This window comes from Aquimarina spinulae (assembly GCF_943373825.1).
In the GTDB taxonomy this organism is placed as follows: domain Bacteria; phylum Bacteroidota; class Bacteroidia; order Flavobacteriales; family Flavobacteriaceae; genus Aquimarina; species Aquimarina spinulae.
Map to the genome: position 1 here is coordinate 1 of NZ_CALSBP010000002.1, position 57,671 is coordinate 57,671.

Sequence of the window (57,671 nt, forward strand, 5' to 3'; positions counted from 1 at the left end):
AACCTCTTTTAATTCATCGGTAAGTTGAGTTAATTCATCTGATTTTTGTTTTAAAAATTTATTTGTAGAAATCGTCTTTTTATTTTCTTCTAAAATCTCTAATACTTCTACCAAGGTAACAGGTTGTTCTTTGACTACACTGGATATTAAAATCCGGGAAGAAGCACTACCAATACTTCCAGTCAATAGTTTTTCTGAAAAATTAATTAGTCTTGCATCTGCGGCTTCAGCATTTTTTGGAAGGTCATATTTAAGATAAAACAAATCCAAAGCACGTTCTGTGCGTTTTTCTCCTAAAAATCGATTCAATACTTTTCTAATATCTGAAACATAGGCTTCTCCTTTCCATACAAATGCATTTTCCTGCAAGGAATTATAATTGCTATCCACAAACATTTCTCCGTAATTACGCTCTCTATAATTCCCTTTAAAAGAAAGGGAAACCGAAAGGTATACAATAACATTAGAAAACATACTCCAAAAAAATGCATGCGTTACCGGATTGAGAATATCTATACCAAACAATGCATAAGGTCTTAAAAGTTCGATTTCAAAAGGACCGTACACGATAAAATTCATATTACCGAATATTGTATCCAGTACAAAAGGTAAAACAAGAGTGTACCCTGTGATCAATGCTCCTGTAATGATTCCCATTTTTGCAGCTATAGAAGACCCTCTATTCCAAAATAATCCTATAAAAAATGAAGGCCCCAGTTGCGCAATAACAACAAAAGATAACTGTCCGATCGAGAATAATGACAATTCTATATTAAAATTGATATAGAAAAAATATGCTCCTAATATCAAACACAAAATAGCTATCCTTCTAATATTCTTAATATAATTGGCATTACGCTCAGGACGACTTTTACTAAATTTATCTAGAAATCCATAGGGAATAATTAAGTTATTACTAAGCATCGTTGATAACGCCAATGTAGAAACAACTACCATAGAAATCACTGCCGAAAAACCACCTAAAAACACTAGAGTTGCTAAAAACACATCTTTATTTTGTAAAGGAAGTAGCAATGAGTAATAATCTGGGTTCGCTATATCTCCTAATCGTAATTTTCCGCCCCAGGCGATAAAAACAACAAATACATTAAACAACAGTAAGTATAGTGGAAACATCCAAATTGCATTTTTAAGATCTTTTTTGGTCGTATTCTCTATCACAGAGACGTGAAATTGTCTTGGTAAAAGAAAAATTGCTAAAAAAGACAGGGCGATCATAAAATACCAATTGATACCAGACTCCAGGCTATCGAAGGTAGTTAATGATTCGAAGTCTTCTGTAACCGATATTTGATTGTAAATATCTGTGGTTCCATCAAAAAGAAAATAGGTAACATACCCTCCTACTCCTAAAAAGAAAATAAGTTTGATTACGGATTCTACCGCTACCGAAAATACTATTCCTTGCCTGCGTCGTGTTGCATCGGTAGTTCTTGTGCCAAAAAATGCCGCAAAAACTGCTAACAAAACCGCTATATAAAATGTTGAATCCTCAAAAATTGTTCCTGAAGAATTAACGGGGTCATTAGAAATGATCTCAAAAGTCTCTGAAACTGCTTTAAGTTGTAATGAAATATAAGGTAATACACCCAAGACACATATTATAGTCACTAACGCTCCTAAAAATCTATCATTACCATACCTAAGGGATATAAAATCTGCAATACTTGAAACTTTATGTTGTTTTGAAATTTTGATTATTTTTTTCAATACTACAATCCAAACTGGAAAAGCTATTACAGGTCCCAAATAAGTAGTGAGAAAACTAACCCCAGAGGTCGCTGCAATCCCAACACTACCATAATAAGTCCATGCAGAGCAATATACCGCGAGTGATAATGTATAGACATAAGGATTATTAACCCAGGATCTTTTTGCTTTTTTTTCGGCCCAGAAAGCAATTCCAAACAAAAGCAGCAGGTATCCTACAATTATGAATATTAGTACATAGCTATTCATAAAACTTTTTCAAAATTACAAAAGAGATCAAAATTGAAATTGCCCAAATCAGAAATACAAAAAAGTACAGTATAGGGAACCCAAAAATACTTCCGAAATGATTAAACATAAATATCAACGGAACATTAAACAGAAAAAGCAATGCAATAGAGAGTACTACCAGTTTTTGTTGATGACGTTTTTTCATGAGAGTACTTCTATTGGTTACTTATAGTTTTTGAGTTTATACACTTCAATTCTTATCATTTTTTTAGTCAGATTATTTTTCTTTTAAACCTCACAGATCTTAACAGGCCTGTGAGGTTTAATGCCTGGTACATCTAATGTGTTGCTTCTCCAGCTCCACTAGGGATTCTTATATTTTCTACAATCTCTTGTACTTCTTTTGGTGGTGCCGAAGTAAATTTGGAAATCACTAATGATATCACAAAATTAATCACCATGGCAACGGCTCCAAATCCTTCTGGAGAAATCCCAAACCACCATTCGCTAGATGGAGGAAGTGTTTCGTCGAACCATCCTAATTTATATTTTATCATATATAGCAGCATACATAAGATACCTACTACCATTCCTGCAATAGCACCTTCTTTATTCATTCTTTTATAAAATATCCCTAACACAATAGCAGGAAAAAAAGAAGCTGCTGCAAGACCAAATGCCAGAGCAACAACAGCTGCAACAAAACCTGGTGGGTTGATTCCAAAATACCCTGCAACGCATACGGCAGCTACCGCAGAAAGACGTGCTGCGATTAATTCTCCTTTTTCTGAGATATCTGGTTTGATCATTTTTTTGATCAAATCATGAGATACAGAAGATGAAATCACCAATAACAATCCTGCTGCGGTAGACAATGCTGCTGCCAATCCTCCTGCAGCTACCAAAGCAATTACCCAATTAGGGAGATTTGCTATTTCGGGATTTGCCAATACCATAATATCACGATCTACAAAAAGTTCATTCTTGGTTGCAGCATTTACATTTGTAATTTTTCGTTCTCCATGTTCTCCTCTATTTTTTCCATCAAAAACCGGTTTGTTTTTATTCCCTTCAACTGCATGGCCATTGGCATATTGCACTTGCCCATCTCCGTTTTTATCTGTCCATCCTAACAAACCTGTGTCTTCCCAGTTTTTAAACCATAAAGGAAGTTCTTCGTATTGTTTATTTTGTACAGATTCAATAAGATTTGTTTTAGCAAAAACTGCTACGGCCGGGGCAGTTGTATACAATATAGCAATTAACAATAGTGCATATCCCGCTGATTTACGAGCATCTCTAACGCGCTTTACAGTAAAGAAACGAACAATTACATGCGGTAATCCTGCAGTACCAACCATTAATGCCAAAGTTATAGCGAATACATCTAATATTGATTTAGAACCATTTGTATATTCTGAAAATCCTAATTCTGTACTCAAACCGTCTAACTTATCCAGAAGATATGTTCCTGAACCATCTGCAATGGTATCACCAAACCCTAACTGAGGTATTGGATTTCCTGTCATCTGAATTGAAATAAATATAGCTGGTACCATAAATGCAAAGATGAGTACACAATATTGTGCAACCTGCGTATATGTAATTCCTTTCATCCCACCTAATACCGCATAAAAGAGAACGATGATCATCCCAATGATCACTCCTGTATTGATATCTACTTCCAAGAATCTGGAAAATACAATTCCAACTCCTCTCATTTGACCTGCTACATAGGTAAAAGATACGAGAAGTGCACAGAATACTGCTACCGATCTTGCGGTTTTTGAGTAATATCGATCCCCGATAAAATCAGGAACTGTAAATTTTCCGAATTTCCTTAGATAAGGAGCCAGTAATAATGCTAACAATACATATCCTCCTGTCCACCCCATTAGGTATACAGCACCATCATAGCCAGAAAAGGCTATAATACCAGCCATAGAAATAAATGAAGCAGCACTCATCCAGTCGGCAGCGGTAGCCATCCCATTGGCTAAAGGAGATACGCCACCCCCAGCTACATAAAATTCTTTCGTAGAACTCGCTCTTGACCAAATCGCAATTCCTATATATAAAGCGAAGGTTAACCCTACCAGAATATAAGTCCACATTTGAACACTCATAATATATTTTTTTAGTTGTTTATAATCTTAGAGATTGTGTAAATTGAAGTAGGATCATGCCCTAACTAAATTCATGTAATTTTCTATCTTCTTATTCTTTGTCATAACCATATTTCTTATCCAATTTATTCATTAACCGAACGTAGACAAAGATTAGAATCACAAATACATAGATAGAACCTTGTTGTGCAAACCAAAATCCCAAAGGAAAGCCTCCCATATGAAATTGGTTTAACGCATCTTTAAAAAGTATCCCTGCACCGTACGACACGACAAACCATATTGCGAGTAAAATGAATAAGTATTTTACATTTTCTTTCCAGTAGGCACTGGCTTTTTGTTGTTTTTCTGACATAGTTATTAAGTTTTAGAGATAGATCATTGCTTGTAAGGTAACAAAACTTTGCGCATCATTATCACCATATTTTGTGTTTAGATATTCTAAGGTTAACTTAGAGTTATGACCACTAAAATACGCATTAGCTCCAACACCAAATGTTGTTGCATTATCATCAATAGCATCTATAGATCTCAAATTAAAAGATGTATACGGTTGAAGTTTAATTTTTTTATTAGCATTAGGAATTACATATCCTACATGTCCATATACCATAGATCCCGTCTCATAGGTTTGTCCTAAGGTATAATTCTGTCCGTAATTATTATTTTGATATGTTGCATAAGCCGTAATCGCCGAACCATTACTTCCTAAAGGAGCATCGTAGAATGCATCTACTGCAAATATTGCTACATCTTCTCCTTCTAGAGTTCCGTTTGTATTTGCGATTACACTTCCGTCTGGATGATAAAAGAATCCTGCACCAACATTAAATACCTTTTTACCTCCCAGATATGATCCAACTTTATAAGGTAAGAAATTGGATTCCTGGTCTAAAAAATTATAATCAAAATATCCTGCAAAATTCTTTCCGGCATCCTTAGACCCTAGTAATCGTCTGCCTGCATATACAGCTGGCCCATTAACAACAGGATCGGTGCCTTCCTGAAGGTTGTTTGTTATCGATTCATTAACAGATACACGATATTGTAATTTGCCAAATTTTCCTTTGGCATAAATCCCAATGTGACGTGCAAATTGATCTGATAACCCAATGTGTGCCCAGGACTGTCGATTATTATCCAGAGTCATAATATTAAGTGTGCTTTGATTATTAAGACGAGAAATCCCGTTCCAATAATGTAGTCCACCACCGATTGCATGATTTGCTCCAAGGCTATATTGCCCCCACACTCCATGAAAGAAAAGTTGAGAACTATCTCCTTTACCCACCGGGTTTAAATTATCAGCATTTAAACTATTTAATCCAAAATGAGTAAGAATCAAAAAATCCTTATTGATTTGAGAATACATTAGAATACGTGCTCTACGAATACTAAAATCTGTATTACTATCATCATCAGGAACGTCATCTGTATATCTTGCCCAAAACTGTGCCCAGGAAATAATCCTAAAGTATTTTGAACCAGATTCATTAAGCTTTACTTTAAGTCCTCCTGTATAGTCCGGAGATCCCTGAGAAAAGACGGAGTGCGAAATCAAAAAGCTACTTAAAAAAAGTAGTAATATGAGTTTTTTCATAATTTAAGAATTTGATTTGTAGAAAATGATTAATACTACTTGCGTAGTGTTGTGCACTTGCTAAAATTCTAAAAATTATGTCAGGCAATAAAAATTAGTATAGTTATTTGCTAATTGATATAGTTATTCTTTAAAGCGTTCCCATTTTATAAGCATAAATTTATCTCCCAACTCTGTCACAACAACCCCTGCTCCTTGAATATTTTCTGGAGATTGAAAATAATTTGCTAATTCTAAGGAGTTTAAAATTTTATATGTGGGATGATATTGAGAGTTATATGGTCGCTTGATATTGTATTTTTTTACCCAGTTGATAACACTAACATGGGATATCCCCAAAATACGTTCGATTTCACGGTATGTTAATCCTTCGAGATAAAGCTGTAATGCTTTGTTAACATAATAATCATCTATTTTTTTGCCCAGTTTATTAACTGTAAAATAATAACTGCAATCTTTACATCGATATCGCTGTCTTTGGTTGATTACCCCACTTTTTATATACTCAGGTGAACCGCAATTTGGACAGGCTTTAATCTTCATATATATTATTTTTGCATAAATATATCATTTTAGCAATAAAAATATAACAAGTATTTAATATTAATTATAGATAAAATTAACTTTTATAAGATGTTTATTGAAAATATATCTTTAATTTCCCTTTAACAATGCATAATTAAAAAAACAAATATGGCAGATGAGTTTATCGATATACTTCATAAAACAGGAGAGTTTACTGGAGAAGTAAAACTAAAGTCTGAAGCACATCGATTAGGGTTATATCATGCTAGTGTTCATATTTGGTTCTTTACAGATCAAGGGAAAATCGTACTACAAAAACGAGCCTGTAATAAAGATACGTATCCTGATTTGTGGGATGTTTCTGTGGCTGGGCATATCGGTGCTGGAGAAACACCAGAGGATTCTGCTATTCGAGAAGTTAAAGAAGAAATTGGTTTATCTATTTCTAAAAATGATCTAATGTTTATCGGAATATATTTAGCAGAAAAAACACCCAGACCTGATCTTTATGACAACGAATTTCATCATATTTACCTTTCTCGCCTTGATGTTTCTACTAAAACGCTAACACTTCAGGAAGAAGAAGTTTCTGATCTTACTCTTATCGATCTTGATGAATTAAAAAACATCCTTAAAGACCCAATCAGAGCCTCTGCATATGTTCCTCACGATGCTGTATATTATGATTTTATTCTTAAGAAAATCACAAATCAATTCTAGTAATATGCCTATTACAACTAACTATTGTAACTTGATACTTTACTACCTATATTATAATAATTTTGTATTGAAATTAAAAAATCAATAGATAAAAACTATGAGTAATTCAAACACAAAAACAATAGAAGCTTTAAATATATTATTAGCTGATTATCATATGCATTATCAAAAACTCAGAAATTTTCATTGGAATATCACTGGGTCCCATTTTTTTGAACTTCACGTGAAGTTTGAAGAGTTTTATGAAGATGCTAAACTGAAAATCGATGAAATTGCTGAAAGAATTCTAACACTTAGGGGTAAACCTGTGAGCAATTTTAGCTCTTACCTAAATCTCTCTAATATTAAAGAAGCAGATACAACGCTTGTGGATCACGAAATGGTCGCTACCATTCTTGAAGATCATAGCGCACTTTTGAATCAATTAAAAATAGTAACTACTGCTGCCGAAGATGCCAAAGATGACGGAACCCTGGATATTACAGGTACGTATATCGGAGAAATTGAGAAAACAAGTTGGATGCTTAATGCCTGGAATCATAGAAGCTAAAATTGTAAAACTCTCCTATCTTATCCTTTTGATGACTGCAACCGTTAGTTGTCAAAAGGATAAGAATACAAATTTGATAAAGGTTAACACTTTACCAAATATTCTTCATGAAATATCTGGTATCACTATGTTATCGGATCATAATTTGTATGCCATAAATGATTCTGGTAATAGCAATGTATTGTTTTGTTTAAATCAAAAAGGAAAAATAGTACGTGAAATCAAAATCCCCGAAGTTAAAAACATCGATTGGGAAGATCTTGCATATGATCTAGAAAACAATATTTATATTGGTGATTTTGGCAATAACGGTAATGACCGAAAAAATTTAGTCATCTATAAAGTTTCAGGAATTCTATCAAACACTATTGTTACCTCTAGAATTGAATTTATTTTTGAAGATCAAAAGAAATTTCCACCTAAGAAAAAAAGATTAAATTTTGATGTTGAAGCTTTTGTACACTTAAACGGTAATCTCTACTTATTTACTAAAAACAGGGGAAAAAAATCAAAAAGAGTTACTAAACTATATCGGGTTTCTGCTACGCCAGGAAAACATATGGCCAAACTAATTGGAACCTATGAAACCTGCAAAAATTATTCTAATTGTCTTATCACCGGGGCCGCAATCAATCGATCTGAAGATAAAATAGCCCTTCTCACACATAATAAAGTATTCTTACTCAGTAATTTTAAGGGTGATAATCTGTTTGACGGAAGTATTCAAAAAATAGCATTAAAGCATAATTCTCAAAAAGAAGGAATTTGTTTTAAAAACGATTCTATTCTCTTTATAACTAACGAAAAAACAAATCATCATAAAGCTACTTTATTTAAGTATATACTTAAATAAAGGCAACATTTTGGCGTCGAGTAGATACAGGGGATTTAAGCGATAAAACTTTTCGTTTATACCCTTCTTTACACATTCCTACTTTTCGAGAATCCTAGAATCAAATATTCACGGTGGCACACCTTGCTTCTATTCTATGTAAATCAAGTTCGTCAAAACCGAACTTCAAAATCTCGGTTAATCCTTCTATAGATTCTCTTTCAATTACCTTAGGTTACCTCAATATTGATTGAGATTCCTAATACATCATATTGATGAGCTTAACCCTTTTTGATTCTGGCGAAGGATATGAAAATTGAGTAAAAAAGGCATTTTTATAGCGAATTAAAAAAAATTTAAATTTCACATATTACAGAGGAAGAAAAACGTATAGAGGTCAGTATTTAAATACTGACCTCTATTAAATTTATTATGTTCTGGTATTTCAGAAGTTAAAATAAGATTCTCTCAGATAATCAGAATCTTACAATCAAAACTTATTGTATTACAACAGTTTTTGATAATTTTTTTGATCCCAAAATTAACTGCACTTGATAAAACCCTGAAGGAAGCCCTGATAAATCAACTTTTGTTTTACTTGAAGTCATTTTTTCTTTTTTTACTATTACACCATTGGAGTTAATAAGAGTTATTTGAGCCCCTATTAGTTTAGATGAAATAACAAATTGTTCTGGAGTTGGATTTGGATAAATAAGCATATCGTCAATGGATTCAGTGATTAATCCAGATTTTGATCCTTTGATATTCACAGCATAATCCTCAACCTCTCCATAACTTCTTGTTCCACAAGGAGTTCTACTGCTACTATTATAAGAAACTCTAATACGCATACCTGTAGTTCCTATAGATGCACCTGATGGTACTGGAATTGAAATCGAAGCTTCTGAGGCGCTACTTTTTGATAATAAATATTGTTCACCTGCATCTTCAAAATCACCATCAATATTCCAATCAATCCATGCCGTTACTTCATTCTCATTACCATATGGTTGACCAATAACTACCGATAATGCATAACTATTATTCTTAGCAACATCTGTAGATATATTTGTATAATCATGATAAGAATCTCTGGCTGAACTATTATCTATTGTTCCAAATTTAACCTTTGCAATATGTTCAGGCCCATTTGTAGCTTCTGCTGCACAATAATTCGGTGGTGTTCCTCCATCATTATTAGGATCAGTCGTAACTGTTAATACATTACTTGCTCCTGATACATTACCTGCTGCATCTTTAGCTTTGATGGTAAAATCATAACTTGTATTTGGCGTTAATCCTGATATTGTTGCTGTGGTACCATTTACCGTAGTAGAAAGGTTACTCCCATTGTAAACATCATACGCTGTTACACCTACATTGTCTGTTGAGGCTGTCCAACTTAAACTTACACTAGTTTTAGTTTTTCCAGTAGAGACCAGATTGGATGGTGCTGTTGGTGCTTCAGAATCAGAACCAGAACCATTCTGAGCCAATAAGACTGCTTGATGCGCATCAACCAAACCATATCCCATCTGATTATTCCAAGTTCCATTTGGTCGTCCTCCTGTAGTAGCATATGTATATGTTCCTACTTTCTGAGCGGATTGCTCGATAATTGTATTTACCTCACTATATGTTAAGTTTGGATTAACGCTTAATATTAGTGCAGCTACTCCAGCTACTACTGGACATGCTGATGAAGTTCCATTAAAAGTTTGCGTATAATCTGTTGTAGAATACCCATTTCCCCCCTGCCTGTCTGTAGTAGGCATTTTAACACCTGGGGCCATAATATCTAATTGACTACCATAACAACTACCCCACTGAGTCTCTCCGTCACAAGAGTTTGGATTTTTACGCTCTGCGCAAGGACTCATTGCTCCTACTATTAATAAATCTGGATTACTATTTCCCGGGTATCGAATATTTGTATCATTCTCATTACCCGCAGCAAAAACAATGACACAACCTTTTCCTCCTCTACCATTAGTTAATGTATTTGTTATAGCATTATCTATAATACTCGATGGCGCATATCCTCCCCAAGAATTACTAATCACATCTGCTCCATTTTGCCATGCCCAATTAAAACCACTTGCTAATTGAGATGGAGTATCTGAAGATACAAGATTGATACTGATCGATATTAATTTTGAAGTAGGTGCAACACCCGAAATTCCTAAATTATTGTCTTTCACAGCTCCTATAATACCAGCACAAGCAGTTCCATGATTTCCTCTTACTGTAGCTGGGGTTGTTCCGTTATTAGCGTCAAACCCTGTTCCATAAACATTAGCCTGTAAATCTGGATGATTCATTTCTAACCCATGATCATACACAGCTGTTTTGATACTTGGATCTCCGGTAGTTATGCTCCAAGCTTCCTCCATTTTGATATCAATTCCTGCCGTTCCTCCATTCTGCCCTGTATTATTTAAAGACCATTGGTTATTGAAGTAAGTATCATTCGAAGTTTCTATATTGTGATACATAAAAGCTGGTTCTGTACTCTCAAACAAACCTGTTTCATAAAAAATGTTAGCAAACTGTATTGAATTTAATTTATTTTTGGATGTTACAGAAAGCGTAAACCAAAGCGGCATGTACTTATCATGACCTAATACTTCTAGATCCATCTCTTTTGCTTTTTTATAGAGAATATCAATGTCGTTTTTATCTTTAAGTTTTACGTAGAAATTATTTGACAACCCTAATTCTCCTCCACTCTTTGTTATATATGTTGGAGAAGCCATTAAAGTATTAGGTAATTTCTTATAAGATTCGATCTCTTTATAATAATCAGCTATAGTTATATTTTTGCTTGTAGACACTTCCACATAATAGCTTTTTACAGCTTTCTTAGAAATTGCTTTAGCATCTAATGAAACTACAGTAGCTCTCGAATTATCTTCAACTATTTCTTTTATTTTTATTGAATTACTACGTAAAGATTTAAAAGAGTTAATAGAATTTTCTCCCTCAAATGAAATAGAAATAGTTCTAGTATCTATATCTAAAAAGAATTTTTCTCCTTTGTAGTAATAGAAAGTATCTGATTGTTTTTGTCCAAAGACACTTACTGTAAAAAACAGTAGCATCAATGGTGCTATTTTATATATTATATTTTGCATGATGTTTATTTGTTAAATTGTTATTGAAGTAGTTTAAACTTTTTTAATTCTATACCAAAACGGTGTTTTTGACACTTCATAGCACTGCTATAAAGTGAGAAAAAGAAAGGGGTTAAGTAAAAAAAGATATTTTTTACAGCGAATTAAAAAAAGTCAAATCACTTCATTCAAAAATAGATGCCTATTTTTAAATAAATATGTTTTATTTTTTTGGTAAGACGAGAATTAAACGTAATGATACGCTTATCTAAATTATCTATAAAGTTAATTCCACTATTTTCAAAAGTAGTTTTATACTCTATTCAGCCAAATGGATATCGTGTTTATCCATTTCTTATTCACAACTATAAAAGAAGAGAGAAAAGACTGTTAGTGTGCTTAAAATTTTCAGTTGAGTTTTCATTATTGTTTGATTTTTTGTGTTAAACGTATTTGTTTAAATTAAAATGTTGAGCTCTTATTAAAATTTGTTATTCAAAAGTAGAGATTAATTCAAATAAACAAATACGGCAAACACGTAACAAACAGACAGTTATGACTCGATCATCATCATCAAATCAGATAAATCGCCTCTTGGTTTTCAATAACGCAACAGTGTTGCATTACTGAAAATCAAAGGATTACACTAAAAAGAAGGATGTCGAAATTGGATAAAATTTCAGAAGAAAAAACCTATACAGATTTAATCAAATTAAATCCTATTTAACATTAAATTAACTTTTAATTTAATGTTAAATAACTTTTAATTAACAGATTAACAAATCTAATTCGGAATAAATCAGTACTATTTTTACGATATTCTAATTCACAAATCGATATTATATTCAGGTTTATGATCATTTATTTATACATTGAAACAAAAAAAACCGTTGTTCAACACTTTTTATACTAATGCTATTTGTGGTAGATCCTTATTTGTTTTCACGAGAACTTTTACCTCCTTATAGAGAAGGTAATCGGAGTCATTTACAAATAGAAATAAGTAATAGTATTTATAGTAACTTTTACTTCACGAGAATGATTTTTACCCTTTAACATAAGTTTAGAATCTTGAGTTTGTGTTTCTGTGCCTACATTAGCATTTTATAAATAAAAACGTATTCTAATTAGGGCGTCCATTCCTGTATTAATATTCATTAGGATGAGTATATAAACTGTTTTTTTTCATTTGTGTAATTTTAAGTTGGTTTTAAAATATTGTTATGTTACATTTTGACATAAAAAAAACCCATAGCAGAATTCTTTCGAATCCTGATTATGAGGTAATTTTCAATAAATATAGAATACAATAAGGCTAAAGAACTTTAGCTTATGGTTATTGTTATGTTAATTTTTTATGATTTTATTTAGACTATCTGAATATACTACTAAATACTAAAAACAGAGGAAAAAAATCAAAAGGAGTAACTAAACTATATCGAGTTTCTGCTACACCAGGAAAGCATATGGCCAAACTAATTGGAGAATACGAAACTTGCAAAAATTATTCTAATTGCCTTATCACTGGGGCTACAATCAATAAATCCGAAGATAAAATTGCCCTTCTCACACATAACAAGGTGTTTTTACTCAGTAATTTTAAAGATGACAACCTATTTGATGGGGTTATTCAAAAAATAGCATTAAAGCATAATTCTCAAAAAGAAGGAATTTGTTTTAAAAATGATTCTATTTTTTTTATAACTGATGAAAAAAAGAGACATAAAAAAGCTAGTTTATATGAATATCAGTTTAAAAAATAGATTCTTTCATACTGTGTTATTAAATAGCAAAAACAATTCTTTCTCATAAACCTTTATCTGTCTATAATACCCTCATATATTACACATTGATTTAAAACAGTGTTTTATATCTATAAAGATATCATAGACAGATTAGATTTATTCATTCTTTAATTAATTCTTCACTATATTCTTATAAATTATATCACCATTGGTCAAAGTAATCTTTAACACATATAGTCCTGTCGGCAGATGATTCATGTTAAGTTGATCTTTGTAAGAAGAGTTACCTCTCAATTTCGATTTCTCTGCGAATCTACCCATATAATCATTCAGTACCCATGAAGTTATTTGTTTTGTACTATTAATAGTTACCATCCCCTTAGTTGGATTAGGGTGCACTTTAACCATCTCTAATACTTCTAAAACATCATTTTCTATACTAACATTCTCATAAGTAATAACTTCTTGTTGGCTAGTCGATTCTTCTTCAACAACTCTTTTTCCGGAGCATCCTTGGATATATGCTCTAAAAGATGATCCTGATTTAGCACTAAATCCTGTTTTTAGGTGAATCGAAGTTCCTGCATCATATGCTGCAATTCCTCCACTAAAAATAACATTGGTAGCTGTTATTGTGTTTTTTGCTTCCTGAATATCTGTTTGACCAGAAAGCACATTTTGGGTAATCGTAAGGTTATCCTGGCAACTTTGAGCCAATAATACAGCTTGATGCGCATCTACCAAACCATAACCCATTTGATTATTCCAAGTTCCATTTGGACGCCCTCCTGTAGTAGCATATGTATATGTTCCTACTTTCTGAGCAGATTGCTCGATAATCGTATTCACGTCACTAAATGTTAAGTTTGGATTAACACTTAATATTAGTGCTGCTACTCCAGCTACTACTGGACATGCTGATGAAGTTCCGTTAAAAGTTTGCGTATAATCTGATGTAGAATACCCATTTGCCCCCTGTCTATCTGTAGTTGGCATTTTAACACCTGGGGCCATAATATCTAATTGACTACCATAACAACTACCCCACTGAGTCTCTCCGTCACAAGAACTTGGGTTTTTACGCTCTGCACAAGGACTCATTGCTCCTACTATTAATAAATCTGGATTACTATTTCCTGGATATCGAATATTTGTATTATTCTCATTACCCGCAGCAAAAACAATGACACAACCTTTTCCTCCTCTACCATTAGTTAATGTATTTGTTATAGCATTATCTATAATGCTAGATGGCACATATCCTCCCCAAGAATTACTAATCACATCTGCTCCATTTTGCCATGCCCAATTAAAACCACTTGCTAATTGAGATGGTGTGTCTGATGTCCTAAGATTGATACTGATCGACATTAATTTTGAAGTGGGAGCAACACCCGAAATTCCTAAATTATTATCTTTCACAGCTCCTATAATACCAGCACAAGCTGTTCCATGATTCCCTCTTACTATAGCTGGTGTTGTTCCATTATTAGCATCAAACCCTGTTCCGTAAACATTAGCTTGTAAATCTGGATGATTCATTTCTAACCCATGATCATATACAGCCGTTTTAATACTTGGATCTCCCGTAGTAATTCCCCATGCTTGCTGCATATTGATATCAATTCCTGCCGTTCCTCCATTCTGCCCTGTATTATTCAAAGACCATTGGTTATTGAAATAAGTATCATTTGAAGTTTCTATATTATGATACATGAAAGCAGGCTCTGTACTCTCAAACCAACCTGTTTCATAAAAAATATTAGCAAGCTGTATTGAATTTAATTTATTTTTGGATTTTACAGAAAGCGTAAACCAAAGCGGCATATATTTATCATGACCTAATACTTCTACATTCATCTCTTTTGCTTTTTTATAAAGAATATCTATGTCATTTTTATCTTTAAGTTTTACATAAAAATTATTTGACAAACCTAAGTCTCCTCCACTTTTAGTGATATATGTTGGTGAAGCCATTAAGATATTAGGTGTACTTTTATAGGACTCAATCTGTTTATAATAATCAGTTATAGGCTTCTTTTTGGTCGTAGACACTTCCATATAATAGCTTTTTATAACTTTTCTACTAGCCGCTTTGTCGTCTATTGCAATTACCGTAGCTCTTGCATTATCTTCAATTATCTCTGTTGTTTTAACCAAATTACTATTTAGAGACCTAAAAGAGTAAATAGAGTTTTCTCCTTCAAATGAGATAGAAATAGTTTTAGTATTTATCGTTAAAAACACTTTTTCTCCTTTATAATAGTAGAAATTGTCTAATTGTCTTTGCCCAAAGGCACTAACAGTAAGAAACAACAAAATCAATGGTATTATTTTATATATTATATTTCTCATGATGTTTATTTGTTATTTAAAAACAGTTGTATATTATTAGAGTATATTTTACTTCTTGGTAGATTTAGATTCTAACAAACTAATACGTTTGTTTTGTTCAATCACATACAAAGTCAATTCCTCTATCTTTTGAAGTAGTTTAATATTCATTTCTGCTAAATGAATACCGTTCTTTTCCATCTCTTCAGCCGATGCTATTTCTGGTAAATGTTTGTTTTTCTTTACAAAAGCTTCTACCTCTACTAAAGAAGGCAACTGATACTCATTTGCAAATACAAAATCAGCCCCTCCTGCTGTAGCCGTTACTTTTATTTCGCGAGAGTGAATATTTCCTTTTACTGTAAGTTTAGAGTCTGGAGTTGTAGTTCCTATGCCTACATTACCATTTGTTAAAATGGTCATCTTTGAAGCATAATTTGTAATAAGATGCAAATTATGGTTGCTTTCTGTACCAACAAAACCTCCTCCTCCATACCAGGATTCGTTATGAGAGAATATTCCGGTTCTGTATTTTTTATTTACACTAGTTGCCAGAATTTTAGAATGTTGCGAACCGGCAACATCTAGTACTCTGTGCCATCCTTGTGCATTAGAAGGGCTTTGCGTTCCTATCCCTACATTACCATTTGTTAAAATAGTCATCTTTGAGGCATAATTTGTAATAAAATGTAAATTATGGTTACTTTCTGTACCCACAAAACCTCCTCCTCCGTACCAGGATTCGTTATGAGAGAATATTCCGGTTTTATATTTTTTATTTACGCTGGTTGCCAGAATTTTAGAATGTTGTGAACCGGCAACATCTAGTACTCTGTGCCATCCTTGTGCATTAGAAGGGCTTTGCGTTCCTATCCCTACATTTCCACCATCTGAATAAATAGTATTTTGATTATCATAATTATGCTGAGCCTTAACCCCACTATAAAGCACTAGCAATACGAGAGTAAAAATTGTTTTTTTCATTTTGTGTAATTTTAAGTTGGTTTAGTTTGTGATTTTCATTTATCTCAAACTGTTTTATTTTTTAGTTTTGATTAACTTTTCTATTTCTGATAATCTGTTTGATAAGAATTTTAATTGTTCAATTTCACTAGCTTGCTGCTTAATTTCTTTTTCTTGTTGAATCGTATACAGTGTTAATTCCTCAATTTTTTGTAGTAATTTAGCATTCATTGCTCCCAGAAGAATTCCATTTTTCTCTACTTCTTTAGCACTTGGAATATCCTTTAAATGACCTTTTTCTTTGATATGGTTTTCTACTTCACTAAGTGTTGGAAGGGTATAATCTGTTTCAAAAACGAAATCTGACCAGCTAGTTGCTTCTACTTTGATTTCTCTTGCTCCTACCGAACCATCTACTGCAAGCTTATGAGATCCTGTTGTTATTGTTCCTATACCTACTTTACCTATATGATCTATAGTCATAGCTGTTTTAGAACCAGAAACATATGCGTTGGTTGTTGAAAAATACATTTTTGTCCCATAACTACCATCACTTCTTACATAGATACCTGCCTGAGCATTTTCTCCATTAGATGCATCATCAGATGCACCAAATGTTATAGCGCTTCCAAAATGGTTATTTGAATTTTCAGGATCTAAATGAATAGAACCAACCGATAGCCCGGGAATTGATTCACTCCAATTATTTGAGCCCCCTGCGATCTGAAGTCGAGATTTAGGAACATTTGTCCCTATACCTACTTTACCTATATGATCTATAGTCATAGCTGTTTTAGAACCAGAAACATATGCGTTGGTTGTTGAAAAATACATTTTTGTCCCATAACTACCATCACTTCTTACATAGATACCTGCCTGAGCATTTTCTCCATTAGATGCATCATCAGATGCACCAAATGTTATAGCGCTTCCAAAATGGTTATTTGAATTTTCAGGATCTAAATGAATAGAACCAACCGATAGCCCGGGAATTGATTCACTCCAATTATTTGAGCCTCCTGCGATTTGAAGTTGAGATTTAGGAACATTTGTCCCTATACCTACTTTATCATTAAGAAAATAAAAATTACTTGCATTGCTATTATCTTCTAATTTTATTTTTTTTTGGGCATAAATTCCCGAACTAATACCCATTAGAATGAGTATGAAAACTGCTTTTTTCATTTTGTGTAATTTTAAGTTGGTTTATTTTTTAGCTTCTATTAGTTTTTCTATTTCTGATAATCTATTAGATAAAGATTTTAATTCTTCAATTTCATTAGCTTGCTGCTTAATTTCTTTTTCTTGTTGAATCGTATAAAGTGTTAGTTCCTCTATTTTTTGTAGTAATTTAGCATCCATTGCTCCTAGAAGAATTCCATTTTTTTCTACTTCTTTAGCACTTGGAATATCTTTTAAATGTCCTTTTTCTTTGATGTGATTTTCTACTTCGATAAGTGTAGGAAGAGTATAATCTGTTTCAAAAACAAAATCTGACCAACCATTTGCTTCTACCATTATTTCGCGTGCACCTATAGATCCTTCTACTGCTAGTTTATGTGCCCCCGTATTATTGGTTCCAATACCGACTTTTCCATTCGGAATTAAAAACTTATTCGCTCCATTTTCAAGACCTAGAATGAAATTAGTAAGGTTGGTGTTAAAACCCATATAAGCTTTACGAACTCCTGCTTTATTTTTCCATTGCGTATAGAGCCATTTGTCATCTAAGGTCTGAAATGTTGCTATAGCATCTGAAGTACTACTCGCGTAGAATGCTCCTCCATTAAGATGTAAATTTCCATTATTAACAGAAAATTTATTCGCTCCATTTTCAAGACCTAAAATAAAATTAGTAAGACTCGGATCAAATCCCATATATGCCTTACGAACTCCTGACTTATTTTTCCACTGGGTATAAAGCCATTTGTCATCTAAAGTTTGAAATGTTGCTATCGCATCTGAAGTGCTTTTAACTGTTAATGTACCTTCAATTGTTTCGTTTTGAGCTTTTGAATTAAAACTTAATATGATCAATCCGATTAGTAAAACTGTTTTTTTCATTTTATGTAATTTTAAGTTGGTTTTAAGATTATTGTTACGTTACATTTTGGCATAAAAAAACCCCATAACAGAATTCTTTCGAATCCTGATTATGAGGTAATTTTCAATAAATATAGAATATAATAAGACTAAAGAACCTTAGCTTACGGTTATTGTTATGTTAATTTTTTATGATCATATTTAGGTTATCTGAATGCATTACTAAATTTAGAATATCACATAGCTGTAGCACTATTTGATGTTCATGAAAGGAAATTATTAACTAGGTTATTTCAAGCTTAAAAAAACTTCTAAAGACTGTAAAAACCCTATAAGCTCATCCCAAAACCAAATGTAAATCGTAGTCCATCATCACTAGAGAATACTCCTAACTGTCCCCCGATAGCATCCATGGCATTAAGCCAAATGCCTCCACCTACAGAATCATGCCACTGATCAGAATCTTCACCATCTAACCACACTCTCCCAATATCATAGCCCCCAAAGACTCCTAATTGTAGCGGTAATAAACCTGTTTTAAATTTATTAAAACTATATCTTAAATCTCCAGTAAATGCTAATGCACTTTCACCGGTAAAACGTTCTTCTCTATATCCCCTCAACCCTTTTGTACCTCCCAGATTAGCACCTTGGTAAAACTCAAAACCATCACCAAGATTGATTTCTGCAATCACATCTGTCTTAAGTACTAATCTTCGATCTCGAGTAATCGAATTATAAAAACCTAATCTTGGATAAATATATCCATATGTTCTATTCGAATCTTCTACATTTGTTCTAACACCTGTTTGCAGTTTAAACAACATTCCTCTGGTAGGATTAATATCATTATCATAGCTTTCGAACTTATACATTACATCTAGGTTCGTAAAATATTTTCTTTCAAAAAAAACAGGGTCTGCAGTTACAAAATCCAAGCCAGAAGTAACAAACCTATCTTGTGTATCTTGAACCTCTATCCCTTCAAATGCTGCTTTAATCGAAAATTCGTTACCATAATTATCTCTTTTAGAAACTCCTAATCCAAATGACCAAATTCCCATCTTAACTCTATTATAATCCATATCTAGTTCCTCATCTGGATTAATAGTATTGTTTCCGAATCCAAAAAAGTTTTGTGCAAAATTCTCACTTGTATATACTGCATCAATAAGAAAATTCCAGTTACCTAATGCTTTTACAAATTCTCCTGAGTATGATAAATCATAACCTTCTGTCTGAAAATAATATGCAGCTCTTACTCTATGTTTACTGTGGTATGGGTTATTTTTAAATCCATTTATTGTATATACATCTGTTACATTAATGTTGAGTCCATCATCCGGATTAAAACCAATAAAAGGAGTTACAGTATTGGTTTTACCTACATATTTATTATAATCATAAAGATTATAGTCATAAATGTTACTTAATATAAATTTTGCGCCACCTTTTTTCTCTATAGTATTAGGTTTTGATTTATGATCATAGATTTTTACTTTTCTTCCATTCTCTATTGCATATGTATCATTATTTTGACCACCTACAATTCGAATTTTTATCAAGTTTTTTCCTTTTCCCTTTACAACAAATCGATCGTCATCATCCAACCCATAAATCCAAATTTCTTTAGTTTCTTTAGCAGTAAAACTTCTACTACTATATGGTTTTTGTTTTTCATCTCCTTTTATTCTCGAAATCTTTATCGTTGTTTTTCCTTCTTCTCTAAGTATTTCAAAAAGATCATCTTTATCTGTTCCTTTAATAATGACATGTTTTGAAAGATATGTATAGTAACGATTAGCGATATCTTCAATATTATCTCTTCTAAGTTTAAGATTTCTTTTTATTTTTTCTACTACCTCATCTTGAAGGTTATCCGGGAGATTAGTAAATGCTTTTTCAATATCGGTGTCAGAAAGGTTTTCTTTAATATATTTTGCTTGTTCTATCCATATTTCTTTTCCCGAATTCTGAGTTAATGTTCTATCTAATGGCAATCCTGATTGATTAATCCATCTCACTTTTTTAAGTTTTCCATCATATACCTGAAACTTACGAACTAATGGAACCACGAATTTTACAACATCCATAAGTATTCCATCATAATTAGAAAAAACCTGATCTCTATCTCTAGGGATAGGCCTGTACTCTTTACCGTTTTTGGTATCAAATCGAGCCCATCTCCATTGATCAGAATGGCGATCCCAATCTCCTAAGATCATATCAAAGAGCCTGGTTCTTATATAGTGCTCTTCGTCCATTTGATATTTTTCGTCTTTCCTTAGTCTACTTAACAAATCATCTGTACTTTCGATATCGTCAGGGTTTCCAAAAGTAACCTCGTCTTTATATTCTTTTCCTGGTCGTTCTTCTAAAAAATATATTTCATCACCAAAACTTTCATTGTATTTACCCAATGCAGGATGTTTTGGAATATAATACAACTTAGGATTTGCATGATATACTCCTATAGCATCAGCCAATGTACCAACAGTTAAAAACGCATAAGGGTAGCTAGATGTATAGAAATCTGAAAGGAGATCTTCTGTAAACGTATCATCAAACCCACCTTCGAGATATGTATATTTAAATACTCCTTTCTGTAAAAATTGTGTAACACTTTTACGCATTGCTCTAAGGCTATAGCGCTTTCCATCTTTATCGATAAGACGTAGCGATCTTGTCACCTGTCCTCCTCCTTGTCTATCAATAGTAAAACCTCCCATTAAGGTATCTAAAGTAGCCACAGGAACTTTTATATCGGTTCCGTACACATACCGATAGTGATCACCCCACATCGATTGATACAATTTTGATTTTTTTACTTCATCTTTAGTATAAATTGAAGCCGAAACTTCTGGTTCAAAAGAATTCTTAACATTACTAAAATCATATTCTTTTTCTTTTTGATGAACTATAGTTTGATATACCAATTTTGGGTTTCCGTTATCATTTCCGAAAAAGCGAACATTAGAAGAACCATCTTTATATACATCTAATATTGCAAAGCCCTGTCCCGGGTATGCAAACAATCCGTCTTTCCCTAAAGAAACCGATGAAACCTTGGATCCAGAACCTGATACAATTTGTTTTAACCCATCACTATCGATATACTGCAAGGAGTGTTCATGGCCCGAAACAAAAACTGCCTTATCCAAATCCCTTGTCATTGTAGATAGTCTTCTCATTAATTTATTATAACGAACATTAGATAAATCTTGCGTAGAAATTCCTCCCTGAGATCGTATCTGAGCGGCTAATGAACCCAAAACCGGAAGAGGTATTTTCTTTTTTGAAGGAAAAATATGTTTATCAAAGCTATATTTCCCTCCATGTATACCATTCGTAAACATGGGGTGATGCATTGCTATAAGGATAGTTTTCTTACTATGTTTTTTTAATTCACCCTCTACCTCAAGAAAGAATTTTTCACGAGTCTTAATTTCACAATTGTCATTTATCGTTGGATTCTTATCCCAATTCGCCAAATACCACTGCGTATCTAAAATCAACAAATGCACTTTATCACTAATTTCTACGCTTTCGACAGGACACCCTTTTGCAGGCAAAAAAGCTTTTTTATTGTCCATTTTTTTGGTTATATACCGCTCTTGCCGACGTAAACCTTCTACCCCATTAGCATACCAATCATGATTTCCCGGAATAAAAATAACATCTCCATCAAAACCCTTAGTTGCTTCAATTTGAGCATCTATCCTATGTTCTCCCAGAGCTCTTTCGGGAGATTCTTTTTTGGGCATTCCTTTTTGATAAATATTATCCCCTAAAAAAATAAGATAATCGTCTTTTGTTTTTGCAGTATCCAATACTTTTTTAAGAATCGAAAGTCCTTCTGTACTCTCTTTCATTTTGGCATTTCCAGCATCTCCCACCAGATAAAACGTCTTTTCTATAGTAGCACTAGGTAATGTTTGAGTAAAATTTTCGACTTTATATTGAGGAGCGTATGTTGCACATGAACTGAGTAATAAAGCAACACAAATAATTAGAATCTTATTATATTTATTCATTGTTTGAAGTACAATCTCTTTTTTTTAATTATTTTGGTTATCGAAAAATTAAAAGTATGTCTTCTCTACTAGAAAAAACAGATCATTTCGTTTTGGAACTTTTTGAAAAAGAGCTCCCTAACTCTTGTATCTACCATAATTACGATCATACCAAAAGAGTATTTAAAAGTACAAAAGAAATTATTGATAACACTAATTTATCTGATGAAGATAAAGAAGTTTTATTGCTTACTGCATTGTTACATGACACCGGGTACTCTAAAAGTTCTAAAGATCATGAAGAACATAGCGTAGAGATAGCCAAAGATTTTTTAAGTCAACAAAATGTTTCTCAAGAGATTATAAATCAAGTTTCGGAACAGATTATGGCGACCAAAATGGAGCATGTCCCTACTAATCTTATGGAAGAAATTATACGGGATGCCGATGCTTCTCATTTTGCAAAAGACTATTATGGAGAAACAAGCGAACTGTTAAGGTGTGAATTTAAACTTAATGCCATTAAAGATTTAACTCCTTCTGATTGGCTAAAGGCTAATATTGATCTATTTAAAAACAAACATCAGTATTATACAGAGTATGCTATCTCTCATTGGAAACCAAAAAAAGAAGAAAATCTTACCAAAATGTTGGAAGAACAAGCGAAACTAAAAAAGGAAAAGAAACAAGAAAAGGAAAAATTAAAAAAAATACTAAGAGAAGAAAACCCCGAAAAAGGAATACAAACTTTATTTAGAGTTACCTTAAGGAATCATATGAAACTAAGTGATATTGCTGATACAAAAGCCAATATATTACTTTCTGTAAATGCTATTATTATATCTCTCGCGTTATCAAATCTTATACCTAAGCTAGATAACCCCTCTAATCAATATCTGATATATCCAACTTTGATATTTATCCTATTTTGTATCGCTTCTATAGTATTATCTGTATTAGCAACACGTCCTAATATAACAAGTGGGGAGTTTACTCGTAAAGAAATAGAAGAAAAGAAAGTTAACTTATTATTTTTCGGAAATTTTCATAAAATGCCATTAGATGAATATAAATCGGCAATGACAGATCTAATGAATGATAAAGAATACATCTATGATACGATGATAAAAGATCTTTACTTTTTAGGTAAAGTTTTGCATAAAAAATACAAAATCTTAAGGGTTACATATACCGTTTTTATGATAGGGATTATAACCTCTGTTATTTCATTTATTTTTGCCTTTAACTCACTACAATAGATAATTTGGTAGGTGGCATACTATACCTTTATAACATATGCTAATGCTATAAAAAGATAATCATCAGGAATAACGCTTCCTGATTTAATTAATTTCTTTCATCAAATCTTCATATGTATAGTATTCTTTATCTTGTTCACTCTTATGATAAAGAATATTAACTCGTAGTGCTTTTAACCCAGTAACCCCCTGAAGATTATCTAATTCTACAATCTCAATTTCTTCTTCGAGGTAATTCTTAGATTGCAGGAAATTAAGATATTTGATATATTCTCTTTCATCAGAGCGTTGAGAATAGATAATCACCAATTTACCTTTTTCTGTAACTCGCTGATCTGTACCTTTGATTTTAGATTTATCTACACGTTTTTTTACAACTTCGTACCTTGCATTATAGGTTCCATCAACATCAAATCTTTTTTCATCCATTCTAAACCTAACTGATAAAGAAGAATTAAATACCAAAACCATAGAAGCTACATCCAGTGCAATAGGCAAATCTTTTTTCATTTGATAATATGCATTTTCCATTTCGCACATAATCTGCAACTGCCATAATCTGAGGTTGTACAAATACACTTTATTAAAGCTTTCTTGTTTTGTTATCGATTCTCCGATATACATATTATGCTCTACCCCATCAGATTTGAAACGTTCAAAATAATGTGGATACATTCCTTGTGCTTCATCTTGCTTTTGATCTAATAAAGATGCCATCTTTTTATTGATAAGCATAACAGATTCATCATAAGCTTTACGATGTTTATATACTGTTTTTATAACTTTATCCAGCATATTATCATATTGATCAATAAGTGTATCGAGCTCAACGTTTTTTTGTTTAAGGTGCTTAAACAGTGGTGTAATTTCTTTTTTAATAAAGTTTAAAATTTTCTGTTCACTATCTACTTGCAATTGTTCTGTTATAGAATTAATATATCGATTTGTTCTATATTTTAATTGTTCATAAATAGGTAACGGATCTGATTCTATCACTTTATTAATTACTTTAGCAATTCCTTTAAGCTGTAACACCAAATCTTTTTGTATGGCTTGGTTACGGGCCTCAGAAGAACCTTTTATATCAATTTGCCCATATAATGGGTATACATTTTCAAAAACAACTTCTCTAAATGATACAGGGTTTTCATCCACCATAGCACGCATAAATCGTTTTGCTTCTTGTTTAAACTTCCAATGTACGCTAGGGTGAATCGAGGTGCATTCTTGCTGGATAATCAACTCTAACTCATTCTCTGTTTTGGATTTAGAACGTAGAACAGAATCCACCAAATATGGCATAACATCCTGTAATTTATTAGCATTAATACTATTCAATTCATGAACATTAGGCGATACGATTTCTAAAATACCTAGTAATTTATTACCGCTTTTTATAGGAGCAAGTATTGCACTATTAATGCCTTGAGCTACCAGATTTTTATACATGATCTGATCTTTAGCTAACTTTTGATATTTTTTTACATCAGAAATAGCAAAATATGTAAACTCTTCAAAAAGATAATGATATGTCCCATCACATAGTGCAGATTCACAACAATCAGAATATTTATCGTACAAAATATAACTATCTATATCCTTAAAAGGTACTCTTTCTAATACTTCTTCTTCTGGATTATAGCTAGAAAATCCGACTTTAATTTCGTGTAAATTGAATATTGCTCTAAAAATTTGTTGAAAACTACCAACAAAATCACCCTGTGTTTTATCATATTTAATAAGGCTGGTTTTGAAGTCAGACAACGAAACATCTGTTGTAACATCAAACATATTTGCAATAACCACACCTTTAAAAAGCCAACTATGTGGTGGGAATTTTTCCTTCCAGATATCTACATTGTCAAAATTATCTAGTAATTCTGCCACATCCTCATCTGTAATATCTTTGGCTCTATCTGTTTTTATAATATCTATAAAATCTCCATTATACATGATTCTGTAATGCCTCATTATCCCGATAGCATCAGGAATATCATAAAAGAAAGGTCTTCTAAAATCAATATTATATCCATAATAAATACTCAAAACCATACTACATCCCATGATGTAATAATGATTCTGATCAAAGTTTTTAATCTGAGGTTCAAAATCTTTACCTGCAGTGGCTATTATATTTTGATAACGTTGAGATGATTTTAATACTGTATTATGAAAAGGTATTGTAGCAATCTTTATTTCATTTTGCTGTAGAATTTGTGCAAAAGAATCTTCTAATATCAAATCAATCTGAGGTAACAATTCATTTATTCTCGTTTCCTCCTTTATCCCTTCTTCTAATTCAGGATATTCTTTTGCAATTTCTAAAACTCGTGAAGCTCTCTCCTTAACAAGTTCATTACCATTTTTGAACAATTCTCTGTAATGTTCAAAAAACTTTGAAAAACTAATCGATATGTCTAATGGAAAATCTTGCTCTAAACCCCTCATGTCTGCTCTTTTCTGGTCGTTTACAAAAATAATACAAACCAAATTGTATCACTAGATATTAACAATTAATTAAACCATAATTTTAAATCTAGCAAATTTACGTGGTTGTTATATCTGACGAATACAGTTATAAAACTTGGACAACAAATCAAGGCAAAATTGATTTTTGTCATATCCCTCTTCATAAATTTATATGTATTAACTATTTAAGTTAGACTAAAAGTTATGGGAATTTGTTACATAAAAGGTACAAATTTTCTTTTAATTCTATATCTATAGCAAATATCCTTTAACAATTCTTTTTATCTACAACGTTAATTTTTGGAGTATATACTTTGGATTCTTTATTTTTACGATCAAATAATCCAAATTACTATGAAAAGAATTGCTTTGTTTGTTACAGTTCTCCTACTTGTCGCTTGTCAAAAAGATCAAAAAGGATATACTATTACTGCCAATACTGCTGGTTTTGAAGATGGAACAGTAGTGTATATTAATTCTATTAGTCAATCTAACAGACCTATTATTATTGACTCTGTAAGTATACAACAGGATAAATTTCAAATCACTTTACCTCCTCCAGAAAATAGTGATTTTAATTATTTAACTTTTAAAGACATAAGAGGTAATGTATTGTTTATGGCAGAGAACAACCCTATCGAAATGACCATCTACAAAGATAGTTTACGTTCTTCTATGGTCAAAGGAGGTTCTGAAAATGAGCTGTTCTTTTCCTATATTAATACTATTAAAAAATATGGTGAAGAGAAATTAAATCTAAATAATCAATATCAGATTGCTTCAAAATTGGGTGAAACCGATAAAGTGGTTAAGATAGCTCTCGAAAGACAAGAATTGGTTGAAAAAGAAAAGCAATTCAGAAAAGATATTACAGATAACACAAATTCGTTAGTGTCTATTATAGCTATCACAGAGCTCTTAAACCTTAAGATGTTAACCGCACAAGAAGCCAAATTGAAATTTGATCAGATTGATGATACCCTAAAACCAACAAGATTAGGTAAAAACTTAAACATGCTTATCAATAATGCAGTAGCTGTTTCTAAGCAAAAGAGAATAGATATAGGTGTTATTGCCGAAGATTTTTCTGCTCCAACTCCAGAAGGCAAGATACTATCTCTTAAAGAATCTATGGGTAAAATTACCATTATCGATTTTTGGGCTTCCTGGTGCAAACCTTGTAGGATAGAAAATCCAAATGTTGTAAAAGTATATAACAAATACCATGATAAAGGACTTAATATTATAGGAGTATCTTTAGATAAAAAACAAGAAGCCTGGGCCAAAGCAATTGCAGATGATAACTTAGAATGGAATCATGTTTCTAATTTACAATTTTGGCAAGAACCAATTGCAAGAGCTTATGGTGTAAGATCCATACCTGCCACTTTTATCATCGATGAAAAAGGAAATGTAATTGCCAAGAACCTTAGAGGGCCCGCCTTAGAAAAGAAAATCTCAGAATTACTAGAACAAAAGTCTCTTTAATTTAACAACATATAGAATATAAATAAAAAACGACCTCTTTTGGGTCGTTTTTTGTTATAATTTTCCTAGCCTTTGCAAAATAAAAAGAATTATAATTGGAACTGCTAATAGACCTATCATAAATAAATTTTCCTGAAATAACCAAGGAGCCAATATTAAAGTTATTACATACCCTCCAACAGCTCCTCCAAAATGCGCGTCATGGCCTATATTTCCTATTTTGTTTTTCATTCCAAAAATAGAATATACTAAATACCCTATACCAAAAATATATGCAGGAATAGGAATTGGAATAAACATCAAATATAAACTCATATCTGGTCTAAATAATATGCTCGCATATATAACTCCAGAAACAGCCCCACTTGCTCCTACAGCACTGTAATGATATTCGTCTTTATGAAAAAACAAGGAAAACAAATTCCCCATTAATAAACTACCAAAATATACTATCAAAAACTTAACATTACCAAAAAAGCTAACAACAACAGGTGCAAAAAAATAGAGTGTAAACATATTAAAGAACAAATGCATCATATCTACATGCAAAAAACCCGAAGTTAGCATTCTTAACTGTTCTCCTCTTCTTATCCCTCCTATATTAAATTTATATTTCTCAAAAAATGAAAAGTCATTAAATCCTTTTAATGACATCAATATATTAGCCCCAATAATTATAATTATAACTATGTCAAGTGTCCCCATACAACTGTAATTTTATCCAAATATACTATATATTTTAACCTCAAAAAATCTAACTAAACTATCCTTTTCTTATTAGCAAAAGTTTATGATAAAAAAAAACGAATAATTTTATATTTGTGTCCCTAATTTAATTTTATCGAATGCAATTATTTGTATATCGTTTAGTCTATCCAATGTTGTGGGTAATATCTAAATTACCCTGGCGATTATTATATTTTTTATCCAGTACTGTTTATATTTTAGTTTATCACATTATTGGCTATAGAAAAAAGGTAGTTACAAAAAACCTAACATTAGCTTTTCCCGAAAAACCTATAGATGAAATTTATAAAATTCGTAAAAAATTTTATAAACATATGTGCGATATGTTTATGGAAATGATAAAAAGTCTTTCTATTTCTAAAGAAGAAATGACCAAAAGATTTACAATACTTGACCCTCATACTTTTAAAGAAGTACAATCTCATCAAAAAAGTATTATTGTATTAATGGGCCATTATGCAAGTTATGAGTGGGCAATTGCTGCTCAATTCGCGATGGATTTTCCTATAGTTGGTGTGTACAAAAAAATTAAAAACAAACATTTTGATCAATTAGCACATCGCATAAGAGGTAGATTTAATACAAGACTTATAAGACATCGTAAGGTGATTAAAGAGATTACCCGAGATAAAGTAAACGGTCAATTATGCGCCTATGGTTTATTATCTGATCAATCTCCTAAATTGAAAAATGCATTATACTGGACCGATTTTATGAACATTAAAGTTCCTGTTATTACAGGAGGAGAAGTACTAGCAAAAAGGTTAGATATGCCTGTAATGTATCTAAAAGTAGAGAAAGTAAAACGTGGCTATTATCAGGCAAAATTTATAAAAATTACCGATGACCCCAAAAAGTGTGAAGACCATTTTATCACAAAAACCTACCTCTCTTTATTAGAAAACCAAATCAAAGAAAATCCTGAGTACTATCTTTGGACTCATAGACGATGGAAGCATCGAAATACGAAAATTCCTAAAGGTGCAATAGTTGATTAGATCAAAGATATTGTGAGCTCTAACGATCTTACCATTTCGTTTTTATATCACTATATTTTCATTTTCAGTATTTTTTAATGCCCAAATCGCTAGATTTAACAAAATACTACTATTTTCGTGAATTAAACCCCGCCTTTTTATGCAATTAATTATCTATAAATTAGTCTACCCTTTTTTATGGTTTATTTCAAAATTACCATGGGGGCTTTTTTATGCATTTTCTACAGGCATTTTTTTCCTGGTATATTATATTTTTCGATACCGAAGAAAAACTGTAACGCAAAATCTAGAGCTAGTTTTCCCAAACAAAACTTTTCAAGAAATCAAAAAAATACGAAAAGAGTTTTACCAGCATATGTGTGATATGTTTCTCGAAATGATTAAATCGATATCCATTTCAAATGAAGAAATGAAAGAACGATTTAAGGTTACAAATATTGAAAAACTACACGAATTAGAAGCTAAGAAAGAAAATATAATGATACTTATGGCCCATTATGCTAGTTATGAGTGGGCAAATGTAATTGATATACAAACAAATTTTCAGGCAGTTGGAGTATATAAGAAAATAGGGAATAAATACTTCGATCGATTAGTACATCGAATTAGAGCCCGATTTGGTTCGAGAGTAATAGGTACTAAAGATGCTATGACAGTAATTACAGAAGATCAATCTAAAGAAGGATTATATATGTATGGACTAATTTCTGATCAATCTCCAAAATTATATAAAGCAACCTTTTGGACTGACTTTATGAGCATTAAAGTTCCTGTTTTTTTAGGAGCAGAAGTATTGTCGAAACGATTAGGGTTAAACACATACTATCTACAAGTTGAAAAAATAAAAAGAGGATACTATCAAGCTACTTTTGTTACACTAACAGAAGACTCGAAAAACTGTGAAGACTATTCTATTGTAAAAAGCTATCTTAGATTACTGGAAAATCAAATTTATAATAAACCACAGTATTACCTATGGTCTCACAAACGATGGAAACACCGCAATGCGCCTATTCCTGAAGGTGCCACTGTAGATTAAAACTTGGATTCATCTACATACTGCCAAATAAGCTTACCTTTATGCGTTTTTAACTACACTACATTTATGCAATTAATTATATATTACTTAGTTTATCCTATAATATTAGGTATCTCTAAACTACCCTGGCGATTATTTTATGCGTTTTCTACCTGTGCTTATATTTTGGTATACTATGTTATTAGGTACAGAAGAAAAACAGTAACAGGAAACTTACAATTGGTTTTCCCAGAAAAATCTAAAAAAGAAATCCGGGATATTAGTAAATCATTTTATAAACATATGTGTGATATGTTTTTAGAAATGACAAAATCACTTTCAATTTCTAGAGAAGAATTAATAAAACGATATAAAGTTGTAAATCTGGATGAGTTTCATGAGTTTGAAAGGAAAAATAAAAGTATAATTACATTAATGGGGCATTATGGTAGTTTCGAATGGTCTAATGCAGTCGATCTTGTTTCTTTAAACCCATGTGTAGGAATCTATAAACAAATAGAAAACAAATATTTTGATCGTCTTGCACATCGTATCCGAGGTCGTTTTGACTCCCGACTTATTCCTAGTCATAAGGTTGCAAGACAAATTATAAAAGATAAAAAGGAAGGCACTGTATGCGGATACGGTATGATCTCTGATCAATCCCCAAAAATTTACAACGCAAAATATTGGACAGATTTTATGGGAGTCAAAGTGCCCATATTTTTAGGAGGCGAGTTCTTAGCACAACGACTTGATGTTATTGTATTATATCTTCATGTAGAAAAAGTAAAACGAGGGCACTATGAAGTAAGATTTATCCCTATCTCCGAAAACAGCAAAGAAGAAGAGCCATATTTCATCATAAAAAAATACCTTCAATTACTTGAGAATCAAATTCGTGAAAAACCTCAATATTATTTATGGACTCACAAACGTTGGAAACATAGGAATTCACAAATTCCTGAGGGAGCCATAGTCGATTAATCTATATATCAAATTTGTTATAGCGTATAGTTTGATCAAATATATTTTATCATTCTGGCAGAGCTACATTTTTTCATCAAATTTGATGTCTTTTTAGAATTTATTAGATGTTATGTTTGGCATATGAAGTAATTAAATTTCATGGTTTTCAGGGGTTTATTACATAAACATATCCTATATCTTCGCTTTAAAATATGTATATCACTAATATACCTATCTACTAATAAGAACTTTGCCCTAAAGCTTCTTCCTAATTAGGTTCTAAAAATGATATCGTTTCAAAAATAAAAGTGTTGAATACAATTAAAAAAAACTGGAGTATTGGTTTATTAAGTATTATTATTAATATAATAAGCTGTTGCACAGTTTTATGGATTATACTTCTATTTACCGGTCAAAAAGAAAACCTCGATATTGGTAAAGCCATACAAATGCTGGTTATACGAATACTTCCACTAGCCACTGGTATTGCTTTTTCTGCAAAACTCATCCTCTCTTTTTTAAACAACAAAAAAATAATTCTTGTCATCATTTTCATCATCACTATTAGTGTTCTTTTGGCAATTGTTTGGGGGTATATCGCTTTTTTATCTACTCTCCTATTTGCTATCGGATACGGTGTATATAACTCGACTGTTCTCCCTGGCATGATAATTATATACTTTATAGCTATCCTCTTGCAATTTAGCTTTTTACATCTATTTTTATTACAAAATAATGAGCGTACAAATAATGGGGTTTTGGGACTTGTCCTTTTACCTGTTTATACAATAGGTTTTACTGCTATTTCTATATTCATAACATTTGGTATTACCATGTATCCTTTACTATTTCATAAAGAAACATATCTTATTCCTCAAAATTTTCAAGGGTGTGTTAGAGTAGTATACAACTTCGAATGTGGTGTAGAGGCACAGAAAAAAAATGGAAGAAGTATCATACATGTACCAGACAATGGGCTTATACTTCTTAAAAATGAGCTAAAACTCCCCAAAAATCTTCTTGTTACTATATGGAAACAACAATTAGATCAAGAATTCTATATCGTTGATAGCAAAGGAAATAAAGAAAAACTACATCATAAAGAGCGATATTCACAAAATACTTCGAAAGGAGTTAGAATAACTGGTATAGATGAAAGAGGAGAACCTGGTGACAGTAATTTTCTGTTATTCAAAAGGTTTTATGTCTATAATGGTTCAAGTATCAAAAATGAACTTGACTGCTCTACTGTAGAAGACAATCTATTTAATGAGCTCGAAAAATGCCAAAGTAAATAAAGAATATTATTCGACCATAACTTTATTTAAAATAAGATATCTACATCAACTCAAGGGAGAAATAGATACCTTATTATATATTCTTTCAACGAAAAGCTCCAAGCAAATAATACGTTTGGCTAAATTTTAGATTCCAGCTATTTCTTTTAAAGTAACGATCGTATCTTCTGCCAATGAATCTGCTTTTTCCTGGCTCAGGGCTTCGGTGTAAATACGAATAATAGGTTCTGTATTACTTTTACGTAAATGTACCCAACAATCTGCAAAATCCACTTTTACGCCATCAACAGTAGAGACTTCTTCTGAAACATATTTTGAATGAAATCCTTTTAAAATAGCATCAACATCTAAATCTGGAGTTAGCTGAATTTTATTTTTACTCATAAAATAAGAAGGATAACTATCTCGTAACTCGCTTACACTGCATTTCTTTTCTGCCAGGTGTGTAAGAAATAAGGCTACTCCTACCAACGAATCTCTTCCGTAATGTGATTCTGGATATATAATCCCTCCATTACCTTCGCCACCGATAACTGCATTATTTGCTTTCATCAACTCTACTACATTAACCTCGCCTACAGCACTTGCTTCATAGTTCCCATTATGTTTTTGTGTTACATCTCTTAACGCTCTACTTGAGGATAAATTAGAAACAGTATTGCCACTAGTTTTTCCTAATACAAAATCGGCACAGGCAACCAATGTATATTCTTCTCCAAACATTTCTCCATTCTCACTCATAAAAGCAAGACGATCTACATCAGGATCGACGGTGATTCCCATATCTGCTTTCTCCTTAACTACTAATTCTGATAAATCTGTTAAATGTTCTTTTAATGGTTCTGGGTTATGAGGGAAATGCCCATTAGGCTCGCAATATAATTCAATAGTCTCTACTCCCATTTTCTTAAGTAATCCCGGTATTGCGATACCTCCTGTAGAGTTAACAGCATCTACAACAACTTTGAAACCAGATTTACTCACCAATTCTGCATCCACCAGAGATAGATTTAGCACTTCTTCAATATGTTTATCGATATAGGTATCATTTACCGTGATACTTCCCAAATCATCAACCTCTGCAAAAACATATTCATCATTTTCTGCTATATCTAAAATCTTTTTACCATTCTCTGCATTCAAAAATTCTCCTTTATGGTTCAATAATTTTAATGCATTCCACTGTTTCGGATTGTGACTAGCTGTAAGAATTATTCCTCCATCTGCTTTTTCTAAAGGAACAGCAATCTCTACTGTAGGTGTCGTAGAAAGTCCTAAATCAATAACATGAATCCCCAATCCAACCAGACTATTCATTACCAATTGTTGAATCATAGGTCCAGAAATTCTGGCATCTCGACCAACAACTACAATTGGATGATCTTTATTAGTCTCATTTTTTAGCCAACTTCCATAAGCCGAAGCAAATTTTACCGCATCTACAGGAGTAAGATTATCACCAACTATCCCTCCAATTGTTCCTCTAATCCCTGAAATTGATTTTATTAATGTCATATACTTTGATTGATTTTTCTATTTCAAACAAATGTACAAGATATGACAAACAGCAACAATTTAATAGGTTATAATTTTATAAACACAATCTGTTTTTTACAAAAATTAATGGATCTTTAAATCTTTACTTGCAATTTCTTTATTACACGATAAATGCAAAACAATAATTGTAAAAGAAAGGAAAAACATGATGCATTTCTGCATCTAAGTTTTTAGACATATCATCAAAAGTAATTTATTTTAACCATTAGCCTTTATTTTTTTACAAGTGATACTTTTTGTCATACAAACAACTATAATTAATAGATATTAGTATTTAAAAAATCGTATTTTAACCCAATGAATTTTCTAGCCCACATATATCTTTCTGGTGAAGACCAAGAACTTAAAATAGGTAATTTTATCGCAGACTCTGTCAAAGGAAAAAAGCAATTACTACAATATTCAAACCGTATTCAGCAAGGTATTACCTTACATCGTAAAATTGATTCATATACTGATACTCATTCCATTGTAAGAAAAAGTGTATCCAGGTTATTTCCAAAATACAGGCATTACAGTACTGTAATCGTAGATGTTCTTTATGATCATTTTTTGGCAGCTAATTGGAAAGAATACTCTGATATCCCCCTTGAAACGTATGTGGCAGAGTTTTATGGTTTATTATATAAATATCATGAAGTTTTACCTAAACAGATTCAAAATTTTATGCCCTATATGATTAAAGACAACTGGCTTCTTAGCTATGCCACTATTCCAGGAATTGGTACAATATTATATCAAATGAATCAGAGAACAAAAAATAGATCTAAGATGAATTTTGCAGTTATCGAACTCGAACAATATTACGCTGATTTTGATAAAGAATTTCGTTCTTTTTTTGAAGAATTAGAACTTTACACTAAAAATGAAATAAGAATATTATGAACATAAGATCTATTAAATATTTATTTTATATCACTTTACTTGTCCTAAATTTTTCTTGTAAAAATAATACAGAAGTAAAGCAAGAGGTCAAACCAGTTGTTGGTCTCATTACTCAAAAAGCTATGGTTGTTTCTGCCCGGGAGGAGGCTTCAAAAATTGGAGCAGACATCATGAAAAAAGGAGGAAATGCTTTTGATGCTATGGTTGGTACAGCTATGGCTTTAGCAGTTACATACCCTGTAGCAGGAAACTTGGGAGGTGGTGGATTTATGGTATATCGAAAAGCTAATGGTGAAACTGGTGCTTTGGATTATAGAGAAAAAGGACCTCTAGCTTCTACCAAAGATATGTACCTTGATGATAAAGGAGAATTTATCGCTAAAAAAAGTCAACTCGGAGCTATGGCTGTTGGTGTTCCCGGAACTATTGCCGGTATTTTTGAAGTGCATAAAAAATTTGGGTCCTTACCTATTGAAGACATACTTACTCCTGTAGTACAATTGGCAAAAAGAGGTTTTGTGATTACTGAAAAACAAGAAAGACGCTTTGTACATTATAAAGATTTATTCTATGAGGCTAATGAAGATACAATTCCTATTCTTAGAGGTTACAAAGCTAATGATACCTTAAAAAACATAAAACTAGCTGAAACACTAGAGAGGATCATTAAAAATGGAGCTGCCGAGTTGTATGAAGGCGAATCTGGTCAAAAACTGGTTAATTTCATCCAATCTAGAGGTGGTATCATTACTATGGATGATTTGGCAAAATACAAAGCAAAATGGCGTAAACCTGTACAGTTTAGGTATAAAAACCTCAATATAACTTCTATGTCTCCACCTTCGAGTGGCGGCATATGTCTTGCTCAGATCATGAAGATGATCGAACCTTATGACCTAAGTAACTATGGGCATAATTCTCTTAAAAGTATACAGGTAATTACAGAAGCAGAACGAAGGGCTTATGCAGATCGCAGTTTTTATTTAGGTGATCCTGATTTTGTAAAAATCCCTATCGATACATTGATTAATGAATCCTACCTTTCTAATCGCATGCTAGATTTTAGTTTTGACAAGGCTACATTATCTTCAGATATTAATCGTGGCAGCATTCCAGGATATGAAAGTGACGAAACTACCCACTACTCTATTGTAGATCAATTCGGAAATGCTATTTCGGTAACAACGACACTTAACGGAGCTTATGGTTCTAAATTATATGTTCCAGAATTAGGTTTCTTTCTAAATAATGAGATGGATGATTTTAGTGCCAAACCTGGTGTACCAAATATGTTTGGATTAACAGGCGCAGAAGCCAATGCCATAGCTCCCGAAAAAAGAATGTTAAGCTCTATGACTCCTACAATTGTAGAAAAAGATGGAAAATTTTGGATGTCTGTTGGTACTCCTGGTGGATCTACCATTATTACTTCAGTACTGCAGACTATTTTAAATGTGAAAGAATACGGAATGACTATGCAGGATGCGGTCAACGCTCCAAGATTTCATCATCAGTGGTTACCAGATGTAGTAGTATTTGAACCAGAGTCATTTGATAATACTCTACTAGATAGCCTACGGCAAAAAGGATATCAAATTAATGAAGAAGATTCTAAAATTATAGGCAAGGTTGATGGTATTCTTGTTCTTCCTGATGGAAGACTCGAAGGTGGAGCAGATAAAAGAGGGGATGATACTGCGGTAGGATTTTAATCTATATAAAAATATGGATTTCATAACCTCTCTAATGTCTATACTCCAAGACCATGCTAATGCTGAAGAAGCAATACGAATGGAAGCCTATATGAAAAATCGTTTTTCTTATTATGGCATAAAAGCTCCTGTAAGAAAATCGCTTCTAAAAGATGTTATTCTTCAATATACACCTACTCTCACTCATGATAGTGTGATTAGTATTGCAAAGGCTCTCTATAAAAAACCTCAACGCGAACTTCATTATTGCGCTATGGAACTGGTTGATCGGTTCTTAAAAAAGAAATATAATATAGGTGACATTGATTTTATAGAACAATTGATCTCTACTAACTCTTGGTGGGATTCGGTTGATTTTATAGCAAAACATATTTTGGGTAAATATTTATTGCAATTCCCAAATCAAATACATCCCGTAATTGAGGGTTTTTCAAACTCTGATAAGATGTGGCTTAACAGAAGTGCAATCTTATTTCAATTAGGATATAAAGACCAAACGGATTATCAATTATTATGTAGTCTTTGTGAGCAACACAAATCTTCTAATGAGTTCTTTATAAAGAAAGCTATCGGTTGGGCGTTGCGAGAATACTCAAAAGTAAATCCTGATGCCGTAGTAGACTTTATAACCAACACTAAACTGAAACCTTTATCTGAAAAAGAAGGATTAAAAAGAATTCGTTCATCTTAATCTGCCCAGAGCCCTGATATTAGGGCTCTAGTATGACAGATAAAGAATAGTAACACTTAAATTATTCTGTACTTAATCTACCTTTTTTATTTTACCCATCCCGCGATGGTCTAATTTTGTAGTTTTAGCATTTCCTTTATAATAAACACTACCAATACCAGAAGAGGTTATGTTTATTTCTTGTTGTGCATTTACTTCTACTTTTCCGATACCAGAGTTATTAATCTCTAATTTCTGAGCAACCAAATCAAAAGCTCTTAAAGCTCCTGTTCCATTATTATCAAGAATTACTTCTGCAACCTTTCCTTTCAAAGTAAAATTACCTACCATAGAAATTTCACCATCTAGTTTCTTACAATCTAATTCTAAAGATGCATTTCCTACTCCAGATGCCTCAACATCAAGTGTGTTTAAGGAAAGTTTAGAAGAAGTTTTAACATTCCCTACTCCCTTTACCTCTAACTTTGCTATATCTTTTAGCGTCACATAAACGTTCATTTTGGTTTTTCTTTTCACACTTATACCTTTTTTCCAGCCTAAAACCAGTGCATTCCCTTTGTTTTTAACAATTACAGCTTCTTGCAGGTTCTCATCAGTTTCTACTTTTACAGATTCATTTTGTCCCTGAGAGAGGTATACATTATAAACTCCGTTTACGATGATTTCATTAAAAGTCGATATTGTTCTTTCTTGGGTAACAACATTACCATTACCTCTTAACTTATTTTGAGCTATCATCGGATTAATGGCTAATAAGGATACCATCATACAGATTAAGACTGCCAAATTATTGCTTTGTGTTTTCATTTTAGATCTATTTTAAATGTTTTTTGATGATTTTATTTATAATCAAAAGACAAAACTATTCTCATATTGTTACAGTTAACAGAGTACAAAATTCAAAAACTAGAAAGCAACAAAAAATAACTGTATGATTGGAAATAATTAAGATTATAAAAAATCATCTCTAATTATTAGGTATTTGTCACTTATATTATGGCACTAATCTCAAACTATCTATTACTAATGATTCTTAAAAATGTTATTTTAATGATAAATATATATGGGCTTGTCATATGTATAGAAAAACAAAAAATGCGTAGCCAAAAGCTACGCATTTTAATTATATATAAACTAGTTTATATTTACTTTACTTCTTCAAAATCAACATCTTCTACATCGCTTCCTTCAGAATCATCACCAGAAGACTGGTCTGCTCCTGCTCCAGCATCAGGTCCAGGTTGTCCGCCCTGTTGTGCATCAGCCTGAGCTTTATACATTTCTTCGCTAGCGACTTTCCACGCTTCATTGATTTTATCAAGAGCAGATTGAATTAAAGCCAAATCTTTAGACTCGTATGCTTTCTTCAATTCTTCTAAAGCTTCTTCGATTGGTTTTTTCTTATCATCTGATAATTTATCACCAAACTCTTTAAGTTGCTTTTCTGTTTGGAAGATCATTCCATCTGCTTCATTAAGCTTATCTGCAGTTTCTTTTGCTGTCTTATCTGCTTCGGCATTAGCCTCTGCTTCTTTTTTCATTTTCTCGATTTCCTCCTCTGTTAATCCAGAAGAAGCTTCGATACGAATATCCTGAGATTTGTTTGTAGCTTTATCTGTAGCAGAAACTTTGATGATACCATTAGCATCAATATCAAAAGTAACTTCAATCTGAGGAGTTCCTCTTTGTGCTGGTGGAATTCCATCTAAGTGAAAACGACCAATTGTCTTGTTATCTGCTGCCATTGGACGCTCACCTTGTAGTACATGAATCTCTACCGATGGCTGATTATCTGCAGCTGTAGAAAATACTTGCGATTTCTTGGTAGGGATAGTAGTGTTAGCATCAATAAGCTTAGTCATTACATTACCCATTGTTTCGATACCAAGAGAAAGTGGAGTTACATCTAACAAAAGTACATCTTTAACGTCTCCTGTTAATACTCCTCCTTGAATTGCTGCTCCAACCGCAACAACCTCATCTGGATTCACACCTTTACTTGGTGCTTTTCCAAAGAATTTCTCTACTGCTTCCTGTACTGCAGGAATACGAGTAGATCCACCAACTAATATAATCTCATCAATATCGCTTGTAGATAATCCTGCTGCCTTAAGCGCAGTACGACAAGGCTCTATAGTTCTTTTTACTAAATCATCGATCAATTGATCAAATTTAGATTTAGTTAATGATCTTACCAAGTGTTTAGGTCCACTTGCTGTAGCGGTAACATATGGCAAATTAATTTCTGTTTGCGAAGAAGATGATAATTCAATCTTAGCCTTTTCTGCAGCTTCTTTAAGACGTTGTAATGCCATAGGATCTTGTCTAAGGTCCATATTTTCATCAGCCTTAAACTCTTCTGCTAACCAATCAATTATTTTTTGATCTACATCATCTCCTCCTAAATGTGTATCTCCATCTGTAGATAGTACTTCAAAAACACCATCTCCTAATTCGAGGATAGATACATCATGTGTACCTCCACCAAAATCAAATACAACGATTTTCTGATCTGTACCTTTTTTATCAAGTCCATATGCCAGTGCTGCTGCTGTAGGCTCATTAATAATTCGCTCTACTTTAAGGCCTGCAATCTCGCCAGCTTCTTTAGTAGCCTGACGTTGTGCATCATTAAAGTAAGCAGGTACAGTAATTACTGCACTAGTTACATCCTGACCAAGATAATCCTCTGCAGTTTTCTTCATTTTCTGAAGTGTCATTGCAGATAATTCTTGTGGTGTATATAAACGACCATCGATATCTACTCGAGGTGTATCATTATCTCCTTTTACAACTTTATAAGCTGCTCTTTCAGCTTCTTTTGAAGATTCTGAGAATTTATTTCCCATAAACCTCTTAATAGAAGAGATAGTCTTAGTTGGATTTGTAACCGCTTGACGTTTTGCAGGATCTCCTACTTTAATTTCTCCTCCTTCTACAAAAGCTATTACAGAAGGGGTAGTTCTTTTACCTTCGGCATTAGGGATTACTACAGGCTCATTACCTTCCATTACAGAAACACAAGAGTTGGTTGTCCCTAAGTCTATTCCTATTATTTTACTCATTTTTATCTTAAATTGTTATACTATTATTCTTAATAACTTATTGCTGTTAAGTCAATGATTATGCCATTACGATCTATCTGACAGGATGTCATTATTGTTTTAGTCTTCTTAATGAATTGATCATAAAGGCAAAAGAAAAACAATATTAACTATTCTTTAAAAAATGAGTTTCTTTGTTGTCAAAAAACTATATTTACCCCCGAAATTTTATCAATAATTTTGTATTATGGAATGCATCAGTGTTTTTGATATGCTGAAAATAGGCGTAGGTCCTTCAAGTTCACATACATTAGGTCCCTGGCGTGCTGGAAGACGATGGATCGCAGAACTAAAAGAAAAAGAACTCTTTGAATCTGTCTCAGCAATTACTATCGATCTTTTTGGATCATTATCACTAACAGGAAAAGGTCATGCAACAGATATTGCTGTAATTTTAGGCTTATGCGGTTACGATCCTCAAACTATTGATGTTTCTACAATTGCTACTATTATTGAAAATATAAACATTTCTAAGCAACTCTTCTTTAATAGTGAATTTCAGGTATCTTTTGATCCAAAAACACAAATTATATTTAATAGAGAGTTTAAAGAATTTCATCCTAATGGTATGACTTTTCATGCCGACCTGAAAGATGGAAAAAAAGTATCGTCTTCTTTTTATTCTATTGGTGGAGGTTTTGTAGTAAAAGAAGAACGAAAGAGAAAAGAAAAAAAGCGTATTGCTTTTAAACAATTCCCTATGCCTATTCATAAGGCAACTGATCTCTTAGAGTATTGTACATCAAAAAACAAAAAAGTATCCGAAATTGTTCTCGACAATGAACGTTCATTACAAAGCGATGCTGAAATCGATGAAAGAATTGCACAAGTCTGGAAGGTAATGCTAGAATCTATGTATACTGGTTGTCATACAGAAGGTACATTACCTGGTGGATTAAATGTAAGACGAAGAGCGTATGATACTCATAAAAAACTGATGGGTACTACTGTTTATACTACTCCAACAGAATGGATTGAAGCTATTCGAAATACTGAAGTGAAATTTCGTCAAATATTAAAATGGGTATCTTGTTTTGCCTTGGCAGTAAATGAGGTAAATGCATCTCTGGGTCGTGTAGTGACTGCCCCTACTAATGGAAGTGCTGGTGTAATTCCGGCAGTAATGATGTATTATATGGTTATCGAAAACCACGATGCAAATTTTGATGATGTAAAACAATTTATGCTGGTTGCAGGAGAAATTGGCAGTCTTTTCAAAAAAGGAGCTACTATTTCTGCAGCTATGGGAGGATGCCAGGCAGAAATTGGAGTCTCGTCTGCAATGGCGGCTGGTGCTTTAACCGAGCTTATGGGAGGTACTCCAGAACAAGTATTAATGGCAAGTGAAATTGCAATGGAGCATCATCTTGGATTAACATGTGATCCTATCGCTGGATTGGTACAAATCCCTTGTATCGAACGAAATGCAATGGGAGCCATAAAAGCTATTAATGCTTGCGAAATGGCTTTGGATACAGATGCTGCAAATGCTAAAGTACCATTAGATAAAGTAATTGAAACTATGTGGGAAACCGCTCAGGATATGAATACAAAATATAAAGAAACCAGTGAAGGTGGTTTGGCAGTAAAAGTAAATCTTAGTGATTGCTAATCTATAAATCACCAATAATAAAACACAAAGGTCAAAACTTATAACAAGCGTTACGTTACTGGTATTTAATTAATATATTTTACTTACACCCTTCTCTAAATCTGGTATCTGCAATAGCAATAATTTTCCAGGTTTTACCGTCATTAAATAGTTGAAATACATTTACGCCACAGTGACTAAAATTATCATTGACATAAAACTCATAAGGAGTCCAGGCATTTGCAATTGCAGAATCTGCTTCGATTTTAAATGCTAATAAACGTTCGTCCCATTTTTGTTCTGCTGGTCTATTTTGTATAGCAATTAAAATTTTTTCTATATCATTCTTTACTGTTTTTATCTCTCCTTCTTTGGTTCTCACTATAGTTTGTACTGCTATGTTTTTATCTATAGTAGTTTTCATTTTAGCAGTATCACCAGCATGAAAACCTTCAAAAAACTCTAAAACAGTCTGTTTCACTTCTTTTTCGTAACGGTTTTGGTCATCTTTGGATATACTTTTTTGAGAAAAAACATGGCCTGAGAAGAATAAAACAACCAATATTGATACTTTATACATAATGTTCATTATTTTTGAATAGGTATAAAAATAAGATTTTAATCACTTCTATACTATATAATTTTCACTTCATTGTATCAAAGAAAAATCAAAAACGAATTACACTTGTTACCATATAGGTAATTGATTACTTTTACAATCCTAAAAAAACAATTCAAAATGTCTACAGCAAAAAAAGATTATAAGCGCGTTACAGTAAAATCTCTTGTCGAGATGAAAGCTAACCAAGAAAAGATATCTATGCTAACCGCTTATGATTACACGATGGCCAAAATTGTAGATGGTGCCGGAGTAGATGTTATTCTCGTCGGGGATTCTGCTTCAAATGTAATGGCTGGTCATGAAACTACATTACCTATTACATTAGATCAGATGATTTATCATGCATCTTCTGTAATTCGAGCAATTGATCGTGCATTGATCGTTGTAGATTTACCTTTTGGAAGCTACCAGAGTGATCCTAAAGAAGCTTTACGTTCTGCAATTCGTATTATGAAGGAATCGGGGGGGCATGCTGTAAAACTTGAAGGAGGAAAAGAAGTTAAGGAGTCTATTAAAAGAATCCTTAATGCCGGTATACCAGTTATGGGACACCTTGGTCTTACTCCACAATCTATATACAAATTCGGAACCTATACTGTAAGGGCAAAAGAAGAAGAAGAAGCACAAAAATTAAAACAAGATGCTCTTATGCTTGAGAAAGCAGGATGTTTTGCTGTCGTTCTTGAAAAAGTACCTGCCAAATTGGCTAAAGAAGTAGCAGAAAGTCTTACTATTCCTATCATTGGTATTGGAGCAGGAAATGGTGTAGATGGACAAGTATTGGTTACTCATGACATGTTAGGAATGACCCATGAATTTAATCCTCGTTTTTTAAGACGTTATTTAGACTTATATACAGAAATGACTAATGCTTTTAAACAATACGTTACCGATGTGAAAGCTGTTGATTTCCCTAATGAGAATGAGCAATATTAATTAGTTAATAGTCGAATATACTCAATTACCTTATTTACAAAAGTTGGTCAAAAAAATCATTTCAAATAAAAACAATCTTCAGGTGCTGCATGAAGACAACCATATTATTGTTGTCAATAAGCGTTCGGGAGATATTGTACAAGGTGATAAGACTGGTGACAAACCTCTTAGCGAAGTTGTCAAAGAATATATTGCAGAAAAATATAATAAACCAGGAGCAGTATATTTAGGTGTTGTACACCGTTTAGATAGGCCTACTAGTGGAATCGTAGTGTTTGCAAGAACAAGTAAAGCTCTTCCCAGACTTAACGCATTATTTGCAAACAAAGAAGCTCAAAAGACATATTGGGCCGTAGTAAAGGGTTGCCCGCCTAAAAAGCATGACAACTTAACACATTGGCTAAAGCGTAATCCAAAACAGAATAAATCCTATGCATATACAAACGAAGTACCTGATAGTAAAAAAGCAATTTTAGAATACCAGTTAATCAAAAAGTTAGATAATTACTGTTTATTAGAAATTGATCTTCATACGGGGCGCCATCATCAAATACGATCTCAGCTCTCTTATATTGGTTGCATAATTAAAGGGGATTTAAAATATGGAGCAAATCGTAGTAATAAAGATGGAAGCATTCATTTACATGCCCGTAAATTAACCTTTACTCATCCTGTTAAAAAAGAAACTATAGCTGTCATTGCTCCCCCTCCTTCTGATCCTATTTGGAAAGATTGCTTGATTTAAGCTTCCGATTGTTACTTTTTTAACTACTTGTAAGTTCGTATACTTTCGATCACCACTGATGTTAAAATCAGAACACCACCAATAACTGTAGAAAGTACAGGGATTTCTCTTAAAAAAATGATTCCAAGAATAATACCATATACCGGTTGAACACTACCAATAATACTAGCTGTTGTTGCAGAAAATCGTTTAAAACTATATAAAAACAAGGTATGGCCAATGGCTGTCGTTAACAAGGCTAAAACCAAAACAAAAGGAAACTGGCTAATAATGCCCGAGCTATCCATAATAAATAAGGCAGGTAATAATAATATTACCATTATTATTAATTGATACCACATTAGCATAGAACCATGATAATTACTAACTTTTGTTTTCATAATTAGATTTCGAAGAGCATAGCATAATGCCGAAAATACTCCCATAGCAACAGCTTTAGCATACGTATTTTCTATACTAAAATCCGGTACCAAAAAATAAATTCCTACCAGGACAAGTACTCCCAGTATCAAATGCATTTTCTGAAATTTAACTTTTAACACCAAAGGTTCTAGTAAAGCGGTAATGACTGGATAAGTAAATAAAGACAACATACCAATAGCCACATTTGACATTTTTAGAGCATAAAAATAAGTGATCCAATGTAGCCCCATAAGTATCCCTCCTGTAAGAATGGGAATACGATCCTTAGTTTCAATTTTAAATGATATCTTTTTCCATTTACAAAACAAGAATAATATGCACGCTGCTAAAATAGCTCTATAGCCAATAATAACAGGTACTGGCATATCGATATGTCTTCCTAATACCCCAGAGGTACTAATGAGCAACATAGCAAAATTTAACTCGAGTATGTTTCTTAAGTGTTGGTTACTTTTTGACAAGGTTTATCGAATTAGTGAGAAATTAGAATTAAATACTTTTGGTACACCATTTTCAATATAACGCACTTTAAACCAATAATCACTTGCTGGTAATTGTTTTCCGCTATATGTTCCATCCCAGTTACCATTTGCACCAAGATCTTTTAAGAGTTTACCAAATCTATTAAAAATTAGAATCTGAGTTATTATAACATTTGTACTTCCTGTGATTCCCCAAGAGTCATGAAATCCATCCCCGTTAGGTGTAAAATACTTTGGATAGTCTACTACTATTTCTACTTTAGATTCTAGTTCATCGCACATACGCAAATCTCTTACAAATACGGTATGCTCTCCTCTTGAAACTCCCGTAAAGATATTAGACGCTTGCCATTCTCTATTATCTATTCTAAATTCATATGTTCCATTTCCGACCACTGTAACTTCAATAGTAGCATTATCAGAAAAAGCTCCTGATAGCAGTTCTGCCGTAACACTTTCTGGAGGATAAGAAGTTACTACTGATGTACTTTTTGATATTTCACATCCTGTAATTATACTTGTAGCTAATACACTATACTGCCCAGGAGTATCTGGCAAAAAAGAAGTATCCACTTCTCCTGGTATTTCGTTTCCTGCTACAGGAGCAGTTCCTGTATACCATTGAAACGTATAATCTGAAGGTTTTAATCCAGTTTCTATACGATCTTCGGGCGCCAGATTAAGCACTTGCCCATCTCTTTCTAAACATAATGTATACTCATCTTCAAACGTAATAGGTTCAAAAGGGTTAACTATTAAGGTAATATGCTCTCCTAAACCTAGACAAGAATTCGCTGCACTATTCTCTACTCTTACATATAGAGTAGCTCTAAAAGGAGATGAATTATTTCTATAGTTAGAAATATCGATTATCTCATTTTGTTCGGATAACGCATCTGCCTGGTTTTCGTAATACCTAATCGTTAAATTTTGACCACCAGGGTATAGCTGAGTTATTTGAGGAGTAGCATCACTAAAATCAAATGATGCAACCCCATCTGTAGGGTCAACATCGTTTGCCTCGCATGCTGTATACGTAAGATTAAAATTAGCCGGAATTTGAGTTGATGAAACTTCGAGATCAATTCGTGATGTTCTAAAACAATCTGTTATAGATTCTACCCTGGCATACACCACACTGTTCTGTACAGTTGGATTGGGATATGCTGTAAAATTGGTGATTTGATCTGCTAAATCTCCTCTAATAGCCTGCTGTTCTGTTAAATAATATGAAAAAGTTTCATTTGCAGCATTAGTAGATATCAAAGAATTTGCTTCAGATAAATTGAACAATGAAAAGCCATCAATATCATCATCGCATTGCAGGAGTTGTACCGAATTCAAAATATTTGGAGGAGGAACAAATTCAACATTAATAGAGTCTGACGATGAACATCCATTAGCGATATTTACTTCTACATTATACACTCCATTTTGCGTAACCTCTAATTGAGCACCTCCTGCTATAAGCGTTGTTCCGTCACCTGCCGCTAAAGGAGCTCCATTTTTTCTCCAGGTATAGGTAGGGTTATTCCCTACTGTAGCATTTAGGGTAATCGGCACCCCAAGACATCCTGGGTTACCAGACGCTAATGTTCTATCTTCTCCCAAATCTCCTCCAATATTAAAACTTCCGGCGGCTAGAAATACTGCAGAATCAAATTGTCCATCTCGATTTTCTGCAATCACTAACTTAATTGTATATCGCTCACCAACCACTACACTTCCTTCGGCTGTTAATACTTTTGTATATCCATTAAAATCTATAGGAGCGGCATCTCCTGGTCGAATTGTTCTATTATAGAAATTTGGATTTCTTGGAGGGCATTCTGAAATCTGGTTAATCACATCAACAAAATCTCCATCATTATTTAAATCTACTCCTTCATTAACCGTGGTAACTTTAATAGGAGTATTAGTACCTGGCACAACCGCTAAGTTTCTCGAGTTTCCAGATGAATCAGTAAGGATAAAAGCAAAAACATCAGAAAATGTACAAGGAAAAGCTTCTGTATACTCTTCTGAAGCAAATAAGAAATCAAAACTTATGAAGTCTATAGTCGGCACAAAATCAAATTGGATATAACTGGCATTATGCAAATTAACTGTACTAGTCACTGATCCCAAATCACTATCACCACCCCATCCCGAATCATCACCTTCAGACAATGCAATCCGTCCATTTGGGCCAATTGCGCTTCTTGCATTACCTGTACTTAAAATGATTCCTCTGTCAATTTCAAAACCAGAATTATTAGATTCAAAATAACCTATACCATTAAATCCAAAATTGGTTCCGGTGAAAGAAGAGATATTTTCTACCGTTGCACAAGGGCTATCTATCAAAACGTCTTCTACCAACTGTTCTACAGTGAAAGCGCTATCATCTACCGTTATCTGAGCATTAGTAGATACTACGGTAAAAAAACAAATATAAAAAACTCTTTTTGCAGTAGAGTTTTTCGGTATCCATAAATTCATTACGACTTACTATTAAATTGAAATATACCACACATGCAATATTCCTTATTCTTATAGAGAACGTTGCACAGTTGTGTATTAGAAATTAAAATACTCGTATTTTAATTCTATAAAGCATTCCAATTATTTTTCAAAGGACGAAAGATATAAAATACTAATTAACTTTCAGTTCTTTATAAAATTTAAGTTACCTTATTAACCCTTTTGCCTTCTCCTTTATTATATCTGCAACAGGTCTCCCTTCAATATTGCTTTCGAGCCATGAAAGAATATCCAAATACAAAAAAGCTCTCTTTTCATAAGGGTGATCTTCATACTGTTTTAATCTTTTATGAAGTTTTCTAAACTCCTCTTTGATTTGATGAGGGTAAATATCTCCAAGATTTTTAAGAAATTTGATCATTTCTTTTTGTACTTCATGTAGGTCATTCATTTTTATTAAAAACCGATAAGTCTCTTTTAGTTGGGTTTCTAAATGATAATCCATCCCAGCTTCATAATGAGCTACCAAACTTAGTACTCTGGAGAAGCACATCAAGTCTTCTCTCATTTTCAAAGATTTATTATTGATAATTTTGGTTAGATATTCAATACATTTTCGATGGTTTGCCATTCCGAAATACAAACAACCAATCTTATAATAAAGTACCATTATATGATGATCATCCAAACGATTTTTAAATTCTGATATTCCGCCAAGAATCTCTTCTACCAAATACTCTCCTTCGTCAAAACTTCCCTCTAAAAAATGAACATTCAACTTATTGTTATAAATAAACTGAAAAGATAAAACTTCTATATTATCATCTTTAGGAAAAGGAAGTTCAGTAATCCTATTTTCGAATTCTTGCAAAGTTGATTTTAATTGTGTTTTATCTTTTATGAGATATAAAGATTCTAATAAATAGTGATTTCCTCTAAGAAAAAAAACGGGATTTTGAACAATCATTTTTGGATGTTCATAAAATAAATCTAACCATTTCTTCGAATATTTATAACACGATAAAAAATCCTGAACAATAAAACTATACCACAAATGAGCTTTATATAGCCAAAGTTTTTCTCTAAACCCTAACATATTCCATTCATATTTTGGCAGTTTCCCATTAAAATAATTAGTAATTTCCTGATGTTCTTTATCGTTTCTTACATAACCACTTTTAAGCATCAAACCATATAACTGAAGAGATAAATTAGATAACCTACTGGTCAACACGTTTTTCATACTTAACATCTTGGCTTCGACCGTTAGCTCGTCTGCCCTACTATTAATACTTCTGGTTATGTATTGCGTTTCTATAATTTTTTCGAACTCTACAATTTCATAAGCAATATTATGCTCCTCATTTTCCATAGCCAGAGTTTTTGCTTTATCTAATATCTTAAGACTTTGTTTATATAGTCCTTTATGATATAATATAGAGGCAAAATCTAATTGTTCTCGTATTTGTGATCGTGTATTTTGATGTAATGGACTTAATCTTAAGCTAATTAATATTTGTTTATATAAATGAGCTTTAAGATTAGAAAATTGTTGTTTTTTTACAATTCCTTTTGAAACAATAAGATCTTCATCCAGAGTATCGTATTTATCCAAATGATTAAAAAGAGCTAGGAATTTTGAATCTGTATTTACTCCTAATCGTCCTACATATACCTTAAATTGTCGTTTTTCTGATTTAGAAAGTGACTTCACTAAAACAAACAATGGATCTTTTTGGTCATTAGTCATTGTATGAAAATATAATATAATTAACTGATTTAAAAATAGTTATGTTTTAATTAAAAGATTTTAGCATTGTAAAATCAGTAATCAAATACTTCCTTTTTGAATTCCCAAAATATAAATTCGTAAGAGATTAAAGAAACATCTTTTAAGAATATTTTAAAATAATGATGTTTTTATAGATAACACTAAAAGTCAAATTCACTGTATTTCTATGAGTAATAATAAAGTTCAAATATTCGATACCACATTAAGAGACGGAGAACAGGTCCCTGGATGTAAATTAAATACGCAACAGAAACTAGTTATTGCAGAACAACTCGACCTTTTGGGTGTAGATATTATAGAAGCAGGATTCCCTGTTTCGAGCCCGGGAGATTTTACTTCGGTAAGTGAAATAGCCAAAATCGTAAAAAATGCAACTGTATGTGGATTAACCAGAGCTGTAGAAAAAGATATTAAAGTTGCTGCAGAAGCTTTAAGTTATGCAAAAAGACCTAGAATCCATACAGGTATAGGTACTTCTGAGTCTCATATTAAATATAAATTTAATTCTACTCAAGATAAAGTAATAGAAAAAGGAGTAGCTGCAGTTAAATATGCAAAATCCTTTGTAGAGGATGTTGAGTTTTTTGCAGAAGACGCCGGGAGAACTGATAATGAATTTTTAGCTCGTGTATGCGAAGCTATGATCAAAGCTGGTGCAACTGTACTTAACATTCCTGATACAACCGGGTATTGTTTACCAGAAGAATACGGTGCTAAAATTAAATACCTTAAAGAAAATGTAAAAGGTATAGATAATGTTATTATTTCTTGCCACTGTCATAATGATTTAGGTCTTGCTACTGCAAATTCTATCGCAGGAGCAATTAATGGTGCTCGACAAATTGAATGTACAATTAACGGTATTGGTGAACGCGCAGGCAATACATCTCTAGAAGAAGTAGTTATGATCATGAAACAACATCCGTATTTAAATTTAAATACCGATATTGATTCTAAATTATTATACAGTACCAGCCAAATGGTATCTGATCATATGGGTATGATGGTACAACCCAACAAAGCAATTGTTGGGGCTAATGCTTTTGCTCATAGTTCGGGAATACACCAGGATGGAGTAATTAAAAACCGGGAGACTTATGAAATTATTGATCCCGAGGAAGTTGGAGTTACAGAATCTGCTATTGTGCTTACTGCCAGAAGTGGTAGAGCTGCACTAGCTTATAGAGCCAAAAAAGTTGGTTACGAATTATCCAAACTTCAATTAGATGATGTTTATTCAGAATTTTTGAAATTTGCAGATCGTAAGAAAGAAGTTATCGATGAAGATATTCATCAAATTATGAAAAATACTAATGTAGCTACCGTAGTAGCATAAATAATACTAAAAGCCTACAAAAGCATTATTCCTTTTGTAGGTGTTTTTTATATACATATGAAGAAAACTTTATTTGACAAAGTATGGGATGCACATGTAGTCAAAGAGATACAAGACGGCCCACAAATATTATATATTGATAAACATCTAATCCATGAGGTTACCAGCCCACAAGCATTTGGAGAATTAGAACAACGTGGGATTCCTGTTTTTAGACCCGATCAAATTGTAGCTACTGCAGATCATAATACTCCTACAGAAGACCAACATCTTCCTGTTAAAGATGCATTATCCAGAAATCAACTCGAGCAGCTTACCAAAAATTGTGAGAAAAATGAAATTACATTATATGGGCTTGGTCATAAATATAATGGTATTGTTCATGTAATGGCACCAGAATTAGGTATTACACAACCTGGAATGACTATGGTCTGTGGTGATAGCCATACATCTACACATGGTGCATTCGGAACCATTGCTTTTGGTATAGGAACCAGTCAGGTAGCACAGGTATTTGCCAGTCAGTGTTTACTACTTCAAAAACCAAAAAGCCTTAGAGTTAATGTAAATGGGCAGTTAAAACCTGGCGTATTACCAAAAGATGTAATTTTATATGTGATCGCAAAACTTGGTACCAATGCCGGTACTGGATATTTTTGTGAATATGCTGGTAATGTATTTGAAGATATGTCTATGGAAGGCAGAATGACTGTCTGTAATATGAGTATCGAAATGGGTGCTCGTGGAGGAATGATTGCCCCAGATGAAACTACTTTTGAATATATAAAAGGAAAAGAATTTGCTCCTACAGGAGTCGAATTTGACAAAAAAGTAGCCTACTGGAAAACATTACCTACAGATAAAGATGCTGTGTTTGATAAAGAGTATCATTTTGATGCAGCAGATATAGAACCCATGATTACTTATGGTACTAATCCAGGAATGGGAATCAAAATCTCAGAAAATATACCTGTAGAAGATAATGCTTCATTCGAAAAATCTTTAGCTTATATGAATTTTGAGAAAGGACAATCTCTCGTGGATCAAGAAGTAAATTATGTTTTTATAGGAAGCTGTACTAATAGTAGAATCGAAGATTTTAGAATTGCTGCAAACTATATTAAAGGTAAGAAAAAAGCGAATAATGTAACTGCTTGGTTTGTTCCGGGATCGCAACTTGTAGCACAGCAAATCGTTGAAGAAGGATTAAAAGATGTTTTTGAAAACGCTGGATTTCAATTACGACAGCCTGGATGCTCTGCATGTCTGGCAATGAACGATGATAAAATTCCGGAAGGAGAATACTGTGTATCCACTTCTAATCGAAATTTTGAAGGACGACAAGGACAAGGTGCAAGGACAATTTTAGCAAGCCCTCTGGTTGCTGCAGCTACAGCTATAGAAGGAAAAATTATTGATATTACTAAACAATTAAATTAATTATGGATAAGTTTACCAAACTAACATCCTCTGCTATACCATTATCTATAGAAAATGTAGATACAGATCAAATCATACCAGCGCGGTTTTTAAAAGCTACTAGTCGCGATGGATTTGGAGAAAATTTATTTAGAGATTGGCGCTTTCATAAAGATGGAAATATAAATCAGGATTTTGTATTAAATGACACTAGTTATAAAGGTAAAATATTAGTTGCAGGAGATAACTTTGGGTGTGGTTCTAGTAGAGAACATGCTGCATGGGCAATCAACGACTTTGGTTTTAAAGTAGTGGTATCTAGTTTTTTTGCAGATATTTTTAAAGGAAACGCTCTTAATAACGGGGTATTACCCGTTCAAGTAACTCCAGAATACCTACAGGACTTATTTAATGAAATTGAAAAAGATGCTAATTCACAAATTGAAGTAGATCTTGAAACTCAGAAAATTACTATTCTTGCTACTGGTTCTTCTTCAACTTTTGAGATTAACCCATACAAAAAAACCTGCCTTATGAATGGCTATGATGATATTGATTTTTTAATCAGTAATAAAGCAGAAATAGAAGAATTTGAAAACGAAAGAATATAAATATATATAAGTTGTCAGGCAGAGCTGGTCGAAGCCTTATAAACTATAATCAAGAACAAAAAAACACTTCGACAAGCTTAGTGTGACAAAAAGAATAAACTTATGAAATTAGATATCGCAGTATTATCAGGAGACGGTATTGGCCCAGAAGTGACCGCACAGGCTATAAAAGCATTAGAGGCAATCGCACATAACTTTGATCATTCCTTTATCTTTAAAGAAGGATTAGTAGGCGCTATTGCCATTGACAAAACCGGAACCCCATTACCAGACGAAACATTAGAACTTTGTGTACAAACAGATGCTGTTTTGTTTGGTGCAATTGGTGCTCCAAAATATGATAACGACCCTAGTGCTCCGGTTCGTCCAGAACAAGGGCTGTTAAAATTACGAAAAGAACTTGGGCTTTATGCTAATATTCGCCCTGTAAAGGCCTATTCTACCTTAATCGACAAATCACCTCTTAAACGTGAGATTATCGAAGGAACAGATATTTCTATCTACCGTGAATTAACAGGTGGTATTTATTTTGGCGAAAAAAGATTAAGTGACGATGGTAACGTTGCTTCTGATCTTTGTGAATATTCTAGAGAAGAAATTGAACGTATCGCTCATTTGGCATTTAAAGCAGCGCAAAAGCGAAGAAAAAAACTTACTCTTGTAGATAAAGCAAATGTATTAGAATCATCTCGCCTATGGAGAAAAGTAGTTACCGAAATCGCTGCTGCTTATAGCGATGTAACCTTAGACTTTTTATTTGTGGATAATGCTGCAATGCAAATGATACTCAACCCTAGTCAGTTTGATGTAATTCTTACCGAAAACATGTTTGGTGATATTATTTCTGACGAAGCTAGTGTGATTGGTGGATCTATTGGTCTCTTAGCGTCTGCTTCTATTGGAAATACATGCTGTATGTTTGAGCCTATACATGGATCTTATCCACAGGCAACAGGAAAAGGAATAGCTAATCCAATTGCTGCGATATTATCTGCCGCTATGTTATTAGAGCATTTTAATTTACTGGGAGAAGCCAATGCCATTAGAGATGCTGTAGAAAAAGCATTAGAATTAAATCTTACTACTTCTGATTTAAATCCTAGCAACCCGCTTACCACAGAAAAAGTAGGAGATTTTATTGCTGATTACATATTAAATCCTGAGGATTCTAATATCAATTTTGAGAATATACACGTAGGGCAATCTACGATTATATAAATTTTAAATAATGATTCTGTTTTAAGAAGCAATCAAAGAGGTGTCTTTGGTTGCTTCTTCAATTTTATAACCAACAACAATACAGATAAAACTATAGTCTGAATAGAAGACATTTTATCCATACTTCCCCAATAACTTTTCTACACATAATTTATACACGAACAGGGTTCTAGTTCTCAAACTTCAAATAATGTGTGTTGTTATTTTTATTATTAAATCATTATATAATTCACTAAAAAACAGCAAACAACCACGTTTCAATTGTTAAAACAATACAAAATTATCAATTACTAACACTATATTATCCCATATTTTATTCCCTATAATTTTGATGGTATTATTGTTAATATAAATACAAACTAACTCTAATATTTTCAATCTTATAACCAATGAAACACAAACTCCAAACAGTAATCTCCTTCATACTATTTTGTATGTTGGTAAGCTTTAGCCATGCGCAAAACAGATGTGGCACAAAATTATCGCCCGAAGAAGAAGTTAATTTTAAAAAAACAATCAGTAAAGTAAAGACGTTTAAAAAAACTGGGGTACAGAGTAAATCTGCTGCAACTCCATATGTTATCCCTGTAGTATTTCATATTTTACATAACGGAGGAGGCTCTGTTAGTAAAGCAGACATGAAATGTAGAATTGATGATGTCTTTAAAACAATTAATGGAGATTATAACGGTACATTCCCTGGGTTTAATCAAATCGACCCCAGATTCGAATCTATTAAAGATAAAATGAATATTGAATTTATACCGGCCTCTGTAGATCCTGATGGAAATGCGATGGATACCCCCGGTATGGATTGGCAAGCTAATGCTAATATTGCATATGGTTATGACCCTAACATTTATAAATATATGTGGTGGGGCAAAAAAAACAAATACTATTTAGACGTAGTTGTTGTAGATGCTCCTAATGAAAAAGGAGGTACCAATGGGTCAGGACATGCCTTTCTTCCTATTCAGGATGTAATACCTCATGTAACTTATAATTGGAGGTATGTTGGTAGTACCTGCGGATCACAATCTGCACCTGGATTTGAAAAAGTAATGACTCACGAATTTGGTCACTATTTTGGATTAAGACATACATTTTATGAAAGTTGTGATGTTACTAATGATGGAATCGATGACACTCCCCCAACCACACAAGCAGAAGGATGTGAAAGAGATAAACTAAATAATTGTGGTGTATATGCGAATCTTGAGAATCATATGGACTATAATACCAGTTGCCAGAATATGTTCACAAAAGGGCAAGTAAGTGCGATGACTTATTGGTTAGAAGATAGTACTGAAGCACTATATTCCAGACGTTTACTTTGGCAGGATAGTAATTTAAGCTCTGTAGGAATACTTAAAAGAACTCCAATAGCAGATTTTGCAAGCGATTACACAGCTGTTTGTAATGGGGCATCTATTACTTTTGAAGACCTTTCATTAGGCTTACCTACTTCTTGGCAATGGCAATTCGAAGGAGGATCACCATCAACATCTGCAGAAAAAAATCCTGTAATACGATATGATAATTCTGGAATATACAAAGTTCGACTGATTGCAAGTAATGACTCTGGACAAAACACAGAAGAAAAAACCAGTTATATCTATATAAATCAAAAAACATCATCGGGACTGTCAGAAAATTTTCAAGGACAATTCCCTCCTACAGAGTGGGATATTATTAATCCTGATAAAGGATTTGGTTGGGAAAAAAGAAGTGATGCCGGAAATGGAGACAGTTCTAGTATTATAATGAATAACTCTGATAATGCTATTGTAGGAGAAGAAGATTTTCTTAGATTACCATATTATGATTTCTCTTCGGCAAAAAATAGTCAGATGTATTTTGATCTTGCCTACACAAAGTTTGATGATGCCAGTCCCGACAAATTGAAAGTACAAGTATCTAAAGATTGCGGAAACTCATGGACAGATGTTTATTCTAAAACACATACAGAATTAGAAACCAAAAGTGTAACCACTGGCCTTTCTAACGGTTGGACTCCTAAACAAGAATCTGATTGGAGAAAAGAAGTCATTGACCTTAGTGCTTATGATGGTGAATCTGAAGTAACCATTAGGTTTATGAATATATCGGGATACGGAACCAGAATATGGATAGACAATATTAATATCTTAATTAATAACGATACCACTCCGGTTTCTGACTTTTATTCTAACAAAAGAGTTTCTAATTGTAATAGTACCGAAATCTCTTTTAAAGATGTTTCTGTAGGAAATCCTACTTCATGGAATTGGACATTCGAAGGAGCCACTCCTTCATCTTCGACAGATAAAAATCCTAAAGTAACCTATAACAATCCGGGGTCTTACAACGTATCCCTTACGACAAGTAATGCTAATGGCACTGGTAATACAGTGGCAAAAAATGCATACATAACGGTTACAAATCCAACAAAAAACTCTTTTACAGAAGGGTTTGAAGGGAGTTTCCCGCCATCTGGATGGGAAATCATAGATAATGACGGAGAATTAGCCTGGGAAAAAAGTAATGCTGCAGGTCGAAACTCTTCTTCTTGTATGATTATGAATAATACAGATAACGAAGAAATAGGAGAAATAGATGAAATTATTCTTAACCCTATAGATATGTCTGGTGGTGAAACTACCTTTTCTTTTGATTTGGCGTATACCAAATTTGATAATGACAGTAAAGATAAATTAAGAATATTGGTGTCTACCAATTGCGGAAGCTCCTGGACAGAAGTATATTCAAAAACCCATACAGAGTTAGAGACCGTAGCAACAACAGACGATCCCGATACCTGGATTAATGAAATTAACCTGTGGGTACCCACACAAGATTCACATTGGAGAACAGAGAATGTATCATTATCTCAATTTAGCGGAAAAGAAAATGTATTGATCAAATTAGAAAATACATCTGGATACGGAACTAGAATTTGGATTGATAATCTGAAATTCGATATTGAAAATTCTAGTGGAAACAATTTATCAGCACCAACAGGATTAGTGGCATCTAATGTGTCAGAAACATCATTAACGCTGTCCTGGGACCCTGCTCCAAGCAACGAACAAGTAGTTGGCTATGATATATATCAGGACAATGCCATCGCTACATCTGTAACAGGAACATCTGCAAATATTACAGGATTAACTGCAAATACAGCATATCAATATAAGATAAAAGCTAAAGATGCATCAGGTAATACTTCTGAGTTTAGCAATATCGTAAACGTTACTACTTCTAGCGAACCAAGCCCTACTTGTACAGATGGGATTCAAAATGGAGATGAAACCGGAATAGACTGCGGAGGCT

The 57,671-nt window shown here is 32.9% G+C and carries 41 protein-coding genes (1 of these 41 running past the window's edge); 21 read left to right on the forward strand and 20 right to left on the reverse strand.

The annotated features are described in order from the left end of the window. The 5 genes from NNH57_RS06000 to NNH57_RS06020 form a co-directional block, all read right to left on the reverse strand. The coding region (locus tag NNH57_RS06000; protein ID WP_254504128.1) for a sodium:solute symporter family protein at nucleotides 1–1,980 on the reverse strand (1,980 nt) is incomplete at its 3' end. 320 nt (nucleotides 1,981–2,300) lie between these two features. After that, complete coding sequence (locus NNH57_RS06005) at nucleotides 2,301–4,088, reverse strand: sodium:solute symporter family protein (RefSeq protein ID WP_074409997.1); 1,788 nt, start codon at nucleotides 4,086–4,088, stop codon at nucleotides 2,301–2,303. A 91-nt stretch (nucleotides 4,089–4,179) separates the two neighbouring features. After that, complete coding sequence (locus tag NNH57_RS06010; protein ID WP_074409998.1) at nucleotides 4,180–4,443, reverse strand: DUF4212 domain-containing protein; 264 nt, start codon at nucleotides 4,441–4,443, stop codon at nucleotides 4,180–4,182. 12 nt (nucleotides 4,444–4,455) lie between these two features. After that, on the reverse strand, nucleotides 4,456–5,688 hold the full coding sequence (locus NNH57_RS06015; protein ID WP_108807626.1) for a hypothetical protein: 1,233 nt from the start codon (nucleotides 5,686–5,688) through the stop codon (nucleotides 4,456–4,458). Between the two features lie 123 nt (nucleotides 5,689–5,811). Continuing rightward, nucleotides 5,812–6,231, reverse strand: coding sequence for an IS1/IS1595 family N-terminal zinc-binding domain-containing protein (locus NNH57_RS06020; RefSeq protein ID WP_074410000.1), 420 nt, complete (start codon nucleotides 6,229–6,231; stop codon nucleotides 5,812–5,814). A 150-nt stretch (nucleotides 6,232–6,381) separates the two neighbouring features. On the opposite strand from NNH57_RS06020, the gene NNH57_RS06025 reads away from it, so the two are divergent. The 3 genes from NNH57_RS06025 to NNH57_RS06035 all read left to right on the forward strand — a co-directional run bounded on the left by NNH57_RS06025 (nucleotide 6,382) and on the right by NNH57_RS06035 (nucleotide 8,336). After that, the gene (locus tag NNH57_RS06025; protein ID WP_074410063.1) at nucleotides 6,382–6,933 is read left to right on the forward strand and encodes an NUDIX hydrolase; all 552 of its coding nucleotides are present in this window, start codon (nucleotides 6,382–6,384) and stop codon (nucleotides 6,931–6,933) included. Nucleotides 6,934–7,030: 97 nt separating this feature from the next. After that, nucleotides 7,031–7,483, forward strand: coding sequence for a Dps family protein (locus tag NNH57_RS06030; RefSeq protein WP_074410001.1), 453 nt, complete (start codon nucleotides 7,031–7,033; stop codon nucleotides 7,481–7,483). After that, the gene (locus NNH57_RS06035; protein ID WP_082995026.1) at nucleotides 7,461–8,336 is read left to right on the forward strand and encodes an NHL repeat-containing protein; all 876 of its coding nucleotides are present in this window, start codon (nucleotides 7,461–7,463) and stop codon (nucleotides 8,334–8,336) included. Before NNH57_RS06030 ends, NNH57_RS06035 begins: the two co-directional genes overlap by 23 nt. Nucleotides 8,337–8,812: 476 nt before the next feature. On the opposite strand, the gene NNH57_RS06040 is transcribed toward NNH57_RS06035, so the two are convergent. After that, complete coding sequence (locus NNH57_RS06040; RefSeq protein WP_108807627.1) at nucleotides 8,813–11,449, reverse strand: S8 family serine peptidase; 2,637 nt, start codon at nucleotides 11,447–11,449, stop codon at nucleotides 8,813–8,815. Between the two features lie 1,445 nt (nucleotides 11,450–12,894). Here NNH57_RS06040 and NNH57_RS06045 point away from each other — a divergent pair. Next, a complete protein-coding gene (locus tag NNH57_RS06045) occupies nucleotides 12,895–13,191 on the forward strand; it encodes a hypothetical protein (RefSeq protein WP_074410003.1) in 297 nt (98 codons plus the stop codon). 153 nt (nucleotides 13,192–13,344) lie between these two features. On the opposite strand, the gene NNH57_RS06050 is transcribed toward NNH57_RS06045, so the two are convergent. From NNH57_RS06050 to NNH57_RS06070, 5 genes are all read right to left on the reverse strand, one after another. Beyond that, nucleotides 13,345–15,528, reverse strand: coding sequence for a S8 family serine peptidase (locus NNH57_RS06050; protein ID WP_074410004.1), 2,184 nt, complete (start codon nucleotides 15,526–15,528; stop codon nucleotides 13,345–13,347). A 48-nt stretch (nucleotides 15,529–15,576) separates the two neighbouring features. Further along, nucleotides 15,577–16,491 carry a tail fiber protein gene (locus NNH57_RS06055; RefSeq protein WP_082995027.1) on the reverse strand — a complete coding sequence of 305 codons (915 nt, stop codon included), beginning with the start codon at nucleotides 16,489–16,491 and terminating at the stop codon, nucleotides 15,577–15,579. 54 nt (nucleotides 16,492–16,545) lie between these two features. Then, nucleotides 16,546–17,655, reverse strand: coding sequence for a hypothetical protein (locus NNH57_RS06060; protein WP_159099193.1), 1,110 nt, complete (start codon nucleotides 17,653–17,655; stop codon nucleotides 16,546–16,548). Between the two features lie 21 nt (nucleotides 17,656–17,676). Next, a complete protein-coding gene (locus NNH57_RS06065; protein WP_108807629.1) occupies nucleotides 17,677–18,534 on the reverse strand; it encodes a hypothetical protein in 858 nt (285 codons plus the stop codon). Nucleotides 18,535–18,842: 308 nt separating this feature from the next. Beyond that, nucleotides 18,843–22,547: a metallophosphoesterase gene (locus tag NNH57_RS06070; protein WP_108807630.1), complete on the reverse strand. Its 3,705-nt coding sequence runs from the start codon at nucleotides 22,545–22,547 to the stop codon at nucleotides 18,843–18,845. Nucleotides 22,548–22,603: 56 nt separating this feature from the next. Here NNH57_RS06070 and NNH57_RS06075 point away from each other — a divergent pair, with 56 nt between their 5' ends. Further along, a complete protein-coding gene (locus NNH57_RS06075; RefSeq protein WP_074410066.1) occupies nucleotides 22,604–23,785 on the forward strand; it encodes a Pycsar system effector family protein in 1,182 nt (393 codons plus the stop codon). 84 nt (nucleotides 23,786–23,869) lie between these two features. Here NNH57_RS06075 and NNH57_RS06080 read toward each other — a convergent pair whose 3' ends face one another. Continuing rightward, nucleotides 23,870–26,233, reverse strand: a complete 2,364-nt coding sequence (locus NNH57_RS06080; RefSeq protein WP_074410009.1) for a GAF domain-containing protein — start codon at nucleotides 26,231–26,233, stop codon at nucleotides 23,870–23,872. Nucleotides 26,234–26,608: 375 nt separating this feature from the next. Here NNH57_RS06080 and NNH57_RS06085 point away from each other — a divergent pair, with 375 nt between their 5' ends. Next, on the forward strand, nucleotides 26,609–27,742 hold the full coding sequence (locus NNH57_RS06085) for a TlpA disulfide reductase family protein (RefSeq protein WP_074410010.1): 1,134 nt from the start codon (nucleotides 26,609–26,611) through the stop codon (nucleotides 27,740–27,742). Between the two features lie 54 nt (nucleotides 27,743–27,796). Here the strand turns inward: NNH57_RS06085 and NNH57_RS06090 are convergent, their stop codons facing one another. Next, nucleotides 27,797–28,447, reverse strand: a complete 651-nt coding sequence (locus NNH57_RS06090; RefSeq protein WP_074410011.1) for a rhomboid family intramembrane serine protease — start codon at nucleotides 28,445–28,447, stop codon at nucleotides 27,797–27,799. 140 nt (nucleotides 28,448–28,587) lie between these two features. On the opposite strand from NNH57_RS06090, the gene NNH57_RS06095 reads away from it, so the two are divergent. From NNH57_RS06095 to NNH57_RS06110, 4 genes are all read left to right on the forward strand, one after another. Next, the gene (locus NNH57_RS06095; RefSeq protein ID WP_074410012.1) at nucleotides 28,588–29,487 is read left to right on the forward strand and encodes a lysophospholipid acyltransferase family protein; all 900 of its coding nucleotides are present in this window, start codon (nucleotides 28,588–28,590) and stop codon (nucleotides 29,485–29,487) included. A 139-nt stretch (nucleotides 29,488–29,626) separates the two neighbouring features. Next, the gene (locus NNH57_RS06100) at nucleotides 29,627–30,526 is read left to right on the forward strand and encodes a lysophospholipid acyltransferase family protein (protein WP_108807631.1); all 900 of its coding nucleotides are present in this window, start codon (nucleotides 29,627–29,629) and stop codon (nucleotides 30,524–30,526) included. A gap of 66 nt (nucleotides 30,527–30,592) precedes the next feature. Then, nucleotides 30,593–31,492: a lysophospholipid acyltransferase family protein gene (locus NNH57_RS06105; protein WP_074410014.1), complete on the forward strand. Its 900-nt coding sequence runs from the start codon at nucleotides 30,593–30,595 to the stop codon at nucleotides 31,490–31,492. Nucleotides 31,493–31,785: 293 nt separating this feature from the next. Continuing rightward, nucleotides 31,786–32,772: a DUF6843 domain-containing protein gene (locus NNH57_RS06110; protein WP_108807632.1), complete on the forward strand. Its 987-nt coding sequence runs from the start codon at nucleotides 31,786–31,788 to the stop codon at nucleotides 32,770–32,772. A gap of 126 nt (nucleotides 32,773–32,898) precedes the next feature. Here the strand turns inward: NNH57_RS06110 and glmM are convergent, their stop codons facing one another. After that, nucleotides 32,899–34,287 carry a phosphoglucosamine mutase gene (glmM, locus tag NNH57_RS06115; protein ID WP_074410016.1) on the reverse strand — a complete coding sequence of 463 codons (1,389 nt, stop codon included), beginning with the start codon at nucleotides 34,285–34,287 and terminating at the stop codon, nucleotides 32,899–32,901. 339 nt (nucleotides 34,288–34,626) lie between these two features. Here glmM and NNH57_RS06120 point away from each other — a divergent pair, with 339 nt between their 5' ends. The 3 genes from NNH57_RS06120 to NNH57_RS06130 are packed head-to-tail and all read left to right on the forward strand — an operon-like array spanning nucleotide 34,627 to nucleotide 37,617. Beyond that, nucleotides 34,627–35,214, forward strand: coding sequence for an acyl carrier protein phosphodiesterase (locus NNH57_RS06120; protein WP_108807633.1), 588 nt, complete (start codon nucleotides 34,627–34,629; stop codon nucleotides 35,212–35,214). After that, entirely contained in the window at nucleotides 35,211–36,926 is a 1,716-nt protein-coding gene (gene ggt, locus NNH57_RS06125; protein ID WP_074410018.1) for a gamma-glutamyltransferase, read from the forward strand. Before NNH57_RS06120 ends, ggt begins: the two co-directional genes overlap by 4 nt. A gap of 34 nt (nucleotides 36,927–36,960) precedes the next feature. Further along, on the forward strand, nucleotides 36,961–37,617 hold the full coding sequence (locus NNH57_RS06130) for a DNA alkylation repair protein (protein WP_159099194.1): 657 nt from the start codon (nucleotides 36,961–36,963) through the stop codon (nucleotides 37,615–37,617). 72 nt (nucleotides 37,618–37,689) lie between these two features. On the opposite strand, the gene NNH57_RS06135 is transcribed toward NNH57_RS06130, so the two are convergent. Both NNH57_RS06135 and dnaK read right to left on the reverse strand, forming a co-directional pair. Continuing rightward, nucleotides 37,690–38,424, reverse strand: a complete 735-nt coding sequence (locus NNH57_RS06135; RefSeq protein WP_108807635.1) for a head GIN domain-containing protein — start codon at nucleotides 38,422–38,424, stop codon at nucleotides 37,690–37,692. A 338-nt stretch (nucleotides 38,425–38,762) separates the two neighbouring features. Continuing rightward, a complete protein-coding gene (dnaK, locus tag NNH57_RS06140) occupies nucleotides 38,763–40,682 on the reverse strand; it encodes a molecular chaperone DnaK (protein ID WP_074410021.1) in 1,920 nt (639 codons plus the stop codon). Between the two features lie 226 nt (nucleotides 40,683–40,908). Between dnaK and NNH57_RS06145 the strand changes: the two genes are divergently transcribed. Beyond that, nucleotides 40,909–42,333 (forward strand): L-serine ammonia-lyase, encoded by a 1,425-nt coding sequence (locus NNH57_RS06145; RefSeq protein ID WP_074410022.1) that lies wholly within the window; start codon nucleotides 40,909–40,911, stop codon nucleotides 42,331–42,333. 79 nt (nucleotides 42,334–42,412) lie between these two features. On the opposite strand, the gene NNH57_RS06150 is transcribed toward NNH57_RS06145, so the two are convergent. Continuing rightward, on the reverse strand, nucleotides 42,413–42,892 hold the full coding sequence (locus NNH57_RS06150; protein ID WP_074410023.1) for a nuclear transport factor 2 family protein: 480 nt from the start codon (nucleotides 42,890–42,892) through the stop codon (nucleotides 42,413–42,415). Between the two features lie 159 nt (nucleotides 42,893–43,051). On the opposite strand from NNH57_RS06150, the gene panB reads away from it, so the two are divergent. Together panB and NNH57_RS06160 are read left to right on the forward strand one after the other, a co-directional pair. Then, entirely contained in the window at nucleotides 43,052–43,870 is an 819-nt protein-coding gene (panB, locus tag NNH57_RS06155; RefSeq protein WP_074410024.1) for a 3-methyl-2-oxobutanoate hydroxymethyltransferase, read from the forward strand. Between the two features lie 82 nt (nucleotides 43,871–43,952). Next, a complete protein-coding gene (locus NNH57_RS06160) occupies nucleotides 43,953–44,615 on the forward strand; it encodes an RluA family pseudouridine synthase (RefSeq protein ID WP_373419408.1) in 663 nt (220 codons plus the stop codon). A gap of 23 nt (nucleotides 44,616–44,638) precedes the next feature. On the opposite strand, the gene NNH57_RS06165 is transcribed toward NNH57_RS06160, so the two are convergent. The 3 genes from NNH57_RS06165 to NNH57_RS06175 all read right to left on the reverse strand — a co-directional run bounded on the left by NNH57_RS06165 (nucleotide 44,639) and on the right by NNH57_RS06175 (nucleotide 49,733). Further along, nucleotides 44,639–45,448 (reverse strand): DMT family transporter, encoded by an 810-nt coding sequence (locus NNH57_RS06165; RefSeq protein ID WP_074410026.1) that lies wholly within the window; start codon nucleotides 45,446–45,448, stop codon nucleotides 44,639–44,641. Between the two features lie 54 nt (nucleotides 45,449–45,502). Continuing rightward, entirely contained in the window at nucleotides 45,503–48,001 is a 2,499-nt protein-coding gene (locus NNH57_RS06170; protein ID WP_108807636.1) for a T9SS type B sorting domain-containing protein, read from the reverse strand. A 187-nt stretch (nucleotides 48,002–48,188) separates the two neighbouring features. Next, entirely contained in the window at nucleotides 48,189–49,733 is a 1,545-nt protein-coding gene (locus NNH57_RS06175; protein WP_074410028.1) for a class I SAM-dependent methyltransferase, read from the reverse strand. Nucleotides 49,734–49,941: 208 nt separating this feature from the next. On the opposite strand from NNH57_RS06175, the gene NNH57_RS06180 reads away from it, so the two are divergent. The 5 genes from NNH57_RS06180 to NNH57_RS06200 form a co-directional block, all read left to right on the forward strand. Continuing rightward, a complete protein-coding gene (locus NNH57_RS06180; protein ID WP_025667934.1) occupies nucleotides 49,942–51,111 on the forward strand; it encodes a 2-isopropylmalate synthase in 1,170 nt (389 codons plus the stop codon). A 57-nt stretch (nucleotides 51,112–51,168) separates the two neighbouring features. Next, nucleotides 51,169–52,551, forward strand: a complete 1,383-nt coding sequence (gene leuC, locus NNH57_RS06185; RefSeq protein ID WP_074410029.1) for a 3-isopropylmalate dehydratase large subunit — start codon at nucleotides 51,169–51,171, stop codon at nucleotides 52,549–52,551. A 2-nt stretch (nucleotides 52,552–52,553) separates the two neighbouring features. Then, nucleotides 52,554–53,141, forward strand: a complete 588-nt coding sequence (gene leuD / locus NNH57_RS06190; protein WP_074410030.1) for a 3-isopropylmalate dehydratase small subunit — start codon at nucleotides 52,554–52,556, stop codon at nucleotides 53,139–53,141. Nucleotides 53,142–53,243: 102 nt separating this feature from the next. Beyond that, nucleotides 53,244–54,359, forward strand: coding sequence for a 3-isopropylmalate dehydrogenase (gene leuB, locus NNH57_RS06195; RefSeq protein WP_074410031.1), 1,116 nt, complete (start codon nucleotides 53,244–53,246; stop codon nucleotides 54,357–54,359). A gap of 389 nt (nucleotides 54,360–54,748) precedes the next feature. Further along, on the forward strand, nucleotides 54,749–57,671 hold the 5' portion of the coding sequence (locus NNH57_RS06200) for a M43 family zinc metalloprotease (RefSeq protein ID WP_108807637.1). Its footprint extends 1,265 nt past the window's final position; 2,923 of the gene's 4,188 nt are visible here — the first part of the coding sequence; its start codon is at nucleotides 54,749–54,751; its stop codon lies off the right edge, out of view.

Coding starts and splice junctions, on each gene's coding strand:
- NNH57_RS06090 (WP_074410011.1), bottom strand. CDS start 28,447: ATGGGGACACTTGACATAGTTATAATTATAATTATTGGGGCTAATATA.
- NNH57_RS06035 (WP_082995026.1), top strand. CDS start 7,461: ATGCCTGGAATCATAGAAGCTAAAATTGTAAAACTCTCCTATCTTATC.
- NNH57_RS06095 (WP_074410012.1), top strand. CDS start 28,588: ATGCAATTATTTGTATATCGTTTAGTCTATCCAATGTTGTGGGTAATA.
- NNH57_RS06135 (WP_108807635.1), bottom strand. CDS start 38,424: ATGAAAACACAAAGCAATAATTTGGCAGTCTTAATCTGTATGATGGTA.
- NNH57_RS06145 (WP_074410022.1), top strand. CDS start 40,909: ATGGAATGCATCAGTGTTTTTGATATGCTGAAAATAGGCGTAGGTCCT.
- NNH57_RS06070 (WP_108807630.1), bottom strand. CDS start 22,547: ATGAATAAATATAATAAGATTCTAATTATTTGTGTTGCTTTATTACTC.
- leuD (WP_074410030.1), top strand. CDS start 52,554: ATGGATAAGTTTACCAAACTAACATCCTCTGCTATACCATTATCTATA.
- NNH57_RS06130 (WP_159099194.1), top strand. CDS start 36,961: ATGTCTATACTCCAAGACCATGCTAATGCTGAAGAAGCAATACGAATG.
- NNH57_RS06075 (WP_074410066.1), top strand. CDS start 22,604: ATGTCTTCTCTACTAGAAAAAACAGATCATTTCGTTTTGGAACTTTTT.
- ggt (WP_074410018.1), top strand. CDS start 35,211: ATGAACATAAGATCTATTAAATATTTATTTTATATCACTTTACTTGTC.
- NNH57_RS06105 (WP_074410014.1), top strand. CDS start 30,593: ATGCAATTAATTATATATTACTTAGTTTATCCTATAATATTAGGTATC.
- NNH57_RS06080 (WP_074410009.1), bottom strand. CDS start 26,233: ATGAGGGGTTTAGAGCAAGATTTTCCATTAGACATATCGATTAGTTTT.
- leuC (WP_074410029.1), top strand. CDS start 51,169: ATGAAGAAAACTTTATTTGACAAAGTATGGGATGCACATGTAGTCAAA.
- NNH57_RS06175 (WP_074410028.1), bottom strand. CDS start 49,733: ATGACTAATGACCAAAAAGATCCATTGTTTGTTTTAGTGAAGTCACTT.
- NNH57_RS06120 (WP_108807633.1), top strand. CDS start 34,627: ATGAATTTTCTAGCCCACATATATCTTTCTGGTGAAGACCAAGAACTT.
- NNH57_RS06060 (WP_159099193.1), bottom strand. CDS start 17,655: ATGAAAAAAGCAGTTTTCATACTCATTCTAATGGGTATTAGTTCGGGA.
- NNH57_RS06055 (WP_082995027.1), bottom strand. CDS start 16,491: ATGAAAAAAACAATTTTTACTCTCGTATTGCTAGTGCTTTATAGTGGG.
- panB (WP_074410024.1), top strand. CDS start 43,052: ATGTCTACAGCAAAAAAAGATTATAAGCGCGTTACAGTAAAATCTCTT.
- NNH57_RS06025 (WP_074410063.1), top strand. CDS start 6,382: ATGGCAGATGAGTTTATCGATATACTTCATAAAACAGGAGAGTTTACT.
- NNH57_RS06040 (WP_108807627.1), bottom strand. CDS start 11,449: ATGCAAAATATAATATATAAAATAGCACCATTGATGCTACTGTTTTTT.
- NNH57_RS06165 (WP_074410026.1), bottom strand. CDS start 45,448: ATGTTGCTCATTAGTACCTCTGGGGTATTAGGAAGACATATCGATATG.
- NNH57_RS06050 (WP_074410004.1), bottom strand. CDS start 15,528: ATGAGAAATATAATATATAAAATAATACCATTGATTTTGTTGTTTCTT.
- NNH57_RS06045 (WP_074410003.1), top strand. CDS start 12,895: ATGGCCAAACTAATTGGAGAATACGAAACTTGCAAAAATTATTCTAAT.
- NNH57_RS06005 (WP_074409997.1), bottom strand. CDS start 4,088: ATGAGTGTTCAAATGTGGACTTATATTCTGGTAGGGTTAACCTTCGCT.
- NNH57_RS06100 (WP_108807631.1), top strand. CDS start 29,627: ATGCAATTAATTATCTATAAATTAGTCTACCCTTTTTTATGGTTTATT.
- NNH57_RS06030 (WP_074410001.1), top strand. CDS start 7,031: ATGAGTAATTCAAACACAAAAACAATAGAAGCTTTAAATATATTATTA.
- dnaK (WP_074410021.1), bottom strand. CDS start 40,682: ATGAGTAAAATAATAGGAATAGACTTAGGGACAACCAACTCTTGTGTT.
- NNH57_RS06170 (WP_108807636.1), bottom strand. CDS start 48,001: ATGAATTTATGGATACCGAAAAACTCTACTGCAAAAAGAGTTTTTTAT.
- NNH57_RS06150 (WP_074410023.1), bottom strand. CDS start 42,892: ATGTATAAAGTATCAATATTGGTTGTTTTATTCTTCTCAGGCCATGTT.
- NNH57_RS06085 (WP_074410010.1), top strand. CDS start 26,609: ATGAAAAGAATTGCTTTGTTTGTTACAGTTCTCCTACTTGTCGCTTGT.
- NNH57_RS06180 (WP_025667934.1), top strand. CDS start 49,942: ATGAGTAATAATAAAGTTCAAATATTCGATACCACATTAAGAGACGGA.
- leuB (WP_074410031.1), top strand. CDS start 53,244: ATGAAATTAGATATCGCAGTATTATCAGGAGACGGTATTGGCCCAGAA.
- NNH57_RS06065 (WP_108807629.1), bottom strand. CDS start 18,534: ATGAAAAAAACAGTTTTACTAATCGGATTGATCATATTAAGTTTTAAT.
- NNH57_RS06020 (WP_074410000.1), bottom strand. CDS start 6,231: ATGAAGATTAAAGCCTGTCCAAATTGCGGTTCACCTGAGTATATAAAA.
- glmM (WP_074410016.1), bottom strand. CDS start 34,287: ATGACATTAATAAAATCAATTTCAGGGATTAGAGGAACAATTGGAGGG.
- NNH57_RS06010 (WP_074409998.1), bottom strand. CDS start 4,443: ATGTCAGAAAAACAACAAAAAGCCAGTGCCTACTGGAAAGAAAATGTA.
- NNH57_RS06015 (WP_108807626.1), bottom strand. CDS start 5,688: ATGAAAAAACTCATATTACTACTTTTTTTAAGTAGCTTTTTGATTTCG.